Origin of the sequence: Proteiniclasticum ruminis (assembly GCF_900115135.1) — a bacterium.
In the GTDB taxonomy this organism is placed as follows: domain Bacteria; phylum Bacillota; class Clostridia; order Clostridiales; family Clostridiaceae; genus Proteiniclasticum; species Proteiniclasticum ruminis_A.
This window is the reverse complement of the sequence record NZ_FOVK01000011.1, coordinates 1-57,293: the sequence shown is the minus strand read 5'-3', so window position 1 is coordinate 57,293 and position 57,293 is coordinate 1. Positions and strand designations below refer to the sequence as shown.

General features: G+C 43.5%; 61 protein-coding genes (1 of these 61 running past the window's edge). 24 read left to right on the top strand and 37 right to left on the bottom strand.

What is annotated here, in order from left to right; genetic code table 11:
* The 5 genes from tkt to BM243_RS12480 all read right to left on the bottom strand — a co-directional run.
* Positions 1–23 carry the 5' portion of a transketolase gene (gene tkt, locus BM243_RS12500; protein WP_074912683.1) on the bottom strand. Its footprint begins 1,975 nt before the window's first position, so only the first 23 of its 1,998 coding nucleotides appear in the window; the start codon lies at positions 21–23; its stop codon lies beyond the left edge, outside the window.
* A 58-nt stretch (positions 24–81) separates the two neighbouring features.
* Positions 82–771 carry a metallophosphoesterase gene (locus BM243_RS12495; protein ID WP_074912682.1) on the bottom strand — a complete coding sequence of 230 codons (690 nt, stop codon included), beginning with the start codon at positions 769–771 and terminating at the stop codon, positions 82–84.
* Complete coding sequence (gene tyrS, locus BM243_RS12490; RefSeq protein ID WP_074912681.1) at positions 771–1,991, bottom strand: tyrosine--tRNA ligase; 1,221 nt, start codon at positions 1,989–1,991, stop codon at positions 771–773. The genes BM243_RS12495 and tyrS overlap by 1 nt, the downstream gene beginning before the upstream one ends.
* 345 nt (positions 1,992–2,336) lie before the next feature.
* On the bottom strand, positions 2,337–2,951 hold the full coding sequence (locus BM243_RS12485) for an NAD(P)-dependent oxidoreductase (RefSeq protein ID WP_074912680.1): 615 nt from the start codon (positions 2,949–2,951) through the stop codon (positions 2,337–2,339).
* 249 nt (positions 2,952–3,200) lie between these two features.
* Positions 3,201–3,617: a hypothetical protein gene (locus BM243_RS12480; protein ID WP_074912679.1), complete on the bottom strand. Its 417-nt coding sequence runs from the start codon at positions 3,615–3,617 to the stop codon at positions 3,201–3,203.
* Between the two features lie 354 nt (positions 3,618–3,971).
* On the opposite strand from BM243_RS12480, the gene BM243_RS12475 reads away from it, so the two are divergent.
* The 3 genes from BM243_RS12475 (at position 3,972) to BM243_RS12465 (ending at position 5,703) form a co-directional block, all read left to right on the top strand.
* On the top strand, positions 3,972–4,133 hold the full coding sequence (locus BM243_RS12475) for a zinc-ribbon domain-containing protein (protein ID WP_031573700.1): 162 nt from the start codon (positions 3,972–3,974) through the stop codon (positions 4,131–4,133).
* A 142-nt stretch (positions 4,134–4,275) separates the two neighbouring features.
* Complete coding sequence (gene trpS, locus BM243_RS12470) at positions 4,276–5,289, top strand: tryptophan--tRNA ligase (protein ID WP_074912678.1); 1,014 nt, start codon at positions 4,276–4,278, stop codon at positions 5,287–5,289.
* Positions 5,290–5,307: 18 nt separating this feature from the next.
* Positions 5,308–5,703: a GNAT family N-acetyltransferase gene (locus tag BM243_RS12465; RefSeq protein WP_074912677.1), complete on the top strand. Its 396-nt coding sequence runs from the start codon at positions 5,308–5,310 to the stop codon at positions 5,701–5,703.
* A gap of 64 nt (positions 5,704–5,767) precedes the next feature.
* Here BM243_RS12465 and nagE (BM243_RS12460) read toward each other — a convergent pair whose 3' ends face one another.
* Together nagE (BM243_RS12460) and BM243_RS12455 are read right to left on the bottom strand one after the other, a co-directional pair.
* A complete protein-coding gene (gene nagE / locus BM243_RS12460) occupies positions 5,768–7,231 on the bottom strand; it encodes an N-acetylglucosamine-specific PTS transporter subunit IIBC (RefSeq protein WP_347499610.1) in 1,464 nt (487 codons plus the stop codon).
* On the bottom strand, positions 7,228–8,061 hold the full coding sequence (locus tag BM243_RS12455) for a PRD domain-containing protein (RefSeq protein WP_074912676.1): 834 nt from the start codon (positions 8,059–8,061) through the stop codon (positions 7,228–7,230). The genes nagE (BM243_RS12460) and BM243_RS12455 overlap by 4 nt, the downstream gene beginning before the upstream one ends.
* Before the next feature lie 175 nt (positions 8,062–8,236).
* On the opposite strand from BM243_RS12455, the gene BM243_RS12450 reads away from it, so the two are divergent.
* Together BM243_RS12450 and BM243_RS12445 are read left to right on the top strand one after the other, a co-directional pair.
* Positions 8,237–9,346: an ABC transporter ATP-binding protein gene (locus BM243_RS12450; protein ID WP_074912675.1), complete on the top strand. Its 1,110-nt coding sequence runs from the start codon at positions 8,237–8,239 to the stop codon at positions 9,344–9,346.
* A 17-nt stretch (positions 9,347–9,363) separates the two neighbouring features.
* Complete coding sequence (locus BM243_RS12445) at positions 9,364–10,044, top strand: PucR family transcriptional regulator (RefSeq protein WP_074912674.1); 681 nt, start codon at positions 9,364–9,366, stop codon at positions 10,042–10,044.
* A 179-nt stretch (positions 10,045–10,223) separates the two neighbouring features.
* On the opposite strand, the gene nagE (BM243_RS12440) is transcribed toward BM243_RS12445, so the two are convergent.
* The 4 genes from nagE (BM243_RS12440) to BM243_RS12425 form a co-directional block, all read right to left on the bottom strand.
* A complete protein-coding gene (nagE, locus tag BM243_RS12440) occupies positions 10,224–11,663 on the bottom strand; it encodes an N-acetylglucosamine-specific PTS transporter subunit IIBC (RefSeq protein WP_074912673.1) in 1,440 nt (479 codons plus the stop codon).
* Positions 11,664–11,949: 286 nt separating this feature from the next.
* Positions 11,950–12,513 (bottom strand): LemA family protein, encoded by a 564-nt coding sequence (locus BM243_RS12435; RefSeq protein WP_074912672.1) that lies wholly within the window; start codon positions 12,511–12,513, stop codon positions 11,950–11,952.
* Positions 12,514–12,558: 45 nt separating this feature from the next.
* The gene (locus BM243_RS12430; RefSeq protein ID WP_074912671.1) at positions 12,559–14,454 is read right to left on the bottom strand and encodes a DUF2207 domain-containing protein; all 1,896 of its coding nucleotides are present in this window, start codon (positions 14,452–14,454) and stop codon (positions 12,559–12,561) included.
* Positions 14,455–14,467: 13 nt separating this feature from the next.
* Complete coding sequence (locus BM243_RS12425; protein ID WP_074912670.1) at positions 14,468–15,289, bottom strand: Cof-type HAD-IIB family hydrolase; 822 nt, start codon at positions 15,287–15,289, stop codon at positions 14,468–14,470.
* Positions 15,290–15,538: 249 nt separating this feature from the next.
* Here BM243_RS12425 and BM243_RS12420 point away from each other — a divergent pair, with 249 nt between their 5' ends.
* Both BM243_RS12420 and BM243_RS12415 read left to right on the top strand, forming a co-directional pair.
* Positions 15,539–17,134 (top strand): peptide chain release factor 3, encoded by a 1,596-nt coding sequence (locus BM243_RS12420; protein ID WP_074912669.1) that lies wholly within the window; start codon positions 15,539–15,541, stop codon positions 17,132–17,134.
* A 359-nt stretch (positions 17,135–17,493) separates the two neighbouring features.
* Positions 17,494–17,703, top strand: a complete 210-nt coding sequence (locus tag BM243_RS12415; protein ID WP_074912668.1) for a hypothetical protein — start codon at positions 17,494–17,496, stop codon at positions 17,701–17,703.
* 80 nt (positions 17,704–17,783) lie between these two features.
* On the opposite strand, the gene BM243_RS12410 is transcribed toward BM243_RS12415, so the two are convergent.
* The 3 genes from BM243_RS12410 to BM243_RS12400 form a co-directional block, all read right to left on the bottom strand.
* The gene (locus BM243_RS12410) at positions 17,784–18,347 is read right to left on the bottom strand and encodes a hypothetical protein (protein WP_074912667.1); all 564 of its coding nucleotides are present in this window, start codon (positions 18,345–18,347) and stop codon (positions 17,784–17,786) included.
* A gap of 95 nt (positions 18,348–18,442) precedes the next feature.
* Positions 18,443–19,807 carry a hypothetical protein gene (locus BM243_RS12405; RefSeq protein ID WP_074912666.1) on the bottom strand — a complete coding sequence of 455 codons (1,365 nt, stop codon included), beginning with the start codon at positions 19,805–19,807 and terminating at the stop codon, positions 18,443–18,445.
* A complete protein-coding gene (locus BM243_RS12400; protein WP_074912665.1) occupies positions 19,794–20,309 on the bottom strand; it encodes a sigma-70 family RNA polymerase sigma factor in 516 nt (171 codons plus the stop codon). The genes BM243_RS12405 and BM243_RS12400 overlap by 14 nt, the downstream gene beginning before the upstream one ends.
* Positions 20,310–20,629: 320 nt before the next feature.
* Here BM243_RS12400 and BM243_RS12395 point away from each other — a divergent pair, with 320 nt between their 5' ends.
* Positions 20,630–21,634, top strand: a complete 1,005-nt coding sequence (locus BM243_RS12395) for an oxygen-dependent tRNA uridine(34) hydroxylase TrhO (RefSeq protein ID WP_074912664.1) — start codon at positions 20,630–20,632, stop codon at positions 21,632–21,634.
* Positions 21,635–21,697: 63 nt separating this feature from the next.
* Here BM243_RS12395 and BM243_RS12390 read toward each other — a convergent pair whose 3' ends face one another.
* The gene (locus BM243_RS12390; RefSeq protein ID WP_074912663.1) at positions 21,698–22,192 is read right to left on the bottom strand and encodes a hypothetical protein; all 495 of its coding nucleotides are present in this window, start codon (positions 22,190–22,192) and stop codon (positions 21,698–21,700) included.
* A 74-nt stretch (positions 22,193–22,266) separates the two neighbouring features.
* Positions 22,267–23,562, bottom strand: a complete 1,296-nt coding sequence (locus tag BM243_RS12385) for a M18 family aminopeptidase (protein ID WP_074912662.1) — start codon at positions 23,560–23,562, stop codon at positions 22,267–22,269.
* A gap of 241 nt (positions 23,563–23,803) precedes the next feature.
* On the opposite strand from BM243_RS12385, the gene BM243_RS12380 reads away from it, so the two are divergent.
* Positions 23,804–24,979, top strand: coding sequence for a cation diffusion facilitator family transporter (locus BM243_RS12380; RefSeq protein WP_074912661.1), 1,176 nt, complete (start codon positions 23,804–23,806; stop codon positions 24,977–24,979).
* A gap of 195 nt (positions 24,980–25,174) precedes the next feature.
* On the opposite strand, the gene BM243_RS12375 is transcribed toward BM243_RS12380, so the two are convergent.
* The 8 genes from BM243_RS12375 to lepB form a co-directional block, all read right to left on the bottom strand.
* A complete protein-coding gene (locus tag BM243_RS12375; protein WP_074912660.1) occupies positions 25,175–25,549 on the bottom strand; it encodes a hypothetical protein in 375 nt (124 codons plus the stop codon).
* A 208-nt stretch (positions 25,550–25,757) separates the two neighbouring features.
* On the bottom strand, positions 25,758–25,931 hold the full coding sequence (locus BM243_RS15290; RefSeq protein ID WP_177213521.1) for a hypothetical protein: 174 nt from the start codon (positions 25,929–25,931) through the stop codon (positions 25,758–25,760).
* A gap of 38 nt (positions 25,932–25,969) precedes the next feature.
* Positions 25,970–26,272 carry a hypothetical protein gene (locus BM243_RS12370; protein ID WP_074912659.1) on the bottom strand — a complete coding sequence of 101 codons (303 nt, stop codon included), beginning with the start codon at positions 26,270–26,272 and terminating at the stop codon, positions 25,970–25,972.
* Positions 26,260–26,691 carry a hypothetical protein gene (locus tag BM243_RS12365; protein ID WP_074912658.1) on the bottom strand — a complete coding sequence of 144 codons (432 nt, stop codon included), beginning with the start codon at positions 26,689–26,691 and terminating at the stop codon, positions 26,260–26,262. The genes BM243_RS12370 and BM243_RS12365 overlap by 13 nt, the downstream gene beginning before the upstream one ends.
* Positions 26,692–26,906: 215 nt before the next feature.
* Positions 26,907–29,021, bottom strand: a complete 2,115-nt coding sequence (locus BM243_RS12360) for a HelD family protein (RefSeq protein ID WP_074912657.1) — start codon at positions 29,019–29,021, stop codon at positions 26,907–26,909.
* Positions 29,022–29,074: 53 nt separating this feature from the next.
* A complete protein-coding gene (gene ftsH, locus BM243_RS12355; RefSeq protein ID WP_074912656.1) occupies positions 29,075–31,060 on the bottom strand; it encodes an ATP-dependent zinc metalloprotease FtsH in 1,986 nt (661 codons plus the stop codon).
* Between the two features lie 10 nt (positions 31,061–31,070).
* Positions 31,071–32,366: a Sapep family Mn(2+)-dependent dipeptidase gene (locus BM243_RS12350; protein WP_074912655.1), complete on the bottom strand. Its 1,296-nt coding sequence runs from the start codon at positions 32,364–32,366 to the stop codon at positions 31,071–31,073.
* A 43-nt stretch (positions 32,367–32,409) separates the two neighbouring features.
* Positions 32,410–32,955, bottom strand: coding sequence for a signal peptidase I (gene lepB / locus BM243_RS12345; protein WP_074912654.1), 546 nt, complete (start codon positions 32,953–32,955; stop codon positions 32,410–32,412).
* A 282-nt stretch (positions 32,956–33,237) separates the two neighbouring features.
* Here lepB and mscL point away from each other — a divergent pair, with 282 nt between their 5' ends.
* From mscL to BM243_RS12315, 6 genes are all read left to right on the top strand, one after another.
* The gene (mscL, locus tag BM243_RS12340) at positions 33,238–33,624 is read left to right on the top strand and encodes a large-conductance mechanosensitive channel protein MscL (protein ID WP_074912653.1); all 387 of its coding nucleotides are present in this window, start codon (positions 33,238–33,240) and stop codon (positions 33,622–33,624) included.
* A gap of 235 nt (positions 33,625–33,859) precedes the next feature.
* Positions 33,860–34,588, top strand: coding sequence for an ABC transporter ATP-binding protein (locus tag BM243_RS12335; RefSeq protein ID WP_074912652.1), 729 nt, complete (start codon positions 33,860–33,862; stop codon positions 34,586–34,588).
* Complete coding sequence (locus BM243_RS12330; protein WP_074912651.1) at positions 34,575–36,254, top strand: putative ABC transporter permease subunit; 1,680 nt, start codon at positions 34,575–34,577, stop codon at positions 36,252–36,254. The genes BM243_RS12335 and BM243_RS12330 overlap by 14 nt, the downstream gene beginning before the upstream one ends.
* Positions 36,255–36,282: 28 nt before the next feature.
* Positions 36,283–36,618 (top strand): hypothetical protein, encoded by a 336-nt coding sequence (locus BM243_RS12325; RefSeq protein WP_143093590.1) that lies wholly within the window; start codon positions 36,283–36,285, stop codon positions 36,616–36,618.
* A gap of 147 nt (positions 36,619–36,765) precedes the next feature.
* Positions 36,766–38,223: a MerR family transcriptional regulator gene (locus tag BM243_RS12320; RefSeq protein WP_074912649.1), complete on the top strand. Its 1,458-nt coding sequence runs from the start codon at positions 36,766–36,768 to the stop codon at positions 38,221–38,223.
* A gap of 173 nt (positions 38,224–38,396) precedes the next feature.
* Positions 38,397–38,600 (top strand): hypothetical protein, encoded by a 204-nt coding sequence (locus tag BM243_RS12315; RefSeq protein ID WP_074912648.1) that lies wholly within the window; start codon positions 38,397–38,399, stop codon positions 38,598–38,600.
* 65 nt (positions 38,601–38,665) lie between these two features.
* On the opposite strand, the gene BM243_RS12310 is transcribed toward BM243_RS12315, so the two are convergent.
* From BM243_RS12310 to BM243_RS12285, 6 genes are all read right to left on the bottom strand, one after another.
* Positions 38,666–38,950, bottom strand: a complete 285-nt coding sequence (locus BM243_RS12310) for a hypothetical protein (protein ID WP_074912647.1) — start codon at positions 38,948–38,950, stop codon at positions 38,666–38,668.
* An 83-nt stretch (positions 38,951–39,033) separates the two neighbouring features.
* Complete coding sequence (locus tag BM243_RS12305; RefSeq protein WP_074912646.1) at positions 39,034–39,486, bottom strand: immunoglobulin-like domain-containing protein; 453 nt, start codon at positions 39,484–39,486, stop codon at positions 39,034–39,036.
* Positions 39,487–39,669: 183 nt separating this feature from the next.
* The gene (locus BM243_RS12300; protein ID WP_074912645.1) at positions 39,670–40,716 is read right to left on the bottom strand and encodes a S66 family peptidase; all 1,047 of its coding nucleotides are present in this window, start codon (positions 40,714–40,716) and stop codon (positions 39,670–39,672) included.
* Positions 40,717–40,795: 79 nt separating this feature from the next.
* The gene (locus tag BM243_RS12295) at positions 40,796–41,230 is read right to left on the bottom strand and encodes a hypothetical protein (protein WP_074912644.1); all 435 of its coding nucleotides are present in this window, start codon (positions 41,228–41,230) and stop codon (positions 40,796–40,798) included.
* Between the two features lie 59 nt (positions 41,231–41,289).
* Positions 41,290–41,643, bottom strand: a complete 354-nt coding sequence (locus BM243_RS12290; RefSeq protein WP_074912643.1) for a DUF6054 family protein — start codon at positions 41,641–41,643, stop codon at positions 41,290–41,292.
* 19 nt (positions 41,644–41,662) lie between these two features.
* Positions 41,663–42,331, bottom strand: coding sequence for a uracil-DNA glycosylase (locus BM243_RS12285; protein WP_074912642.1), 669 nt, complete (start codon positions 42,329–42,331; stop codon positions 41,663–41,665).
* Positions 42,332–42,467: 136 nt separating this feature from the next.
* Here BM243_RS12285 and BM243_RS12280 point away from each other — a divergent pair, with 136 nt between their 5' ends.
* On the top strand, positions 42,468–43,763 hold the full coding sequence (locus BM243_RS12280) for an alkaline phosphatase family protein (RefSeq protein ID WP_074912641.1): 1,296 nt from the start codon (positions 42,468–42,470) through the stop codon (positions 43,761–43,763).
* A 24-nt stretch (positions 43,764–43,787) separates the two neighbouring features.
* A complete protein-coding gene (locus BM243_RS12275) occupies positions 43,788–44,291 on the top strand; it encodes a GNAT family N-acetyltransferase (RefSeq protein WP_074912640.1) in 504 nt (167 codons plus the stop codon).
* 237 nt (positions 44,292–44,528) lie between these two features.
* Here BM243_RS12275 and BM243_RS12270 read toward each other — a convergent pair whose 3' ends face one another.
* A complete protein-coding gene (locus tag BM243_RS12270) occupies positions 44,529–45,161 on the bottom strand; it encodes a helix-turn-helix domain-containing protein (RefSeq protein ID WP_074912639.1) in 633 nt (210 codons plus the stop codon).
* Between the two features lie 197 nt (positions 45,162–45,358).
* Between BM243_RS12270 and BM243_RS15285 the strand changes: the two genes are divergently transcribed.
* Entirely contained in the window at positions 45,359–45,514 is a 156-nt protein-coding gene (locus tag BM243_RS15285) for a hypothetical protein (protein ID WP_177213520.1), read from the top strand.
* Positions 45,515–45,530: 16 nt separating this feature from the next.
* Entirely contained in the window at positions 45,531–46,241 is a 711-nt protein-coding gene (locus BM243_RS12265) for a DUF554 domain-containing protein (RefSeq protein ID WP_074912638.1), read from the top strand.
* A gap of 71 nt (positions 46,242–46,312) precedes the next feature.
* Here the strand turns inward: BM243_RS12265 and BM243_RS12260 are convergent, their stop codons facing one another.
* Positions 46,313–47,569 (bottom strand): serpin family protein, encoded by a 1,257-nt coding sequence (locus BM243_RS12260; RefSeq protein ID WP_074912686.1) that lies wholly within the window; start codon positions 47,567–47,569, stop codon positions 46,313–46,315.
* Between the two features lie 152 nt (positions 47,570–47,721).
* The gene (locus BM243_RS12255; RefSeq protein WP_074912637.1) at positions 47,722–48,672 is read right to left on the bottom strand and encodes a DMT family transporter; all 951 of its coding nucleotides are present in this window, start codon (positions 48,670–48,672) and stop codon (positions 47,722–47,724) included.
* Positions 48,673–48,867: 195 nt separating this feature from the next.
* On the opposite strand from BM243_RS12255, the gene BM243_RS12250 reads away from it, so the two are divergent.
* Positions 48,868–49,527, top strand: coding sequence for a TlpA family protein disulfide reductase (locus BM243_RS12250; protein WP_074912636.1), 660 nt, complete (start codon positions 48,868–48,870; stop codon positions 49,525–49,527).
* The gene (locus BM243_RS12245) at positions 49,528–50,205 is read left to right on the top strand and encodes a cytochrome c biogenesis CcdA family protein (protein ID WP_074912635.1); all 678 of its coding nucleotides are present in this window, start codon (positions 49,528–49,530) and stop codon (positions 50,203–50,205) included.
* Between the two features lie 63 nt (positions 50,206–50,268).
* Here BM243_RS12245 and BM243_RS12240 read toward each other — a convergent pair whose 3' ends face one another.
* Together BM243_RS12240 and BM243_RS12235 are read right to left on the bottom strand one after the other, a co-directional pair.
* Positions 50,269–51,402 carry a GerMN domain-containing protein gene (locus BM243_RS12240; protein ID WP_074912634.1) on the bottom strand — a complete coding sequence of 378 codons (1,134 nt, stop codon included), beginning with the start codon at positions 51,400–51,402 and terminating at the stop codon, positions 50,269–50,271.
* 119 nt (positions 51,403–51,521) lie between these two features.
* On the bottom strand, positions 51,522–52,889 hold the full coding sequence (locus BM243_RS12235) for a bifunctional folylpolyglutamate synthase/dihydrofolate synthase (protein ID WP_074912633.1): 1,368 nt from the start codon (positions 52,887–52,889) through the stop codon (positions 51,522–51,524).
* Positions 52,890–53,097: 208 nt separating this feature from the next.
* Between BM243_RS12235 and BM243_RS12230 the strand changes: the two genes are divergently transcribed.
* The 3 genes from BM243_RS12230 (at position 53,098) to BM243_RS12220 (ending at position 56,157) form a co-directional block, all read left to right on the top strand.
* Complete coding sequence (locus BM243_RS12230) at positions 53,098–53,766, top strand: P-II family nitrogen regulator (protein WP_074912632.1); 669 nt, start codon at positions 53,098–53,100, stop codon at positions 53,764–53,766.
* Between the two features lie 78 nt (positions 53,767–53,844).
* Entirely contained in the window at positions 53,845–54,312 is a 468-nt protein-coding gene (locus tag BM243_RS12225; RefSeq protein ID WP_074912631.1) for a hypothetical protein, read from the top strand.
* Between the two features lie 159 nt (positions 54,313–54,471).
* Positions 54,472–56,157 carry a glycoside hydrolase family 13 protein gene (locus BM243_RS12220; RefSeq protein ID WP_074912630.1) on the top strand — a complete coding sequence of 562 codons (1,686 nt, stop codon included), beginning with the start codon at positions 54,472–54,474 and terminating at the stop codon, positions 56,155–56,157.
* Between the two features lie 138 nt (positions 56,158–56,295).
* Here BM243_RS12220 and BM243_RS12215 read toward each other — a convergent pair whose 3' ends face one another.
* Both BM243_RS12215 and BM243_RS12210 read right to left on the bottom strand, forming a co-directional pair.
* On the bottom strand, positions 56,296–56,649 hold the full coding sequence (locus BM243_RS12215) for a DUF1622 domain-containing protein (RefSeq protein ID WP_051651453.1): 354 nt from the start codon (positions 56,647–56,649) through the stop codon (positions 56,296–56,298).
* Positions 56,650–57,080: 431 nt separating this feature from the next.
* Positions 57,081–57,293 (bottom strand): zinc ribbon domain-containing protein (locus BM243_RS12210; RefSeq protein ID WP_143093589.1); only part of this gene is annotated, 213 nt, incomplete at its 5' end.

Below are 57,293 nucleotides of genomic sequence, written 5' to 3'. Positions count from 1 at the left end.
AAGGCATCATTATTGTTGTACATGTCAACCTCCATATATTTATTGGTACGTTTCAAATTGTCATCGCACCATGTTCTTGTGTTACGGTTTAATAAGCACCGGATCAAAGCCGATGTAATCGCAGGACGTAAGGATGTATTCTACACCATTTCTTTCTCCTGTCATGACCCTCTGAAGAGACTTTCCATGAAGATGTCCATAGATGACTTTTTCTACACCATATTCCTCAAAAATATCGGTGAACTCCGAATCTTTAAAAGTTTCATTCACTGGCGGATAATGGATCATAACGATGAACTTCTGGAAGCCCCTTTTCTTTGCGGCGTCCAGAGACATTTTCAGGCGCAGGATCTCTCTTCTAAAGATCTTCTCATCTTCTTCTTTGAAAAGACTGCTCCCTGGAATCACCCATCCTCGAGTACCACAGATGGCATAGTCTTCATAGGAGAAGAAGTTGTTTTGAATGAAATCCATGTTGTCATACATACTGTTGAGCTTCGTGATGCTGCCCCACCAGTAGTCATGATTTCCCTTGATGATGATCTTTCTGCCAGGAAGACCTGCCACAAAATCCAGTTCTTCTTTACCACCCTGAAGTTTCATGGACCAGGAGAGATCTCCCGCAAGAAGGACTGTATCCTCTTCTTTGACTTTCTTCAGCCAGTTTTCCCGGATTCTCACATCATGGTTTTTCCATTCCTCTGAAAAGACATCCATAGGTTTGTCCCCACTTAAGGAAAGGTGCAGGTCGGAAATGGCATATAGGGCCATTAGCCCACCAAAAGGACTCTGTAGATTTTCTTTTTGCCCTTCTTGACCAGGACATAATCTTCCTTGAAATCCTCTTCCTTCAGTTTATGCTGAAGATCTGTGATCTTCTCTTCATCGATGGACACGCCACCCTGTTCCATATTCCGTCTTCCTTCTGCTTTTGATGGGAATACTCCACCTGCAAGGAGAATTTCCAGAAGGGTTTTCTCTAGATCGGTTCTGGTGATTTCAATGGTGGGTACATTGGAAAGATCTGTTCCACCGCCAAAAAGTGCTTCTGCAGCGCTCTTTGCCTTGTCTGCTTCCTCTTCCCCATGAACGAGCTTGGTTACTTCATAGGCAAGAAGCTTCTTGGCTTCGTTGATGTCCTGTCCTTCCAAAGCCTCGATGCGCTCTATCTCATTGATGTCTACAAATGTGAGAAGCTTCAGGCACTTCACCACATCCCGGTCATCCACGTTTCTCCAGTACTGATAGAAATCATAGACTGGTGTTTTCTCCGGATTCAGCCACAATGCACCATTGACGGTTTTACCCATCTTCTGTCCTTCAGAGTTTGTCAGAAGAGTACAAGTCATGGCAAAGGCTGTCTTTCTTTCTTTTCTTCTCACAAGATCAATGCCTGCCAGCATGTTGGACCACTGGTCGTCTCCCCCCAGCTGCATGGTGCAGCCATGGTTCTGATTAAGATACAGGAAATCATACCCTTGCATCAGCATATAGTTGAACTCCAGGAAAGACAGTCCCTTTTCCAGTCTCTGCTTGATGCTTTCAGCACGAAGCATATTGTTTACGGAGAAATGAACGCCGATGTCTCTTAAGAACTCCACATAATTAAGATTCATGAGCCAGTCTGCGTTGTTTAGAAGCAGAGCTTTGTCCTCACTGAAATCAATGAATTTCTCCATCTGCCTCTTGATGCCCACAATATTCTTTTCAATATCTTCTCTGGACAGCATGGATCTCATATCTGTTTTACCGGATGGATCCCCAATCATGGCAGTTCCACCACCTACTAGAGCAATGGGTTTATGCCCTGCTCTTTGCATATGGGCCATAAACATCATCGCAATGAAGTGTCCTACATGAAGACTGTCTGCTGTAGGGTCAAAGCCAATATAGAAGGTGACTTTTTCTTCCGTGAGGGCCTTCTTGATTTCATCCTCATGGGTCAGCTGCTTGATATATCCTCTTCTTTGCAATTCATCAAATACACTCATTTTTACAACTCCTGACGATTTATACTACACTTTAGTATAGTGCCTATTTGCTCAATTTTCAAGGTTCCCATAATTAGTGGACTCATGAGAAAATGAGCACTGTTTCGATATCCTCGCACCAATGAACACCTTAAATATTTACCGAAAAATCCAATAATCACTGCTACGAGAAGATATGTATCCTTTCTCGTCTACTCAAGTGCTCTGAATCCTACAATGCAACTGTCGCTGTATGCTCTAGGCCATAGATATGCGCAAACTCAGATATTCTCTACGAAGCTTAGGCATTCATGCTGTATTTCCCGTCAGGCTGAACTGTACCATGGGATTAACGAACTTACTTTCCTAGTATGCTAAGCCTACTGTTTCATTCTTGAACTCGTCCTTTTCGATGACACTTAATAGAAAATGGGCGAGATCCTGTCTTGAGATCTCCTTTCCTCCACGGGGAACTCCTTTGGGCGTCTTCCTGTACACCTCAGTCAATGGTCCTTTTGTCAGCGCCAGCGGTCTTGCGATGGTATATTCTAATCCACTGGATATAATCGCCTCTGCTGCTAATCTATGGTCATGGATTGCATGTTTGAGGAAGGACTTTACAATGAGATTCATGACAAACGAGAACTCATCATGTATGCCCGCTGTGGATATGGTGACAATTCGATTGATATGGTTTGCTTTCATACTTTGAATGATATTTTCAGTCATTTTAGCAATGACTGTCTCCTTATCATTATTATTTCCACCCAAACAGGAGACCACCACATCATGACTCGCCATAGCTTCCGACATCTCTGCCAGCGAAAAAACATCTCCTTTTACAATGGTCAGATTCTCATTTTTCAAGAGCACCTTCTCAGGAGACCTTACGTATGCGGTAACCTTATGATTTCTTTCTAATGCCATCTTGGTGAGTATGGATCCAGTTTGTCCTGTGGCACCTAATATAAATATTTTCATTTTACCCTCCTTAATTCATATCTTAATTGAGTTTCTCACAATCTTCTTTGTATGTACAAGTGTATCTCACAGCTTATTCTACTACACAAAAACATCTTTACTGTTTCCGCTTCAAGCAAAGGATTCACTCCTTGGCCCTGCTGCACAGCTGGAAAAAACAAGGAGGAAGTCCAAAAGACTCCCCCCTGACAACACAGCTATGAAGAATGCACAAAAAGCTCCAACACAAATTGGAGCTTTCAAAAAAGGCTAACTTAACACCTTATATTTTTCAAGTTCAGAAACCGCCAGATCCCCTTCATCATGCATTGCAATATAAAGATCAATTTCATGGGCTTCGGAGAATTCCTGGAGTTTTTCAAAGATCTTATCGGAGCTTTCACTTTTCTTGTCCATACCATTCAGCAGTCCATCCACGAAAATCGTGGTAACATCATAATTGGTGGCGATGATTCCGCAGAGGAATCCATAGATTGACCTGTAATCTGTGAGTGCATATTCTTCGGCATTGATGAAACGAATGTCCCTGTCCAGTTCATGGATGGCACGGGAATCGTCATCTACAAAAACAACATTGCCTTTGGCTGTTTTGGCTTGTTCATTGGCAAGAGACACCATCTTTTTGCTTTTTCCGGATCCTCTCTTGCCATAAATTACCTGTATCATGTCAATCACTCCCTTTGAATATTAGGTTTACTTGAAAACCTTTAACTATGACTCCATTATATAATTATCCGAAAATTTAGTCAAACAGAAAACTCCTAAACTATTGATGGTTTTGCGCTTATTTCCCCCTTAAGCCATCGATATTATGATACGAAATCGAATACTGCCTATAATATGGCAACGATATTTTAGTATTCGGCATATTTTTCACTTTATCCCGTTCACATTGTGGGAATTATCTGATATAATAAAGTTGCCGTAAGGTAATATTATTTAGACACAGTACTTTTCTTAGTATTCCAGGCCTTAGCCTCAGAAGTTCCAAGAAATACTGTTGCTAAGGAGGAAAAAAACATGGAAGACAAGAAGATCATTTGCAGAGACTGCGGAAACGAATTCACATTCACCGTTGGTGAGCAGGAATTCTACAAGGAAAAGGGATTCGAAAACGAACCAGTTAGATGTCCTGACTGCAGAAGAGCAAGAAAGAACGAAAAGATGAACTCCAGAAGATAGTCTTCAAGGAAAGGTAGTTACAATGTAACTACCTTTTTTTGTGCAAAAAAGATATAATAGATAAAAGAATGCCAAGAACGCTCTTCATAGCATGAGCATCACCTCTTGGCAAATACAACTGAGAAGTTTTGGAGGACGACATATGGAAGAGAAAAAGAAAATTGTATTCAGTGCAATCAAACCTTCAGGGGAAATCACCCTTGGAAATTATCTAGGTGCTATAAAGAACTGGATCAGATTTCAGGACGACTATGAGTGTTATTACTGCATCGCAGACCTTCATGCCATCACAGTAAAGCAGGAGCCGAAACTCCTTCGTAAAAGAGTTCTGGAGATTTTAGCCATCTATATCGCCTCCGGCCTGGATTACGAAAAAAGCACCCTCTTTGTGCAGTCTCATGTGCCTGCGCATTCCGAGGCGTCCTGGCTATTGACCTGTACGGCAAATATGGGAGAACTGTCCCGAATGACCCAGTACAAAGACAAAACAGCAAAACTGAAAGAAAACACATCCATCTCTGCTGGACTTTTTAATTATCCAGTACTCATGGCTGCAGATATTCTGATTTACAATACGGATTTTGTGCCCGTAGGCATCGATCAGAAGCAGCATGTGGAGCTTGCTAGAGATATCGCCCAGAGATTCAACTCGAGTTACAGCGATACCTTTGTATTGCCCGAAGCTAAGATTTCTGAAAGTGCTGCGAAGATCATGGATCTTCAGGATCCGGAAAAGAAGATGTCTAAATCAGATGACAACGAAAACTCCTATATTCTTGTCTTGGACAAACCGGAAGTCATCAGAAGGAAGATTGCACGAGCTGTCACAGACTCTGTGGGTGTTGTCAATTACACCGATGAGCAGCCTGGCGTTAAGAATCTGATCAACATTGTCTCTGCGATAAAAGGAATCAAGCCAGATGAAGTGGTGAAACTTTTCGAAGGAAAAGGATATAAAGAGTTTAAAGAGTACGTGGCCGAGACCATCATTGAAGAACTGAAACCTGTACAGGAGAAAGCCAATGAACTCCTGACCGAGAAAGAGAAGCTGGAGAAGATTTATGGTGAAGGGGCTATGAAAGCGAACTACCATGCCATGAAGACCTTACGGAAGATGCAGAAGAAAGTGGGTCTTCTGCCCCCAGTGAGACTATAGACCATAAGGAGTCCCCCTATGATCAACTATGAAAAGTACAGGACAATTTATGACCTACCGGATGGTTTTTTTGAAGGATGGCCGAATCCGCCAAGTAAAGAAAAACATCGAGAGCTTCTTGAAAAAAGCTACCTTTCTCTGGTAGCCTTGGATGGAACTGCCATTGTTGGATTTCTGAATGTCATCAGCGATGGAGTGCTCAGCTGTTATATTCCCCTGCTAGAAGTGCTTCCCGCATACAGAAAGCAAGGAATCGGAAAAGAACTAATGAAAAGAGCAGTCCATGCGCTTTCTGAGTTCTATATGATCGATCTCTCCTGCGATGAGGACCTTCGCCCGTTTTATGAAAGCTTGGGGATGAAGAGAACTCTGGGGATGATGCACCGGAACTATGAAAAGCAAAGCGGTAAATGAATGAAATGTAATAAGGCATCAGAGCTTTTTCGCTCTGATGCCTTTTGAATTCCTTATTATGGATTTACAGCAGCTGTTTCAGCTCCTCCAGAATAAAATGCACTTCAGGACCAATGATTACTTGCACATGGCCCTCCTGCTTTAGAACTGCCATGGCGCCCATGCTTCGAAGGCGTTTGTCACTGACTTTTTTCTCGTCCATAACATCCAAGCGAAGCCTAGTGATGCAAGCGTCCACCTGAAGAATATTCTCCTGTCCTCCACTGGCTTTTAGAATGGTCTTGGCCAGTTTTTTATAGTTTCTGGAATAAAGAGTGCTTTCTTCTTCTTTTTTCACTTTCTTCGGTTCCCGTCCTGGTGTTAAAAGCTGAAACCTCTCAATGGCGTAAGAAAAAGAAAAGTAGTAAAGAAAAAACATAACGATTCCTAAAATCAGAAGCATCCCCATATCCTTTGACATGGGCATCCTTAAACTGAGAAGAAAATCCGTCAGTCCTGCACTGAAGCTGAATCCGGCAATCCACTGAAACTGTGCAGCAAGAAAGAGGGACACCCCTGTAAGAAAAGCATGAAGCACATAAAGAGGTGGAGCTACAAACATGAACGAAAACTCCAACGGTTCTGTGATTCCTGTAAGAAAAGAGGCCACCGCCGCAGTGCCCATGAAGGAGCGGGTTTTACGTTTCTGCCCTTTCATGGCTTTTTTCCCCATGGCAAGGGCTGCCCCAGGAAGTCCAAACATCATGATGGGGAAAAACCCTGCCAGGTACTGCCCTGTCTTTCCGTATTCACCAATCCCCTGCCAGAAGTTTCCAATATCATTGATCCCGATGACATCAAACCAGAAAACTGAGTTTAAAGGGTGATGCAGACCTAGTGGTATGAGGAGTCTATTGAGAAATCCATAGATCCCAGCCCCCAACGGTCCTAACGCACTGATTCTAGTACCGAATACAATAAGTCCTTCATAAAGAAGTGGCCAGACATAGTACAGCGGAAGACTCACTAAAACCATGGCCAGAGCACTGATAATAGGCACAAAACGCTTTCCGCCAAAGAAGTTCAGACCCGAAGGCAGCTGAAGTGTGCTGAAGCGATTGAACATATATGCGCCAACAAGTCCCGAGAGAATCCCAGTAAACTGGTTGCCGATCCTTGAGAAGGCTTCGCTGACTTCTAAAACAGGAATCTGCTGATACTGCGCCACAGACTCTGTGGAAAGAACTCTTGTGAGCACCAGATACCCCAGAAGTCCAGAAAGCGCCGCCGACCCATCTCTCTCCTTGGCCATACCAAGAGAAACGCCCACTGCAAAGAGGATGGGCACATGGTCTAGAATAATGAGACCTACCTGAACCAGTATTCTCGAGAATAGAAATCCATCTCCAAATCCCAGTGGATCCATCCAGTATCCGATACCAATCAAAATGGCCGCCGCAGGAAGAACAGATACCGGGAGCATCAGTGCTTTCCCGAGTCTTTGGAAAAGCAGAAGCATTCTTTTTCTAAGCGCATGAAAACGCATCATCTTGAACTGATGGCCTTATTGATGTGTACCATGAGGTAGACCATCTCCTGCAAGGTCACCTCATGATGAAAGTTCTTATAGACAAAGGTCTTGATTTTCTTCTCCACAGACTTATACCGCTTATCTTTTTTCATGAACATCTCATAGAAATCTTCTACCTGATCCTCTGTACTGGGCTGCTTCAGAAGAATTCTTTTCGCTAAAAATTTCAGATGGGAATTGAGCCTTGCCAATGAAATCTCATCCTCGTCAAAATCAATGTCAAAGACATCTTCGATGATGTCCACGATGCCGCTGGTGAAGAGAAATATCTTGGAGATGCTTTCCTTGTTCTCTCCAAGGGAAGCATTCACCATATGCATGGTCACATAGCCTGCCTCATGTTCTGACAGAAGCACTCCTGTGGCATCCTGAATAAACTGAAGCCCTAAAAGCCCCACCTGGAACTCCTCAGGATAAAGACTCTTGATTTCGTGCAGCATAAGATTCGGTATCTCCAGCCCACTTTTTTTACGTTCCACGGCATAGGTAATATGATCAATCATTCCTACCAATGCCTGCATCGTCATCTGGATCCCCAGCTCATCTTTTGCTCTGTCCCGAATCTTCTGGGCAGCATCAATAAGCTCCATGGGTGTATCCCCAAAAAGCCTATAGAGTCTATCCTTCCCGTCCTCCCGGACCTCATACACTTTTTCGATACGGTCTTTCGAAACAAGATCCCCCAGCTTCTTCTGGAATCCGATGCCCGCACCTGTGAGGATCATCTCCTCTCCGTTCTCAGACCGGGTTGCAACGATATTGTTATTGAATATCTTGATTATCCTCATCCACAACCTCCCATGGAACACTCTACTCTCTATTATAGTAGTTCTTCATGATTTTTCCTAGTAGAAAGGCTCTGTGCATTTTGTCAGACAGCAGCAAAAAGTTTGTGCATTTTGTCAATGGAATCCTTTCCATGAAACACGTAAGATGAAAGTATGTTGAAAGGAGCTGAAGCAATTGGCTAGTTTAGAATTAAAAAATGTTTGGAAGAAATATCCCGGAGATGTGGTTGCAGTTAAGGATTTTAACCTTACAATAGAAGATAAGGAGTTCATCATCTTCGTCGGTCCTTCAGGCTGTGGAAAGTCCACAACGCTTCGAATGATTGCAGGACTTGAAGAAATCTCAGACGGCACCGTAATGATCGGGGACCGGATCATCAATGATGTGGACCCCAAGGACAGAGACATTGCCATGGTGTTCCAGAACTATGCGCTCTATCCTCATATGAGTGTTTATGACAATATGGCTTTCGGACTGAAGCTGAGAAAAATGTCCAAGAAGGACATCGATGAAAAAGTACGAGAAGCTGCTAAGATTCTTGATATTGAGCATCTCCTCCAGAGAAAACCAAAAGCTCTTTCTGGCGGTCAGAGACAAAGAGTTGCCCTGGGCCGTGCCATTGTAAGGGATCCCAATGTGTTCCTTATGGATGAGCCGCTGTCAAACCTGGATGCAAAGCTTAGAGTCCAGATGAGAACAGAAATTTCCAAGCTTCATCAGAAGCTGCAGACTACCTTTATCTACGTAACCCATGACCAGACAGAAGCCATGACCATGGGTACCAGAATCGTTGTCATGAAAGATGGACTCATTCAGCAGGTGGATACACCTCAGAACATCTATGACAATCCAACCAACATGTTTGTTGCAGGTTTCATCGGTTCCCCACAGATCAACTTCCTTCCCGCCACAGTAGTTTCTGAAGGTGGAGAGACACTTCTTGCTTATGATACTGTAAGAATCCCTGTCTCCAAAGATCAGGCCAAGAAACTCAGTGAAAGAAAGATGGAAGGCAAAGAAGTGGTCATCGGTGTTCGTCCTGAAAATATCAGCTATGAACAGGAACAGATTGAAAAATGGGGTACTCCATCATTTGAAGCCAAGGCTGAAGTCACAGAAATCATGGGCGCAGAGTCCTATGTATACCTGACCAACAAAGTGGATAACATCACCATCCGTGTCAATGGAAACAGTAATGTGAAGCCAAACCAGGTAGTAAAGCTTGCCTTCAACGGAGAAAAGATCCACGTGTTTGATAAAGAAACGGAAGAAACCATATTCTAACAATGGGGAGCGCTGCCATGACCACATACTCACTTTCCTCCACTTCGGAGAAAATGAAGCTCAATAACAAAATAGAGGACCTTCAGAAGGAAGCACCAAAAACTTCCTTATGCCCTATCCTTTCATCCGCTGAAAACCACACAGAACTATATGAGTTTCTCACGGCTTATCTGAGCTCAGATAAACATCTCCTCGTGGTGGATGATCATGTGATTGTTATGGCACCGCTTAAAGATGCTTTTAAAATTGCCAGTGGACTTTCCACTGCACTGACAGAGAACTTCTATAAAAACCATACGGTGCTCTACTACAGGAACCCCTGTACCGGATCCCTCTTAGAGAGAATTTCAGAACTGCAGGACACCTCCAGAAGCATTGTCCGGTTGGATCTTAAGGGTTCTCTTTATGCCGTGGAGGATCTCTTTCTCGTAAGAATTTTGGAACAGATTTCACAAGAGGATCTTTCTAAGTTTCTGGAAACGAAAAGGACTTCTTATGAAAAACTGTCCTATGAGCTTCGCCTTACGGTGAAGACCTTCATAGAAGAAAGTCTTTCCATGAGCAGGACCGCAAAAGTGCTCTTTATCCACCGGAACACCCTGACCTACCGGATTCAGAAAATCCATCAGATCACAGGTCTGGATATCCGGAACTTTCAAGAAGCTCTGCAGCTTCTGACCCTATCCTACTTCGTATAATCTTATATATTGAATCATACAGAAAAGCATCTGATTTTTCCCCTCCAGGAAATCGGATGCTTTCCCTTTTTTCCCTTCACAATAGAACCCTAACAAGACAACTAAAGACTTAGAAACATTCAAACCACAACAAAACGGCTGCCTTTTACAGCAGCCGTCTTTTTACTTAGTAATCTAAATTAAATCAGTTTCTTGAACTCATCTGCCACAAACTGAACCTGTGGTCCGATGACAACCTGAACGTTGGTTTTGGATGGTCTTACTACACCAGCCACGCCAGCCTTCTTGATCTTTGCTTCATTCACAAGAAGATTGTCCTTCACTTCAAGTCTCAGTCTTGTGATGCAGTAGTCAAGAGAAGCGATGTTCTCTTTTCCGCCAAGCCCTTCCAGGATTTCAGCTGCAAGAGCTTTGAAGTTGGTGTCTTTGGAAAGAACCTTTCCTTCTCCTTCTACAACTTCATCATCTTCTCTTCCAGGTGTCTTAAGATCCAGCTTTACGATGAGGAATCTGAACAGGAAGTAGTAGACTACAGCCATAACAAGGCCAAGTGGGATCAGCATCCAGATATTTACAGCCAGTGGCATTTTAAGACTTAAGAAGAAGTCTACAAAGCCTGCGCTGAATCCAAATCCAGCAATCCATTGGAACTGAGCTGCAAGGAATACAGAGATACCAGTCAGAACTGCATGTACCAGGTAAAGTCCAGGAGCAAGGAATACGAAGGCGAATTCCATTGGTTCTGTAACTCCTGTGAAGAAAGAAGATACTGCTGCTGCCAGAAGAAGTCCTCCTGCAACCTTTTTCTTCTTATCCTTCGCAGTGTGATACATAGCAAGAGCTGCAGCTGGAAGACCAAACATCATCACTGGGAAGAAACCAGCCTGATATCTTCCTGTGATTCCAGGAGTACCGGTGCTTGCCCAGAAATTTCCGATGTCATTGATGTCAATGGCATCAAACCAGAATACAGAGTTCAGTGCATGGTGAAGTCCTGTTGGGATCAGAAGTCTGTTGAAGAATCCGTAGATACCAGCTCCAACTGCACCAAGTTCTGAAATAGAAGTACCAAATGCTACAAGGCCTGAGTATACTACTGGCCATACAAAGAACAGCACTGCTGATACAAGGATCATGGCAAAGGATGTCATGATTGGCACCAGTCTCTTTCCGCTGAAGAAGGAAAGCGCTGGAGTCAGCTGTACATGGGAGAATCTATTGTACATGCCTGCAGCCACCAGACCGGAGATGATTCCGATGAACTGATTGCTGATTTTACCAAAGGCTGCATTTACTGCTTCTGCGTCCACCTGAGTCAGCTGAGCAACGGTTCCTGTGGAAAGAAGCTTAGTAACAACCAGGAAGGCTACGAGACCTGCAAGTGCTGCAGAACCATCTTTATCCTTGGACATACCAAGAGCAACACCCACTGCAAAAAGAATGGACATATTATCAATAATTGCGCCACCGGCACTGATGAGGAATGCGGCGATTGGACTTCCGCCACCCCAGCCTGAAGGGTCAATCCAGTACCCGATACCCATAAGAATGGATGCTACAGGAAGTACTGCAACAGGGAGCATGAGTGATCTACCAAGTTTTTGTAGATACTTCATCATAATGTTTTTCCTCCTTAAAATAAATGAAATAAGTTCAATGCATAGCCAGTACCGGTCCTCAGGCTCTGTGGCCACAGCATAAATAAAAAAGACCGAAGAAACAAAGCAACAACGTTGCATGTATCTCGGTCTTGCCTGCTTACCAGTAACAATCCATGTATTTGATTTCATCTTAGCCGATAAAAAAAATTCTGTCAACAACTTATCAAAGAGAAATCGTAAACAATAAGTAAACAAGCAAAAGAAAGGTCCTCCAAAAGGTTGTTCTTCTGGAAGACCTTAATGCTTAGAATTTCACTGTAGGCACTGCTCTGTCTTCTTCTGAAGCTTCGAAGAGAGGCTCTTCTCTGAAGTTGAACATGCCTGCAAAGATATTCTTGGGGAATACCTGGATGGCAGTGTTGTACTTCATGGTGGTGTCATTATAGAACTGTCTGGCATAGCGGATTTTCTCTTCCGCATCTTTCAGTTCGCTCTGAAGGGAAAGGAAATTCTGATCTGCCTTCAGCTGAGGGTAAGCTTCCACAGTAACAAGAAGTCTTGATATTGCAGAGGACAGCTCAGCATCCGCTTTCGCTGTGGCTTCTACGCCCTTGGCATTAAGCACCTGGCTTCTCGCTTTGGTGACATTCTCAAACACTTCTTTTTCATGGGAAGCGTAGCCTTTTACAGTCTCCACAAGGTTTGGAATGAGATCTGCTCTGTTCTTGAGCTGAACTTCGATCTGTGCCCATGCATTCTTCACGCGGTTCTTCAGGACAACAAGACTGTTGTATACAGAGACGCCATAGAGTGCCAGAAGTACAATAAGGCCAATGACAACTAGTAGAATAATGGTTCCTGTTTTCATATACATCTTCCTTTCTCTTTACATTTTTTATCGTTAAAGCAGCTGTTAGAAGGCGCCACCGCCTCCACCGCCTCCGCCTCCACCTGAGCTTCCGCCGGAGAATCCTCCGCCAAAGCCGGATCCCGATGACTTCTGGGAAGCAGCAATCTGAGCTGTGCTCACCGCAGAGTTCACGCGGGTCATGGTATTGGAGAATGCCTGATTCATGATATAGAAATTACTGAAGCTTCTGTATCCACCCATGTAAGTGAGGTCTGGATTTGTAAGCTCCTGCTCTGAGAAGACCTTAGGCAGCTGATCAATGACTTCATCCGCTACACCTAGGGACGTAGCATACACCAGATAGTGCTCCCAAATGACAAGGGACGGAATCTCAGCCTCCTGCATATTGGAAAAATGCTGGAGAAACTGCTTGAATGCCATCCACATGGCTTTATGGTCGATGCCCTTCTGGGAATACTTTCTGACAAATCGCATGGCCAGCAGGCCAAACAAAAGAAACATACCTATGGCTGCCAAACCAATGGCAATGATACTTCCTAGTGTAAATAATCCAAGGACACCTGAAAGGATCAACGCAAGTCCGATGATGACAAACACCTTCGATCCAGGCAGTTCGTTGCCTTGGAAGAATTTCTGCTTTTCTCCCACCTCTTTGACTTTATGTTTGAAGTAGGTGTAGTCCTTCTGGAACTGGAGCGCTGCCTTATTGCTCTTTAGAATCTTCTCCAGATCTTCCAGAACCAGGCCATTTCCATTGCCGATTTCATCAATAAACCAGGTGGCCAGAAATTTTTCATGAGGCAAAAGCGTATCCAGTTTTGTTTTGTCCATCCAGGTCATTTCAAAGGACTCTTCCTCTTTCTTGAAGATCATTCCTTTCTCAATGGCCACAGGCCGGAGCTTTATGACCTTCTTTCTGGCAAGATCCAGAATGGTGGCCATGATATCCACATCTTTGGACTGCCCTTTTGTGAGCAGATACGTCATCACCGCTGGAGAATAATCCTCCGGCAGTTCTCTATAGTAATCCCCTTCAAAAGTGGGTTTCAGCTCTTTGCCATACTTTCTGAACATGAAGAAAATGGAACCAAGACCAGCCAGAATTCCTGCACCAAAAATGGGTCTGGATGCTTTTTCTCGCTCTCTTTGCTTGGCCTCTCTTTCCAGTTCTTTGATGGCTTCTTCTCTTTCTTTGTTCGCCTCATCTGCAAGACGCTGCTCATTCTTCAGAATGGTTTCCAGCTCATTTCTGTTAAAGGTATTGGTGGATGCTGGAATCAGGTCTCTTGGGAAAATGGCCAGAGTTTCCACAAATCTGCCGCTCACAGAGGGCACTGTGAAGTAGAAAGTCCTGCCATCGACAATTTCGCTGGAACCTGTTAAAGGTCCATGAGCAAAAACTCTAAGGTCTTCCTTTTGGGCTCCTTCCGGAATGGTGATGGTAATGGTGATATTATTCAGAGGAATATCCCATCCTGAATCAATAATTTTACGATTGAAGATGGAAATATCATTATACTTCTCCGCCACATTCTGCAGAGTGTATCCGATGACCAGGGTCTTTTCTTCATTTCTGGACTTCTCATATATTTTAAGTTTCCTTATACTTCCAGTGTCCTCCACCTCATAGGTATTGGCGTCTCCAGAGTATGCCTCTGTAAAACTGCGGACACTTCCCCCTTCTAAAACGCCCACCGTAAGATCAGACAGTCCACTGGTCCTTGAATAGTCGATGTTTCGAAAGACTCCATTAAACTCTCCATCAAAATTGTACGTGATCTCCTCCAGCACCCTGGCGTCTCCATTTTCCTGTATATCCACTGTCAGGTTGAATCTGGACACTTCGTAATACATGCTGGATGCAGATGCATCTTTCCATGGAAGAAGAACAGCCAGCATCATCAGAAGAAACAGAGACAGAAATCTAAACTTTTTCATGGCTTCACCACCTTTACTTAAAATCGTTCATCCCCAGCTGCAGAAAATGGTTGAGTGCATAAGCTACCCCATGCTCCTCATGGTCTTTTGTCACAAAATCAGCGGCTTCTTTCACTTTATCCTCCGCATTGCCCATGGCAACACCGATGCCTGCTTCTTTGATGATCTCATAATCATTCATGGCATCTCCAATGGCAAGGATCTCTTCCCTTTGGATACCCAGCTCCTTGGCTACCGCCATGATGCCTACATATTTGTTCACATGCTTTCGCATGATCTCCAGATAAATGGGCATGGTCTGCACCACATGGAACTCTTCGCCCAATGCTTCATAAAGTCTTGGCGCATATCCGTCCAGAATCTCTGGATCATCGAGAACCAGAACCTTTGTCACCACTTCTTCATCTGATAGCCCTTCCGGATTTTCGATGAAGAGTTCCACTCCATTGAGTTCTGTTTCTCTTCTGGAGTGCGCATTGTCTCGAGGCGTAAATGCTCTCCTGAAAGTGTGCACCGTATAGTTGGCACCAAGCTCATCACAGATTCTTGTGATGGCCTTGGTCTCTTTTCCGGTTAGACAGTTTTCGTAAATAAATTCTCCGCTGGCAGATTTCACTGCTCCTGCTCCATTATAGCCGACTACATAGTCCTCTTCTCCATGAAGATTGAGCTCTTTGGTGAAACTGAGAAGATTCTCAATGGTTCTGCCGCTGCAGAGCACTACTTTGATTCCCTTTTCTTTGGCCAGGGCTATGGCTCTTTGATTGACTTCACTGACGGTATGCTCTTTGGAAAGCAAGGTTCCGTCCATGTCTATGGCTGCTAATCTGATCATTCTGTCCCTCCACTGCTAATTGTATTCATTATACCCCACAATATATATAAATACGTTATACTTACCATTAAATTTCCATTAATTCTTGTAAAGAGTCTGATTTTCCACTTTTTCTTCTGGAAATTTAGTAGTATAATCCTTGAAAATCAACTATAATATATAATTGGTCTGAAAAAGACAAGAAGTATGAAATGGAAGCTCCTGCATGTTCGGCAGGATTTGCATAGATCGTAAATATGGAGGAAAACCGTGGAAGATTTAAGAAAAGAAATTGAGAGACGTAGAACCTTTGCCATCATCTCTCACCCGGATGCCGGTAAAACAACCCTGACCGAGAAGCTGCTTCTTTATGGAGGCGCCATCCGATTGGCAGGTTCTGTAAAATCAAGAAAATCAAAGAATTATGCTGTATCCGACTGGATGGAGATTGAAAAGCAGAGAGGAATCTCTGTAACCTCCTCCGTGATGCAGTTCAACTATGACGGCTACTGCATCAACATCCTGGATACCCCAGGACATCAGGACTTCTCGGAAGACACCTATAGAACTCTTATGGCAGCAGACTCTGCTGTAATGGTTGTGGATGCTGCAAAAGGTGTGGAAGAGCAGACAAGAAAGCTCTTCAATGTGTGCTCTTTGAGAAATATTCCAATCTTCACCATCGTCAACAAGATGGACCGTGAAGCAAGGGATCCTTTCGAGCTTATGGAAGAGATTGAGCGGGAGCTTGGCATCAAAACTTATCCCATGAACTGGCCCATTGGATCTGGAAAAGATTTTAAAGGTGTATATGAGAGAAGCTCCAACAGTATTCAGGTGTTCTCTTCAGGAAATCATGGACAGACTACGGTAAACTCCGTGAAGGGATCCGTAGAGGACCAGGTATTTGTAGACCTCATCGGAGAAGATTTCCACAAACAGCTGAAGGATGATATCGAGCTTCTTGACATTGCTGGAGATGAGTTTGATATGGGAGCAGTTCTTCGCGGAGAACTCAGCCCTGTATTCTTTGCTTCTGCTCTGACAAACTTTGGTGTGGAGCCATTCCTAAAGTCCTTCCTGGAACTCACTTCTTCTCCCCTTCCAAGAAAAACCAGTGAGGGTGAGGAAATTGATGTCATGAGCGATGACTTCTCTGCCTTTGTCTTCAAGATTCAGGCGAATATGAATCCTCAGCACAGAGACCGGATTGCCTTTATCAGAATCTGCTCTGGCAAGTTTGTGAAGGGTATGGAAGTGAACCACTATCAGGGCAAAGGAAAGGTGAAGCTTTCTCAGCCTCAGCAGTTCCTGGCTCAGGACAGAGAAATGGTGGAAGAAGCCTATGCTGGAGACATCATCGGTGTTTTCGACCCAGGTATCTACTCCATTGGAGATACCCTCACCTCCACAAACAACAAATTCCGATTTGAAGGTATTCCAGCCTTTGCACCAGAGCATTTTGCCAGGGTGCGGCCTATGGATACCATGAAGAGAAAGCAGTTTGTCAAGGGAATCACTCAGGTGGCTCAAGAAGGAGCCATCCAGGTCTATAAAGAACTCCATATCGGCATGGAAGAGATCATTGTCGGTGTAGTGGGTACACTGCAGATGGACGTTCTGGAGTTCAGACTGAAGAATGAATATGGTGTGGATCTGAAAGTTGAAAGACTTCCTTTCCGCTTCGTGCGCTGGATGGATCAGGAAGACATCAACCTGGATGATCTGGACATCACCTCTGACACTCGCCTGGTAAAGGATCTGAGAGACAGAAACATCCTGCTCTTCCAGAATGAATGGGGCATCAGCTGGGCGCTAAGCCATAATAAGGGCCTTACATTGACTGATGTGGGTAAAGTTGATTAGCAGTTTGGCAGATCGGAGTTCATCTCAGGTCTATCAAGCAGCAAAAGCAGTTGAAGAGAAACTTCAGCTGCTTTTCTATTTTCAGCTATCTATTTTACAAATTTTACAGTATGCTTAAACTATATTCCGTATCATTAGTATAGAATCAGAGTGCAAATGCTACGAATAGTCCATATATGATATCCTCATGATTCTTCACGAGACTGCTTACTTTGAAATCACCTGGTGAGAGCCCTTTATGAAGAATTACTGTAACCTCCCTCTCTGATATACACAAGATTTATACTCTGAACATCAAAAAGGACACTTGGCAGTAAGGCTGCAATCGCAAAATACCTGTATCGAAAGGATGGATGTTTTTGAAGAAACAAGATTATCATATGAAAAAAGTCTTCGTAGGAGCGGCATTTTACGTTTTGGGCATTCTAGCAAATTATATCTTTGGAGCAGAGCGATACAGACCAGGGATTGGAATGGAACTATTTGGTTCAATCACTTTTTTGGATGGGTTCATCCGAGGAGTACTCCCAAAAATCATGAAAAGGAACCATAAAAAAGTAGAGAGCTAAAGTGGACTTAGATTTCCGTTTATTGCTAAAAAAGACTGGATTTCCAGTCTTTTTTTCGGCTCTGTATGTAAACAGTGTTATTATGGTTGCAAATTCAATGTATCATAGATTTTAATATCATTCTTTTGAAGATACAAATTGATGGATTCATAGTCCTTATTCTCATACGCTTCTTTGTTGTCTTTCATCACTTTATCCATTATTTCAGGTCTGATTGCAATTCTTTCACCAGCAAAGAGAGCCTTCATCTCTTTTTCAATTGTTGTAACTCGATAATGATCTTTTCTTACAATCAGGTATCCATTTTCTTTGACTTTTTTAATCATGTCTTGCATTTCCTGATGAGAAGGTGATTTCTCAACAAGAAATTCCTGTGTCAAATCTTCTCCATTGTGATTTACAATGATATACTCTTCAGTTCCAGGCAGATTTGCGATGGTGTCATTCAACATTGAAGAAAGCTTACTTCTCATCTGTCCTTCATCTTCTGCATTATACGTCAACGAGCTCTCATAGAATGGTAATACAGTACCATCCACCACTATGTTTCGGTTGTAAAGTGTTTGTTCTTCTTTTTTACATCCGGAAATGACCATTATGCTTATCATAATTACTAGTAGTGTGGCGTATTTTTTATTTTTCAAATCTGTCCTCCTCAACGTATACTCTCATTTTGCTGTGCTGCTCATTTCGCTTTAGATGAATACCGGGCTCCTTATACAGAGCTTTTTTTGCTTATCTATGGAATTGGGGTGAATGAGTTTGCAGAAGGCACCTTAAGTTCAATGACGATAGGCGTTTCGAACACCACTTTTCGTCCTGATTCCCTGGCTCTTCTTAAGACTACTTCATCCATCAAATTTTCATCTATCACATAGCTCCATTTGGTCCTGTTCTCCCCGATTGTTTGAACACTAGGATGAGGCAATCTTTTTTCCTCCGCTGATGCTGAGGTTTTATAGGTGTCAAAGGGATGTATATTACTTTCAGTGATGAAAGTTAGCGCGGAGCGTTTTCCAGCTGACGCCATTTCCAAGCTTATTCCCGGAATAGGATGGATCATCTCTTTCTTCTGCATATCAATTGTAATATACTGCTGATCTTTCGGTAGAAGTATCGCCTCTTCAAGAACGATTTCCACTTCTCCTCCTTTAGGAATCTCTTCTCCGTTCAGATATAATGCATGTATTTCCCCTGTTTTGGTGAAGTAAGACACCGTTATGTCTTCATCGATGATTTTTTTCGTCTTCCCGTCTCTCATATATCCTGAAATTTCGGTGATGATGTCTTTGTTGTTTTTGGGTTGACTAACCACGATATCCAATGTCTTCAACCCTCTTTCCAGCTGATCAATGACTAGAGTATTCCCGTCAATCAGCACCTTTTTTCCCACACGTTCCAGAATCCTCTTCTCCATCTTCTGCAGCTCCACATCAAATCTGTACTCTCCCAGTGGCTCATCCTCTGCACTTCTTGTGCCCCAATGATCGTAACTGACATTTCTGGCCACATTGGCCCGAAATGCAATGTGCAGCTTTTCAGGGAAAGATAAGTCCATCCCTGCGGGTATGAACCCTTGAATCACAATATAACCATTGTTTGATGGAGGCATACCGGGATTTAAGTTTTTCATGAATGTCATCGAGTAGTCCTTTTTGGTCACCTGATCGTATACATCTAGCAGTTCTATCTCAAGATGATCACTCTCCCGAAGCACTACTTCTTCTGGAAACTGAAAATAAAGAAATACTCTTTTGTCTTCTGATAGTGCATACTGAAGCCGAACATCATATTTTCCGCTCTCAGAAAGAATTCCAAGCTCTTCAATACTTTTCTCTTCAGCTGGACTGATGTCCATGGCGCTCAAAAATTCTTTTAGGATGGGAACGCTTCGGAGTTTATCTGCAAAAACGGATTCAGTGTTTGCAGTGTAGAACAGAAGACCGGAAAAAAGGAGAGACATCATCAAAAACAGTTGGGCTGCTTTTTTTCTTCTCGTTCCTCTGTATCGGGCTAAAATCCGTTCTTCCAGTGTTTGCAGTGTATCTGGTTCTATAATTTCATCCTCTAGACAGCTTCTGACTTTCTCATCAAACGGATTCATGTTCTGCACCTCCTTCCCAGAAAATCAGCTTTTCCTTTAACATCTCCAATGCTTTCCTTGTTCTTGTAGCCACGGTCCCTTGAGGGATATTCAGCTCTTTTGCCGTGTCTTTCACCGTCAGATCGCCAAAATAACGCAGTATAATGACTTCCTGAAGATCTTCTGGCAGCTCGCCGATGGCTTCTCTCATGGTAAGAGAGACCCTCGATGTCACTTCCTCGGTTTCAGGCAGCTGCTCTGTAGGAATATCCTTTTTCCGAAGCCTGATAAGACGATGGCATTCATGGATGAGGATTTTTGTCATCCATGGTTTCAGCTTTTCCTCTTCTCTCAGCTGATGAAGTTTTGACAGCCCAATGTACACCGTCTCATCCACAGCTTCCATGGCATCACTCTCTGTCTTTAGATATCCTAGTGCAATCCGGTACATGGTTCCTTTGTACTCATGCACAAAAACAAGATACGTTTCTTTTCGTAAACTCTTCTTTCCAAACACCCCCACAGTCACCCCCCTATACTTATATGAGTATTCAGCAGCCTATTTTTATCTTCAATCAATATATTTTTTTATAATTTTATAATTCATCTCATTGATGTGGGTTTTATACTCACCTTCAACTCCATTATATAGTATGACCTTATTGAGAACTAGACAGTATACTTTCCCGATAATAATCAGAAACTCCTTATGCAGATTGCTAATATTTCCTATCGATTCACCATGTCAAAATTTATCAATTTAAGTTGCATCCTATGGCAATTTACAAAATTTAATTTATACGGTATACTCAGTTCAGGAAAAATTGAACGGAGAAATGAATTATGAATGAGAAAAATTACCGCGTCCTGCTTTACTATCAGTTCGTCCATATAGAACATCCTGAGGAGTATACAAAAGAGCACAAAGCCCTTTGTGAGTCCCTGAACCTGAAGGGCAGGATCCTTGTGGCACAGGAAGGCATCAATGGAACTCTATCGGGCACTGTAGAAGATACCGACGCTTATATGGAGCATATGAAAAAAGATCCCAGATTCGCCACCATGGTCTTCAAGATCCATGAAGAGGACCACAATGCTTTCCGGAAGCTCTATGTAAAACAAAGGGACAGCATCATCACTCTTTTCCCGGAAGATGATGTGAATCCGAAGGATCTTGTGGGTACGTATCTGAAACCAGAAGAGTGGCACGATATGATGCAAAAGGAAGATGTGATCATCCTCGACGGCAGAAACGGTTATGAGTATGACCTGGGGCATTTTAGAGGAGCCATCCGGCCTGATATCACAAACTTCAAAGAATTTCCCAAGTGGATCGAGGATAACCTCAGCGAGCACAAAGACAAGAAGGTCCTTGCGTACTGCACTGGAGGCATCCGGTGTGAAAAGCTTACAGGCGTACTCCTCAATCAAGGATTTAAAGATGTCTATCACTTGGAAGGAGGCATTGTCACCTATGGCCAGAACGAAAACACAAAAGGCCGCTTATGGGACGGAAAATGCTATGTCTTTGATGACCGCATCTCTGTAAAGATCAATCAGGAGGAAGATGTCATCGTCTCAAAGTGCGTGCACTGTGGTACCCCAACGGACAGGTACATCAACTGCACCAACGATGACTGCCATCTGCAGCACTTCTCCTGTGAAAGCTGTGAGGAGAAAGAAGAAGGTTTCTGCAGCACAGCATGCAGGGACTATATACTCCGTAACCCCCAAAGAGATGCCCGCGTAAGGCTGAAAGAAAAAGCAAAGCTCTACTCCCTCTATAGACAGGATCATAGAAAAGCAAAAGAAACCTTGGAAAAGGCCAAAGAAACAGGTCTTTTCTAGAAGAGCAAAAGAACCTGAATCAGTGAGAAATTCATCCACTGATTCAGGTTCTTCATTTTAGGCTTATTTACGTTTCACTTCTGCCACAATGGTTTCTGCTTTGAAGGAAAGTTCTCCTTCATTCTCCACCATCTGTTTTCCATAGAAGTCCAAGGTTTTTTCCCCTGTAAAGGTGATGGAAATCTTATAGAGGTCTTTGATGAACTCATAAGGACGGTAATTGAGAAGTCCATGGGTGATTCTGGTGCTTTCATAAATCATCTGGTCTTCCACTTTGTCATATTCTCCAGGCACTTCTGAAAGATCCACTTCCACGAAAAGCGCATTGCCTTTTGCTGAAAGATTTTTCAGCCCCTTTCCTTCTTCATAGAAACTCTCAATAAGAGGCTTCACTTCTTCTGCATAAGCGACCACTTCTTCTTTGTCTGCCGCATTCTCCTGGGCGGGATCCAGATATACCGATGGATCTTCAGCCTTTGGAACGGATGCGCATCCGGATAACAGAGCCATCATGGTTACGCCCATGAGAAGACCCACTACAATATTACGCTTCTTCACTATACCAACTCCACATATTTACTAGAATCATTGTACATAAATTCCTGATGAAAGAAAAGACAAAAAAGTTTCAGTTACATCAGATTGAAATATACCGCAAGGGCTTTTGTCAGATACAGATGATCCTTGACGCCTCCCAGCTCTCTCACAGAATGCATCCCCAGTAGAGGATTCCCGATATCTATGGTTCTGATGGGCAGATGTGTGGATCCGATGGGTCCAATGGTGCTTCCGCCTGGAAGATCGCTTCTGTTCACGAAGCTCTGGCATGGAACTCCAGCAGTCTCACATAGATTTCTGAATACCGCCAGAGAATCTCCGTCTGATGTGTATCTCTGGTTCGCAGAAATCTTCATCACTGGTCCTTCGTTGATCAGCGGACGATTGGTTGGATCATGCATCTCACTGTAATTTGGATGCACACTGTGGGCTAGATCTGCTGAAATCATGAAGGAAGACTCCAGACTCTTCAGGAAGCCTTCTCTTGTGCCTCCCAGCGCATAAAACACTCTTTCCATCAGGTCTCTCAGGAGAGTGGAATCCGCTCCCTGCTTTGATGCGCTGCCACATTCCTCATTGTCGAAGAAGGCTCCCACATTGATGCCAGAGAATTCCTTTGCTTCCAGCATGGCCTTGTAGATGGCATGAACACTGGAGAGATTGTCCTGTCTCTTGGAAGAGATAAATTCTTCCTGAAGCCCCACAAGACTTCCCTTGTCCGCTTCATAAACAAACAGATCAAAATCAAGGATTTCCTCTGCACTCACACCAAGCTTTTCTGCCACAAGTCCCTTCAGGAATCCCTTCTTGCTAAATCCTTCCTGAACCATGGTCACCACAGGCAGCACATGTTTCTGCTTATGGATTTCAACACCTTCATTGACCTTGCGGTTCATGTGGATAGCAAGGGATGGGATATAAAGAAGGGGCTTTTCAAAGTCCACCAGCATGGTCTTTGGCTTCAGAGCGCTTTCTCCTTTGAGAAGAACACGTCCTGCCACAGACAGCGGTCTGTCAAACCAGGTGGAAAGGATCGGTCCACCATAAGTTTCCACATTCAGTTTCAAGTATCCGTCCTGAACCATTTCAGCATCCGGTTTGATTCTGAAGGCAGGAGAATCGGTATGGGCTCCCGCCATTTTGAAGCCGCCTTCCAGCGGGGTTTTTCCGATCTGTATCATAAATAGTGCCGAACCATTTTTCGTATAGAACGCACGGTCTCCCTCTTGGAGGGACCAGGATTCTTCACCCAGGAGCTCTTTATACCCCTTGGACAAAAGTTCCTTTCTCATCACATCCACTGCCTGAAATGCAGTAGAGGATGCGTGCAGAAAATCAATCAGTTCATATGCAAGCTTTTTCTCTTCCATGACTAACCTCCATAAATTATAAACTCAGGTCTATTCTATCATGTTTTCCCCTGTACTGCCCACATTTTCACTCTTTTGATATCCATACACCGCTTGTGTATCGCGGATGATATGGTATGTATGAAATTGAAGAAACCACTCTTCCTCATAAATTATTCAGGAAATCTGTGTGGATGATATGGTATAATTAGGTCTAAAATTCAAATGAAAAGCATCAGTTATGAAATGAGGAGACGTTATTATGATCAGCAAATTAGTGGACAGAATCATCGATGGCAGAGACTACCAAAATGGAAAGGAACGGGAACGGGTGGGCACCATCTCAGGCGTTTTAGGGATCGTCCTGAATTTCCTTCTATTCTCCATCAAGGGACTGCTGGGTCTTTTTACAGGAAGCATCTCCATCATTGCCGATGCCTTCAATAACCTCACAGATACCGCCTCCTCCATCATCACCATCTTCGGCTTCAAGCTGGCTGGAAAAGAGCCGGACAAAGAGCATCCTTACGGTCATGGCAGAATTGAATACCTGACGGGTCTCACCATTGCGGTTCTCGTCATTGTGGTAGGGTACCAGTTTGTGGTCTCCTCTTTCAAAAAAATCATAAATCCCGGTGTCGTGGAAACCTCTCCTTTGATTCTTACCATACTTTTTCTCTCCATGAGCGTGAAGCTCTTTATTTATGTCTTCAATAAAAATCTTGGAAAGAAAGTGCAGTCTGGAACCCTTCTAGCCACTGCGCAGGATGCCATTGGTGATGTTCTTACGACCTTTGTGGTATTTCTGGGTCTGCTCTTATCTCCTCTCACGACCCTTCCAGTGGATGGCATCGTGGGCGTCCTCATAGCGCTCTATATCATCTACTCGGGGATCAATCTGTCCCTGGAAACCATCAATCCCATTCTCGGTCAGAAACCAGACAGAGAGCTTGCAGAGAGAATCAAAAAGAAAATCCTTTCCTACGACAATATTTATGGAGTCCACGACCTGGAAATCCATAATTATGGCCCATCCAAAACCATGGCAACCATCCATGTAGAGGTGCCACACAACATGGATCTTGTAGAACTTCATAATCTCATCGACAAAATAGAACGCCACATACGTGAAGAATTCCATATCTCCCTTGTGATTCATATGGATCCTGTGAACTATCAGGATGAGAAATATCTGTCGGTGAAAGAAACTGTAGGTGAAATCGTCCACTCTGTGGAAGGGGTTGTCTCCTACCATGATTTTCGGTATACAGGCCTCAGTGAGCACGAGCTTCTTATTTTAGAAGTGGTGGTTGACAGTAAAAACACCACAGAAGAAAGCCGAGAGAAGATCCGAAAGGAACTGGAAGAAAAACTCCATGAAGAGTTTAAGACCGCCAGGATCATGATCACCATAGAGCTGGATGTGACAGTATTCTAGGGCTAAGCAGGATACATTTTGCTTTAATTATATTTCCCTTAATAGAACGAACCCTACTATTTCTGCTCTTCTATCTTCTAGTACATCGGACATCATATGCTATTAGAATTAGCTGCTCTATTCAATGATAAAAAGAAAACCAAGCAAAAACCATCCAGTTCAATAAAGCGGCATGCTTTGAGCTGGATGGTTTTTTTATTTTGAACTAGTGAACTCTTCCATGATTGAAATTATGTCTATATCTGTCGTATACTCTATGATCCCAGAAACAAATCTGTTCTTACCCTTTGTTGTGATGTCTCTTGTTCTTCCATTGTCTTCGAAAAAAATCATATACCGATATCCGCTTGTCCAAAGATGAAATCCGGATATTTTTGGTTCTGCTTCTGATAATTTGGCCATGAATTGATCTTTGTTTTCTTCAATAAGGATCGTTTCTTCTCCAGTGGTCCCATTTCTAATGATTATTTTTTGAGGATCCTGTTTCAAAGGATTTCTTAGAACAAACATATACACCACAATCCCGATAATTGCTGCTGCAATCATGCCATACCTAGCTTTTTTCCCCATCTTCATCCTCCCTCTGCATATTCCATCACAAACATTAGCATCATATCAGTTTAGGTCTTAACTTTTTTCTATGGATATTCGTACATAGAATGAGATTGTTCTATATAAGGTGATTTCCTCAGCACATGACTGCACTGAGTTTTGAAAGATATATTCAGCAGTCCCCATAATTTTCAAGTATTATTATTCATCCTATTTGCTACTTTTCTCACTTCTGTCTTTCACTATTTTGGAGATAGAGACCCAGAAGCTGTAATATTCCTAGGATGGCAAAAAGACCCATTCCAATGTAATCTCCTCTGCTGTAAGACCTGATCATAGAACCCGCTGACACGAAAAACCCCATAAGGAAGATTATTTTTCCTATATTCTTGATTTTCATACACTCTCCCATTCCATTCTGTTCATCAGCACTATCCTCTACTCTACATCCTCCACAGCTTCTTCAGTTCTCTCCACAGTTTTTTTGTATGCGATGTTCCCAAGATATACCATCACCAAAGAGTACCCATAGAACACAACGAATTGATAAAACTCAAAATCCATGAAAAACACCATGATCAGTGTTGGCCATATACTGTAAATGAAGAACTGGTTGATGAACGGAAGAGGTTTTCCCTTCACCGCCGTATCTTTTTCCTGTTTTTTCTTTTGCTGAATCAGAACAAATAGCGCTGCATATAGTGCAAAACTGATGAGAAGTGGTAGTATTATCTGTTCCATGTTGTTACCTCCTCTGTTTCCATTGTTTGGTCATTGATATCATCTGAAACTTTTTTCAAGTGAAATCCAGGTATGACGTACAAACTTCCAATGAAAAGAACGCCAAGTGCAAGGAGAAGTATCAAACTCAGCATAAAATCTGAAACAAATACCGTAAGAAACTGTGCAACAATCATCACCGGAAAGCTTATTCTATGCCAGAGGCTCTGGTGGATTTCAAGAAGCATCCCGTCTGAAATGACCTTTTCTTTGCTTCTGATCCCAAGCTGGGTCACTTTTACAGCTGCCTCATTTTTTGCCACCTGAAATTCTACGGGAGAGTTTCCATATACTTCTCCTCTTCTCACTCCATCAATCAGAACATGAATCTTTGACCCTGACCCCAGCCATCCCGTCTTACGCACGATATATATCGCCATAGCCCTCTCCTTTCGATTGCACACCATTTCGCATGTATACTCCAGTACTAATACACTATCTCCAGAAATTCATTGAGATTATTATACTATATATAAAATGATGTTCCTACTTCTAATTTAAATTTTTAGATGTCCATCTTCTTTCACTCAAATGCACCCAAAATGCTGAAAAAGCTCCAGACACGCCATTGCGTCTGGAGCTTTACTAATTTGTTCTAATAGATCATAGAATCCGCATAAGTCAGTCTTGTAAGTCTGTGCAGAGCTCGGGTGGCCATGATATAGCGGATCAGCGCCTGTCCTTCCTCTCCTTTTTTCTCCACCATGACTACGCCATCAAACTCCAGTCCCTTGGCAAAGTAAGAAGGCATAAGGTAAAGATCTCCTTTTAAAAGGGCATCCTCACTGTCTATAAGTTTTACATTGATCTTGTTTTTCAGAAGCTGATAGAGCTCCCTGGTGGTATTCATGTCCTTTGTCAGGATCCCTATGGTATCCAGATTGTTTTCCTTGTAGCTGTTCACCGTCTCCACTATCTTTTCCAAGGACTCTTCCAGTGAGAGATCTCCAAGATCCTTCACCGGTTCACCATTTCGTACCAATGGCACGATTTTCTCTTCTCCAAGGAAAGAGTTTGCAAAGTCCATGATTTCAAAAGTAGATCGATAGCTCTTCTTGAGATCATAATGCCTGATATCTGAGAATACAGAGGAAAGATCTCTCATGGCGCTTTCTCCATGGAGAATCATCTGGTTGGTGTCTCCCACAATGGTGAAGGACTGGGTGCCAGTGATGTCACGAAGAGCTTCATAATGAATGAGAGAGTACTCCTGTGCCTCATCCAGCACCACATGAGCAACCTGATAAGGAAGCTTCAGTCCATGCAGCTTATGCTTGAAATATAGAAGAGGTGCAATGTCTGCTTCTGTATAGAACTCAAAAGCCTTGAGCTCCTCATATCCTTTGAGATAATTGCCATGGGACAGATCCCGGAACTCTTCTCTTTTCAGTGCCACCAGCCGAATGAGGTCTCTAATTTCAGATCTTCTCATATTGGCAATGGTATTTCTGTCGTTTCCATCTTTACTCATGGTGGCCTTCATGGCCTCGTACTTCTTATCGATGGCAAACCTCTTCTCATCTCTCACTTCTTTCATTCGGGTGATGAGAATTCTCTTCAGCCTTGTGGCTCTTTTGAAGAAGGGCATATACTTGAAGTCTTTGAGGAGGATTTTCTCCATTTCCTCTTCGGTGACCAGTGTCTTTCCTAAGAACTCATAAGAACGGAATGGGAAATATGTTTTCTCCACTTCCTCGACTTTTTCCAGAAGGACCTTCTTAAAGTCCTCACTTCTTTTCTTCCTGGCATCCTCCACCAGTTCTTCATCCCCGCTTAAGAGTGCTTCCACATAGTCTTCTCCCATGAAGATGGGCTCCTTGAACTCCATGAGCTCTAAAGCCAGATCCTTGAAGGTGTTATGATGGACACCGCTTTCCCCTAAAGAGGGCAGCACTTGAGAGATATAGTCCATAAACATATTATTGGGTCCTAAGATCAGGACCTTGTTTTCAAGCATCTTGCGGTAGTTATAAAGAAGATAGGAAACTCTATGGAGAGCTATGGTGGTTTTACCGCTTCCAGCCACACCATTGACCACAAGTACGCCTTCCCGCTTTTCACGGATGATCTGGTCCTGCTCCTCCTGAATGGTCATGATGATGTCCTTCAGCTTCTTCCCTGCATTGGAGGAAAGCACCTCCAGAAGGATTTCATCCTGCACATTGCTCTGGGTATCAAAGACCCCTTTCAGCAAGCCTTCTCTGATCAGAAACTGTCTTCTTAGAAGAATGTCCACTGGCATTTCTCCCATGGGTGCTTTATAGGAATCCTTCCCCACTGTCCCCTTATAGAAGAGGGACGCAATGGGCGCTCTCCAGTCTATGACCAAGGGCTCATAGGCCTTCTCATCCACCAGACCGAACTTGCCGATGTAGATGTCTTCTTCCTCCAAACCTTCTTCGTTAAAGGTGATTTTTCCAAAGTATGGGGTGCTGTGAAGTTCTGTGAGCTCCAGCAGCCTCTTTTCCACTGCCTTGAAGGTTTCTTCCTGCACATAGCGGTTGTGGTCAAAATAATCGATTTGCTTATCCTCATCAGAGCGGTACTCATCGATGAGGGTCTTTCGGTATTCTACAATATCATCATATACCAGCTTTTTTCGCTGGGTATTATATAAGATCTCTTCCAAAATCAGAGCTTCCACACGCTCCAGATAAGCATATTCCTTTTCCAGCTCTTCTTTTGGCAAGTCCAAATTAAATTCTTTCATGGGTCCTCCAAAGGTATAGCCGCAACCAAAAAAGATATGGTTACGGCCATAGGTTATTCGTCCAGTTCTTTACTTTCTTCTGCAGGGACAGTTTCTGAGGGTTCTTCATCCACATGGATCACTTCCGCCTCGTCATTGGCTTTTTCTGCCTCTGCCTTTTTTGCTCTTTCTTCCATTTCTGCCTTGGTCAGACCAAAATCATTTCCCATGGTGCGACGCACCACTTCCATAAATTCATGACCTGTGATGGTTTCTTTATCCAGAAGCACCTCTGAAAGTTCTCTCATAAGGTCCTTATGCTCTTCCAGAATTTCAATGGCCTTTTTATGGCATGCCTTGATGATGCTGAGTGTTTCTTCATCGACTTTCGCCGCTGTTCTGTCACTGACATTCATCACAGTTCTTCCATCCAGATACTGGTTTCTTACAGATTCTGAAGCCATCATATCAAAGGTATCGCTCATGCCGTAAAGAGTAACCATTCTTCTCGCCATGTTGGTGGCTCGTTCGATGTCATTGGATGCGCCTGTGGTGATGGACTTAAACTCCACTTCCTCCGCTGCACGTCCTCCGAACAAGATGGTGATTTCAGTGAGCATCTCTTCTTTGCTCATGAGATACTTATCATCCTCAGGCACCTGCATGGTGTAGCCCAAGGCACCCATGGTACGGGGCACGATGGTGATTTTCATGACAGGATCTGTATTTTTCTGCATGGCAGCCACCAGTGCATGTCCGATCTCATGGAACGCCACGATTCTCTTCTCTTTTGGAGACATGATGCGGTCTTTCTTCTGCTGTCCGGCGATGACAAGTTCTATGGATTCCTGCAGGTCTTCCTGCATGACATAGGCTCTGCCATTTTTCACCGCTCGAAGTGCCGCTTCATTGATCATATTGGCCAGGTCCGCACCGACAGCGCCCGGTGTTCCTTTGGCGATTTCCAGAAGATTCACATCATCGCCCATTTTCACGTCTTTGGCATGGACTTTAAGGATCGCTTCACGGCCCTTAAGGTCCGGTGCATCTACGATGATTCTTCTGTCAAATCGGCCCGGTCTCAGCAGCGCTTTATCCAGCACTTCAGGACGGTTGGTCGCAGCCAGAAGAACAATACCTTTGGATGAGTCAAATCCGTCCATCTCCGCAAGAAGCTGGTTAAGTGTCTGCTCTCTTTCATCATTACCACCGTAACCGCCTGTTTCACGGGACTTACCGATGGCGTCAATCTCGTCGATGAATATGATACAAGGCGCTTTGGCCATGGCCTCCTTGAAGAGGTCACGGACTCTTGCAGCCCCCATACCAACAAACATCTCTACAAATGCGGAACCGGAAAGGGAGAAGAAAGGCACTTTAGCCTCTCCAGCCACAGCCTTGGCAAGAAGGGTCTTACCCGTTCCTGGAGGTCCTACAAGGAGAGCTCCCTTCGGAAGCTTTGCTCCGATTTCCACGTATTTCTTAGGATTATGAAGAAAGTCCACGATTTCCACCAAAGACTCCTTGGCTTCTTCCTGACCGGCCACATCACGGAAGGTGACTCCCGTATCGCTCTCATAAAGCTTGGCGGTGTTCTTTCCGAAGGACATCATCCCTCCGCCCCGTTTGTCCATACTCTTCATGATATAGTTTCCAAGGAAGAGCAGAAGTCCTAAAGGCAGTACCCAGGAGAGAAGGATGCTGAGGATCGGATTTGCCACCTGCACCGTCGCCACTTCAAACGGAATGTTCTTTTCCTTGATCAGCTGAACGATCTCTTCATCATTGGGTATATATCCAGTATAGAGGGTAAAGCCTGCCAGCTCATCCCCATCCACCATGGTATACTCAAATTTTCTTTGAGACTCATCCAGTTTGATGCTCTTGACACGATCTTCAGTAATGGCATTCTGAAACTCATTGTAATTTTGCTTCTGATTCCTGATGTCATTGGCAAAGTAATTGAATACCGTCACCATGACGAGGACGCTGAGAAAATACACGATATAGAATTTGATATTCTTATTGCCTTTCCCAGGCTTATTGTTGTTACTGTTCATGTTCTGCCCCCTATTTTGCCAACTCCACCATGGCATTGGCATAAATTCTGGCACAAGTCATCAAATCTTCGATGAGAATATATTCATCCAGCTGATGGAGGGTGTCTTCTCTTCCTGGAAGAAGCGGTCCAAACGCTACGATGTTCTTCATCATTTTTGCGTAAGTTCCACCACCAATGGCAAGAGCTTCTCTCTCATCTCCAGTCTCTTTCGTATACACACCCATGAGTTTTTCAATGAGTGGTGTATCCTTAGGGAAATACAGGGGGCCGTCATGTGCCATGACGTCAAAGGTGAATCCTTCTTTTTCAAAAAGTTCCCTGATTCTCTCTGTGACTTCCTTTTCCTTCACTGTAACTGGATACCGGATGTTGATGTATGTGTCCAATGTATCTTCTGTCAGTTTGATTTTACCAAGATTCAGAACAAGTTTCCCTGAAGGCTCATCTTTAAAGTCCACCCCCATGGCTTTTCCGTCCAAATCCTTTGCAAGATTATACTCGAGCACACTTAAAGTGTCCTTAAGGGTTTGAAAATCCTCATTTCGCACCATATCGGAAAGCAGCATGGAAATGGCATTCTTACCTTTATGAGGTGTGCTGCCGTGGGCAGATACGCCTTCAAAAGCGATGGTCTTTTCTTCATCCCCTTTTCTATAAGTCACCTTAGCTGCATCCGGCACCATATTCACAGCCTGTCCGCCTTCCAGTGAAAGAAGAGAATGATTCTCCAATTTTTTGGAAAGCCTAATCACTAGAATTCCCATCTCCGCGTGGATGGCTGGAAAATCAGCATCCGGTGTGAATCCTGCCACGGGCTGTTTTTCTTTTTTCAGATACTCTTCAATGTCCGGTCCTCCGGTTTCCTCACTGGTGCCGAATATAAGACGGATCTTATGTTTCAGAGGGATACCAGATTCTTTAATGGCGATGAGTCCATGAAGCGCTGAGACCATAGGTCCCTTGTCATCCATGGTGCCTCTTCCGTAAATCCGGTCTCCGTGGACTTCTCCCAGAGGATTCTTGGTCCAGCCGTCTCCCACGGGAACCACGTCCAGATGTCCAAGAACAGCCACATAGTCTTCTCCGTCTCCATACTCCACAACCCCTGCATGTCCATCCACATGGAAGGTTTTGAATCCATAGCCTTCCGCCATCTCCAGGGCTGCTTTGAGCGCTTCATGCACCGCTTCTCCTTGAGGCATGCCTTCTTGTTCTTCTCCCTTGACGGACTCAAAAGACACAAGTTTCAGCACATCTTCTATAAGTCTGTCCTTGTTTGACTCAATTATTTTCCTAAGTTCCATCTGCAATCCTCCATTAATCCGCATTCTTATTTTTCACTGCATTCTATTTTAAAAAACCAAAATTCTCTAGAGGCAGAATCCGAAGTCCACCTTTTCCAATGACCTGATCCTCATGGATATAAGGCTGCTGCCAGTATCTGGCATCATTGGAAGTTTTTCTGTTGTCTCCAAAGAAGAGCAGATGATCTTCAGGCACTGTGAAGGTTCCGGTAAAGCTGCTTTGATTCACCACATAGGGCTCTTCCACCAGGTATCCATTGACATAAAGAATGCCTTCTTTCAGCTCCACCACATCCCCTGGAAGCCCAATGAGCCTCTTGATGAGAAGCATCTCTTTTCCATCTTCTGTGAACAGTTCTTTCGAGCGGAAGACCAGTATATCTCCGCGTTCGAACTGATCCTTATTGTATACTTTTCTCACAAAAATCTTATCATCCACATTGATGGTGGGAATCATGGAGCCTGTGGGCACTTCTATACGAAACACCACAAAGGTATTGATAAGAAAAGCCAGCAGCAATGCCGTCACAATGGGAATCACCCATTCCTTCACCACATAACTGATTCTGTTCTCTGTTTTTTCTGCCATCTAAAAGACCTACTTTCAAAAATTACTACAAACTCATTGTAAACAACATTTCTCAAAAATCTATTAAAAACATCTGGGAAGAAGAATTCTTCTCTATAGTACAGTATAGCACAGGGCACTCTCTTTTTTGGAATTTTCCGGTGGGTACCACAGTTTTTTTCGGGATTCTATCGATATAGCTTCAACTTCTTCAAAATGTATGGATGCTAGAAAAGTCAGCCTCAAAAATGGTTCCTCTCCTATGTAAAAACTATGATATGATAAACTCAGGAGGTGAAACAAATGAAAAATTTTCTAAAGGATTTTAAAGCATTTGCTGTGAAAGGCAATGTGGTGGACTTAGCTGTCGCTGTAATCATTGGGGGAGCTTTTGGGGCCATTGTCACATCCTTTGTCAATGACCTGGTGATGCCTCTCATTGGCGCAATCTTCTCAGTCCCTGATTTTTCCACATTATCGTTCACAGTCAACGGCACAGCCATCATGATCGGACTCTTTATTCAGGCCGTGGTGAACTTTCTTATCGTTGCTCTCTCTATTTTTATGATGGTACGGGCATTGAACCGATTCAAAAAGAAAGAGGAGGCAGCACCTCAAGCTCCACCTGCACCAAGCAAAGAAGAGCTTCTTCTGACAGAGATCAGAGACCTTCTGAAAGAAAGAAAATAGCACTTATGACATCCTTTTTAGAGCATACGGTAACTGTATGCTCTTTTTCCTGCTCAAGAAGTCTTCATTCTCTATAGAAAATATCTGATTCTTTTCTGATATATGCCCTGGTTACCTTTACTATACCACCTCTTTTTGTTATATTTTAAACATGAGCTTAGTATCAGTTGCAACACTGAACATAACGAATCTTCATAGGGAGGAAAGCAAAAGCAACGCTTTTGCATGAAACAGCATGATTGAAATTAAAAATGTCACGAAGGTCTATGGCGGGAAAGTGAAAGCCGTGGATAATCTCAGCCTGACACTGAAACCGGGTGAAATCTTCGGATTTTTAGGGCCAAATGGCGCAGGAAAAACCACCACCATCAAGATGCTTACAGGCATCACCGACCCTGATGGCGGAGAGATTCTGGTAAATGGCATCGATTTGTCTAAAGACCCCATCCGCTATAAGAATCAGTTCGGATTTGTGCCGGACAGTCCGGATATTTTTCTCCGTCTGAAAGGTATTGAGTATCTCAATTTCATGGGCGATATCTATCAAGTGGACAGCACGCTAAGAAAAGAGCGAATCGAAAGCCTCGCAAAACGGTTTGATATGGAGAATGCTCTTAATGATTCCATCTCCAGCTATTCCCATGGTATGAGACAGAAGATCATTCTCATGGGCGCGCTCATCCATGATCCAAGTCTTTGGATTCTCGATGAGCCCATGACAGGACTTGATCCAAAATCCTCTTTCTATCTAAAGGAAATGATGAGAGAGCATGCCGACAAGGGAAATGTGGTCTTCTTCTCCACCCACGTGCTGGAAGTGGCCGAAAAGGTCTGTGACCGTGTGGGCATCATCAATAAAGGAAAGCTTATGTTCTGCGGAACCATGAATGAACTTCGGGCAATGGTCAGTGAAAATGAAGGTCTGGAGCAAATCTTCCTGGAGATGACAAATGATGAAGAATAATCTCATAACCCTCACGAAAACTATGTTCAAGAACGATGAGACCTTAAACAACCTGACCAGTAAGGGCTCCAAAAGTTCTTTCCTGAAATCCAAATGGATGATGATTCTTTTTGTTCTGGGCATTGCAGTTCTCATGGGGCTGTCCTTCGGTTTTATGCTGGCGGACCTTTATGATGCTCTGGCCATGGCAGAACTGTCTCATCTCATTCCAAGACTTCTTGTGCCCGCAGCGGGCATCATGGTCTTCATGTTTGGTATTTTTTATGTGATGAATGTGTTTTATTTTTCCAAGGATGTGGAAAATTACCTATATCTGCCTGTGCAGGCTGGTGAGATTCTAGGGGCAAAATTCCTGGTATCCCTCATCTATGAGTATTTCATCATCCTTGTCTTCTTCCTACCACTGCTTACTGTGTATGGTATCAAGGATGGAAGCGGTATCCTCTACTATGTCTATATGCTGGTTTCTCTTATTCTGATTCCTGTTTTCCCCTTGGTTGTTGCCTCCATTATCTCTATGCTGATCATGAGGTACAGCAGCAAATTTAAGAACAGAGACCGGTTCAATATGATCGCAGGGATCCTCAGTCTTGTGGTAGCTTTGGGTTTTAACTTCGGACTGCAGTTTTTCACCCAAAGATTCACCGGAGATCCAAACTTGGCCATTGGAGATATATCTGAGCTTCCCGTGTTTAAGATCACTTCTTGGGTATTTCCCACGAGCCATTTTGCCACAGAAGGAATTCTTGCGTACAACTCTTTAAACGGGCTGTTCAGCATTCTCCTCCTTCTTCTGATCACCGTTTTGTCCTTCTTCTTGTTCTATGTCTTGGGGAACCTTCTTTACTTCAAAGGGGTCATCGGCATCTCCGAATCCAAGGCCACAAGAAAAGCGCTATCCAAAGAAGAGATGGAGAAGGGTTCACGAAGAAAGCCCATTCTCTTCTCCTATGCCCTGAAAGAGCTGAAGCTGATTTTAAGAACTCCAGTCTATTTTTTAAACTGTGTGCTGATCAGCCTCATCTATCCCCTGTTCATTCTGTTCCCATTTCTCATGGGATCTGGGGAGGACAAGGCGGAGCTTGAAAGTGTCTTTACCATGCTTCAGGGATTTGACAGAGGTGCCCTTCTTCTTGGTATTGTGGGCGTAGGATTCTTAATGGGTTCCATCAACATCATTGCTTCTTCTGCCATTTCAAGGGAAGGCAAAAACCTGTACTTTCTGAAGTACATTCCCGTCCCATACATGACGCAGATCTATGCAAAGATTGTCAGCGCTTTTTATGTGGAAGCTGCAGCGCTTGTCATCTTCTACGGAATTGTTTTTTATCTGTTTCGTATCGACCTCGTATTCTTTGTGCTTTCTCTAGTCATCGTCTTTTTGGCTTCTCTAGTGATCAATCAGATTGGGATTTTTCTCGATATCACCTGGCCGAAGCTGAACTGGGATACAGAGCAGAAAGCGGTGAAGCAGAACTTCAACTCCGTGATCCATATGTTCTTAGGATTCGGTCTGGTGGCCCTTATGATATTCCTTGCAATGAAAGTGCAGGTATCTTTATATGTGGCCTTCATGGCAAGCCTTTTAGGTCTTCTTATTCTTGCACTGGTTCTCCATTTCCTTCTGACAAGGCATGTGGAAAAACGCTTCAAGGCTCTTTCCTGACATGGAGAAAAAGCTGCGGAGAGATCTGATGTTAAAAGGGCATTTCAGAAAAGGAAATAAAGCGGTGTTTGACATCGGCAGCCGCTCCTTCACCATCTCAGAAGAACTGAGAAGACGGCTAAAGATACGCAATGTGCTTCTTGCTTTCTTCACGGTGATTTTTTCCTTTCTATATTTCAAGGCAGGAGAAAAATATCAGGACATCCTTTTGAAAGAGGCTGGTGGAAAAGTAATCCTGGAAGGAATCAGCTTAAGCTTTATGTTTCTTCTTGCACTTCTTCTGATGTTCTTGACGGTTTCTGCATTTCTGATTCCAAAGAATCTTCAGGAGCATCTTACGGAGTACGAAGAGTCCTTCTACTGAGCACACCAAAACCCAGGCCAAAAGAGACTGAAAATGTCCTTTTACCCTGGGTTTTCCTGTTTTTCTCCTTATTTTTGGAAATTCTTCTTGACTGTGAAGCCCCTCGACACCCTACAATAGTGACAAAGAACACCACTGGAGGTATACATGAAGATCAAAGAAATCGAACTGCGCTCTGGGATGGACCGGGCAAACATCAGATATTACGAAAAAGAAGGACTGCTCCAGCCTGTAAGAACGGAGAACGGATATCGGGAGTACAGCGAAAAAGATCTCCAGCAGCTGCTAAAAATACGGCTCCTTCGAAGTCTTCATTTCAGTCTGGAAGATATCAAATCTCTGATACAAAAAAAGACAACGCTCTCCTTCCTTCTGAAAAACCAGATCCGTTATCTGGAGTCTGAAACTGAGGATGTGCTCTATGCAAAATCCCTGTGTGAATCTATTGTTTCAGAAGGTGCCACCTTCGAAACTTTAGATGCCGAGAAACATCTGGTGAGCATCGAAGAAGCAACCACGGAATCTTCCTCAGAGTACTTCAATGTTGATTTTGAGATTCCACATGTCTTTGAACCCATAAGACGTTTTGCAGCAAGAACCCTGGACATGGCACTGTACGGTACGCTTATTGTATTTCTGAACTATTTCATTCGAGGTGAATATTCTCCAACTGACAGCCTAAGCTACACTTTTCAAAACATCCTCACCATCCTTGTGATGATTATGATATTGGAGCCCATACAGCTGAAGCTGTTTAAACGAACCTTCGGAAAATGGATCATGGGTCTTTATATAGAAAACCTTAATGGTAGCGCGCTTTCTTATGAGGATTCTTTCAGAAGAACCCTTCATGTCCTCGTCAGAGGCATGGGGCTGTTGATTCCTCTGGCCGATCTCATTTCTCTTGGAAGCAGCTTTGACAAGCTGAGAAAAGGTGAAATCCTAAGCTGGGACAGAGGACTTGCTTACCGGATGAAAGACAGAAAAATTTATCGGTATATCATCGCATTTGTGCTCTTTTTCTTCATCAGCATTTCGGTCATTATCATACCATTTTTGCAGAATATCCCCCCTAACACGGGTGCACTGACTGTAGAAGAGTTTTCTGAGAACTTCAGATACTACCAGAAGCTGCATGACATGGATTTCGGGAATTATGTGATGAACAATTTTGGAAAGTGGGAAGAGAAAGAGGCGGATGATCGTTTAGAATATCTTCCAGATGCTGTAAAATACCCTCATTTCCGTTTTCGAATGAATGATCACATCGTGAAAGAAGTGAACTTCAGTGTAACTTATGAAGACAACCCGTTCTGGGTTGAAAACTACAGAGATATGATGATTCTAGCAAGTCTCTCCTTTACGAATGCTGATGAGTCCATGAACATTGTTGAAAGAGCTCTACTATCTGGTGAGATCATCATGAGATTTTACGCTGAAAGCTTTAAATCACACACGCTGGCTACAAAAAACGTAGAGATCTCCAGCATGGTAGAGTACGATGGCTATGAAAAATCCATTGAGATTTTAGAACCTGTAAACCGGGAGAGAGAAAACTATTATCATCATGACTTCTTTGTCAGGAGACTTACCCCTGAGAACTGAGACAGCGCATCATTTATCACCAAATGCATAAAAATCCGAAGTTCTTTAGAATGAAATCACTAGAATACTAACCAGTTTGGGAAGTATCAGTACTTTAGAACATGAGAAGAAAGATAGATTATAACAATGAAACTATTTGATCATACCCTTCTTTAAAATAAGGAGATGTAGAAATGATGCAAAAGAATAAACAACGGAAAAAGGATCTGGTTCTTGATATTCTATATATCTTTATAGGTATTTTCTGGATATATGGAGTTTGGACAAATAAATTTGTTCAGGAAGGAACAAATTTCTTTCTTGTATTGATTGGAGCCGCTTTAATCCTTCAAGGTATTTTCGGAATCAGAAAATATTATTTACAGAGTAAAGCATAAAATTAGGGATTCCCACGGGAATCCCTTTAACATTTGACCTTCAATCTAAATAATAGTCAGAAGCTTTATTTTTTTGCTTTCAGTTCTAAGAGCATTGGAGCGATATTAAGTACTATAGATATCAGCGTCAATACGGATAGCAAAGTCACCATGGTAGGCACCACATCTAGTAACGCAGCCCAGTCTTCCTTCTCTACCCACTTGAACACTAGCCTGTACTCAGCCCAAAGTGTCGCTGCTGTAAAGGACAGTCCCATAGCCATCGCAAATTTATACTCCTTACCATTCTTATATAAATAAAGATTTATAAAGGTTGCTGCTGCAGCTATAAGTCCGAATATCATCCACATAATTTTCCTCCTAATATTTCGATTCTTGTCTATACTTTCTACAAGTTCTAGCCACCGTCCTAGGGAACTCTTCCTTCAAATCCTTATTTTTTCACTTCAAACTCATTAGAAACACTGTACACTGCACTTTCATAAAAAGGCTTTCCTGGTTCTGATAATGCTTTGCACATTCTGAATGTCCCTTCTTCTGTCTTTGGCCAGTTACTTAAGTCCACAAGAACAGCAAATTCTTCTCCAGGAAGAATCGTTAATGATTCATCCGCATATCCGACTATTTCAGGAATCTGGTACCATGAATCCTTGATTTTTTTCTCCAGATAGATGAAATGCCCATGTTCCATCTCTTGATCACTTTCATTGAATAATACTGCTTCCACTTTTCTATCGTCTTTAGGGGTAACCGTTAGTGTCACTTCTTCACTGATGACAATATCCTCTTCTTCAAGAATGCTGGGATTTAACCCTTCTGTACTTTCTGAGCATCCGGTAAATGACAGGAAAAAGAATAAGGCTAATAGAAAACCAGTTTTTTTCATAACGACCTCCCGATATTTTGATATATGAGTAGATTTATTTCTTCTAGATACTATGTTATCAGAACATAAGAACAAATAGTTTACAAAAAAAACATATATGCACTAATTTATCGAAGAGACGTTTATTCATCAATGAATAGACAGCTTCATCGTATACTTACTAGGAGCAGGTGCCTCATTTTTTCAACCTAAGCGCTCTTCTGTAGCAGACTCCAGAAAAGTAAGGGACTTCCTATCACAATCCAGCTCCACTTGAATACCATAAGGAAGGATTCCGATGGGCCTTGCATGGCCAAAATTCACATTATAGAACACTGGCAGATCATGAAGCCTCTCCTCTATCTTTACAACTTGAAGAATCGCCTCTTTGTACTCCTCGTAGTATGTCTCATCTTTAGGTTTACCCACAATGATTCCTTTCAAAGCACCGAGAATTCCCTGGGCAGCCAAATTTCTTAATGTCAACCTGACAAAATCAGGTGAAGGCTTCTCTTCACTGGTTTCCATAAAAAGAATGGCATCTTTCCATTCTTCAGGACCAGGCCAGATGGAGGTGCCGATGATCATCATGAACACATCAAGGCAGCCACCCAAAAGATGTCCCTGAACTTTACCCCTGCCACTGATCACTTCATACCCTTTCGGATCGTGTTTATACATGATCGGAATTTCCATATTTTCTTCTTTCCAAGGAATATGATCGTCAGACCAGACCGAGCTTGGCAGCATCTGATAGGTTTCATCCCCACCGAAGAGAAGATCCTCCACAGCGTTTTTTGTGTACTCTGCCATCTTCACATACTCTCCAAACTCAACCATCACAGATGGACCATAATAGGATATGACTCCTGCCTTATACATCATGAAATGATTCACCGTAGTATCAGAGTATCCCATGAATATTTTCGGATGATTTCTCAGAACATCAAAATCAACATAGGGCAGGATCCGGATGGTATCGTCTCCTCCAATGGCCGAGAATACTGCTGAAACCCGAGGATCCTTAAAGGCATCCATGAAATCCTGTGCCCGTTTTTCAGGATGCTTCGCCACAAAGTCTGACCCCTTCAGCGCATGCGGCATGGCGATGACCCGAAGACCAAACTCTTCTTCCAGTCTTTTCTTTGCTATATGAAATAAATGGAGATAGCCTTCATCCCCTAAACCACCCCAAGAAAGACTCACCACCGCCACAGTATCTCCTCTTTGTAAGCGTTTTGGTTTAATCATCAAATCCCCTCCAAAATTAATAACAGAATCTCCAGTATGGAACAACTCCTAATGAAACAGATATGGACTTTCAAGATTCCTAGTACTGCCTCAGATCATCATAGAGCTCACGAACCAACTCTTCATTGGAAAAATCATCCATGATTCTGTATAACTTCTGTCCTATTCCCTCTTGTATAATAAAAGACTGAAACTTCTCCGGCTCTTTTTTCATCATCTCATGAATCTCATTGATGAGGTGCGCAAGAGACGGATCTGGATTCTCAGGAAAAAACAGGTTCTGGTTCTGGAGCACAATATAGGCATCCCGGGCAGCCAGAAGACTGGCATACTGCATCATGAGGCTTTCCGGTTCAAGACTCCCAGCCTTTCCGATGAACTGATCGAGATTATTCTCTACAGTTTCTGTTAACACCTTTTTCGTATGGGTTATTTGGCACTGTAAAAATCCAAAGACGCCAAAAAGAACCATTCCTGCCAGAATCAGCCCCAGAACTTTTCTTTTCTTGTTCATACATCCCCCTTTGTCACTGCATCACTACACTGCTTCAAACAAATGAAAAATCCACATCTTCACTGCTCTATTCTCGAAAAACCAAGGGTTTCCAAAATACTTTCCAGTGAATAAATGAAATCCTCTTCTGCACCCCAGGACATCTTAAAGAAAACTCCTTGTCCTCCTGCCGAACCAATGATATCCACAAGGATTTCTCCTTCCTGATCCATGAGTACTGCAGTAAGACTGGCCCGGTTGGAAGAACGCATAAAGTATTTCTCAAAAACTAAGGTGTAGACTTTCACGCCATGAAACGTCCTCTCAAAACTCTCCAGAAGCTCCACCGACATCCCTGTCTTCAGCATTTCATCTCCCAGATACTGCACAATCTCTCTGCTGTTGCCTTTTCCTTGCATGGTAATTCTAGCCATTATTTTTTCCTCCTGTCTGCTATAAATTCTGCCACTTTACTGGACTCTGACCGGTCTTCAAAAGAAATTCATTGGCCTCACTGAAGGGTTTGGACCCAAAAAAGCCTCTTCTTGCCGATAAGGGACTTGGGTGCACCGATTCTATTATTTTATGCTGAGACCCAATGAGTTTTTTCTTGCTGATTGCGGCATTCCCCCACAGAAAGAACACCACTGGCCTTTCCTGTGCTCCCATTTTCTTTATCACATGGTCTGTAAAAAGCTCCCATCCTTTTTTCTGATGACTGTTGGCTTTTCCCTTCTCCACCGTCAGCACTGTATTAAGGAGAAGGACCCCGTCCTCAGCCCAGGACAGAAGAGAGCCATGATCAGGGCTCTTTATCGCCAAATCACTTTCAAGCTCCTTATAGATATTTCTGAGAGATGGTGGAATCTTCTCTCCTTTTCTGACGGAAAACGCAAGGCCTTCTGCCTGGTTCTCCCCATGATAAGGATCCTGTCCCAGGATAACCACCTTCACCTTCTCCACAGGCGTCCTCTGAAATGCACGGAAAATCTCCTCCTTCTTTGGGAAGACGGTCTTCTCGGTATATTCTTTCTCCAGAAACTGGAGAAGCTTCTGAAAATAAGGTTTCTGAACTTCCTCCTGTAAAAGCTCATCCCAACTGTTTCCAATTCTGATCTCCACGATGTACCCCTTTCATCTACGTATTCTTCACCGGCTTTTCTCCATTGTATCAAACTTTAACAGAATGTTTGTAGGATTCTATCTGAAAAAACTGTATATTCTATAGTATACCCATCTCATCCGAAGGGAGATTCCTATGAAAAACAGACACTTTATCATTGTATCCTTTGATGCCCTGTCCAGCAGGGACCTTATAGACCTGGAGCATCTGCCAGGCTTTCAAAGACTGAAAGAAAGCTCTTCTTACTGCCTGAACGTATCCTCTGTTTACCCGAGCCTTACCTATCCCTGCCATACCAGCATCTCCACAGGGATGTATCCAAAAAATCATGGTGTGGAGTCCAATACGCTGCTTCAGCTGAACAGAACCTCTCCGGACTGGAACTGGACCCGGGATTCCATCAAGGCAGACACTTTCTATGATGCAGCATTACGAAAAGGACTTTCTGTATGTTCTCTCTTGTGGCCAGTGGCTGCCAAATCAAACATCACCTGGAACCTTCCAGAAATCTTTGCCAACAGACCCTGGCAGCATCAGATCCCCGTCACCCTGGCCCACGGGACGCCTTCTTTTCTTCTGGACATCAACAGACGCTTTGGCCACTTGAGAAACGGCATCAAGCAGCCTCAGCTGGACCTCTTTGTGGAAGCCTCTGCCCACTATGCGCTGAAGACCAAAAGACCACAGGTCATGATGATGCACTTTGTGGAGCTGGATGCCATGCGCCACATCTATGGCTATGACTCTGAAGAAGCGAAAACTGCCCTGAAGAGCTATGATTTGAAACTCCAGAACCTTTATACACTCCTCGAAAAGGAGAATCTGCTTGAAGACACAACCCTTTTTGTCCTGGGAGACCATGATCAGATTCCAGTACATACAGCCATCCATATGAACAGCATTTTTAAAGACAAAGGATATCTCAGCGTGAAAAAAGGAAAGATCACAGACTATGAGGTGTACTGCCAGAGCCTTGATGGTTCTGCTTACCTTCATTTCGGAAAAGATGTTTCTGATGAGAGAAAAGAAGAAATCCGCCTCCTTCTCTACAGGCTTCGGGACAGAGATGATTTTGGCATAGAAGCCGTCTATGACAATGACGAGATGCTCTCCCTGGGCGCTGGCAGAAAAGCGGACCTGATGCTGGAGGCAAAGAACGGATTTTATTTTCAGGATGCCCATGACCGGCCTGCACTTTTAAAACGAGATGAGAAAGCTTTGGGAACAGACCATCATGGAAGATCCACCCATGGTTTTGACCCACGGAAAGAAAACTACCAGACTGTCTTTTTTGCTGCAGGAAAAGGCATCCGAAGCGGAATCATCCTTGAAAAGATGAGCCTCGTGGATGAGGGACCCACCTTTGCCCATGCCATGGGAACGGTGCTCCATGATACCGACGGCAGAATTCTCACCGAGCTCTTTTTGTAGAAGTGAAGAAAGAAGGATGATTTCATGTTCACCATTAAAAAGGCCTCCGTATCCGATGCAAAAGACTTGGGGCTGATTCATGCCCTTTCGTGGAAAAAAGCCTATGAAGGCATCGTACCAAAAGAAATCCTCGATAAGATCACACCAGAGAAACGAGCCCAGTTCTTTAAGAAAGCCCTGACGCTCAAGTGGGAAGAGGATTATCTGCTTACAGTAGACGATCTTCCTGCAGGTCTTCTCTGCCTTGGAAAAGCAAGAGATGAGGACTGCAAGGACACTGCCGGTGAAATCTGGGGAATTTATCTTCATCCTGACTTCTACGGACAAGGCTATGGAAGAGTTCTCCTTGAATTTGGACTATCGGAGCTTCAAAAAAGAGGCTACAAGAGCGTACTTCTCTGGGTACTGAAGGACAATATCCACGCAATTCAGTTCTATGAGCATATAGGCTTCTGCAAAGAAGGTGCTGAAAAGGACCTCTTCATCGGAAAACCACTAACTGAAGCCCGATATAGTATGGATTTATAACCCCAAAGGGAAACGGACCTCCACTTCACAAAGAAGCAGGAAGGTCCGTTTAGGGAAACAGTATATTTAACAAAGGGTAGGGGTATGACTACCCTTGTATGGGAGCTAATTGCTTAGCTTGATAACATTGTAGCATAGAAACTAATATTTGTTAATTAACAAACTTAAGAAGTCGATATTGTACCAAAACTGTACACTTTCACCAATTATCTTCCATTTCTTCATCCTATTCTCTCCTTAGTTGATGCCCATTTTCTTCAGCTTCTGATAGAGGGTATTTCTGCCTATTTCCAGTTCTTTCGCCATATTGCTGATGTTCCAGTTGCACCGTTTTCCAGTCTCCAGAATGGCATACTTTTCATAGTCCTCCAAAGTCTTCAGTCGGCAGGACATGGCGGCCATGGTCTGTTTGTCTCTCATTTCCTGATAACGGGTCATGAAAATCTCCAGCACATCTTTGAAAAGCAGATCTGCAGTGCACTCCTCGTGGAGGCATCCGTCTGATGCATATACTATGCCCACAACACCAATTGGTTTCTTATGTCCCATGACAGGCAGCGCCAAGAGACTCTCATCCTTGCTTAAATGTATTTTTTTATGTTTGCCGGATTTCAGCACATCCTTCATCGCAATGCTCAGTTCTGGATGCAGCCGGATAAACTCCTCCACCTTGCTTCTTCCAGTTTTGTCATTTTTCAGGTCTTCTTTGGACTCACAAAAGATGGCATTCAGCTTCCTATCGAACACTGCCAGGCTTTCAAGACAGGTAATCTCTTTCAGATCCATGGATATATAGCACATGAGATTCACCATTTCCTGAAGTTTCTGAAGATCATCTGATCCTTCCAAGTATTCTCTTGCATTCACCATGTTACACCACCCCTTCTCTTTGATAATATATTAACATGTTCTGTTTATCAAGGAAGAATCCTTATCCTTTTGGGGATTTCAGGATTTCGTGATAATGTCCTCTCTTTCCTGAAGAAGTGGTGAAAATTCTCTACTTTTCTTTTGAATTAAGCTATAATGAAAAGAAGTCAAAAAAGATATAAAGGAGTAGATGGATAATGAAAAAAGGCGAAGTCATCAAAAGTGGCATCACCATGGGCACAGGCCTTGCCATGGTCATCAGCTGGAGTCTCAATCAGTCGGTGCTTTGGGCCATCATACATGGGCTTCTCAGCTGGGTGTATGTCGTTTATTATCTGCTGTTTCTAAACTGAAGAAGAGGTGTATGAATTGTTCGGAACTGTTGTTAATGCTTTTTCCATTCTCCTTGGCAGTATCGTGGGGATTGTATTCCATAAAAGAATCAATCAGGACATTGCCCACAGTCTGTTTAAAGTACTGGGACTCACGGTGATCTATCTTGGGATTGCTGGCCTTGTGAAGGTGGAGAACTCCATGGTCATCATCCTGTCCATGGCTCTTGGCACCCTCATTGGCGAAGTCATCAATATTGAAAAGAAACTGGAGCTTCTTACAGAAAAGATTGAGACCATCGTCAACCGCTACTACAGCGGAAAAATCAAAGACGGACTGCTCACAGCTTCTCTTCTTTTCTGCATCGGTTCCATGGCCATCATAGGAACCATAGAGAGTACCCTTTCAGGAAACCATAATACTCTTTATATGAAATCTATCCTGGATGGCATCACCTCGGTGATTTTTGCCTCTTCCATGGGTGTTGGTGTTCTATTTTCTGCTTTCTCCGTACTTCTATACCAGGGAAGCATCTCTCTTCTGGCCACCTTCATCCGGCCTTTGGTCATCGCAGTGCCCGAAACCATTCCCATGATATCGGGAGTCGGCAGCCTCATGATCATGGGTCTTGGGATCAATATGGTGTTCAATCTGAAACTGAAGATTTCCAATATGCTTCCAGCCATTCTGGTTCCCATTCTCTATGCAGTGGGACTCCTCGTTTGGAAGACTGTCATCACCCTGTAACACCAGAATAGCTCTCATACAAAAAGTGCCAGGAATGCTTACACTTCCTGGCACTTTTTGTTCTTTCCTTCTTATGGATTCACACTCTCCGTTGTCCCGATAAAGAGCGGCAGATTGCTTTGACGGTCCACAATCATATAGGCAAAAGGTCTGTCCAGATTGACAATCTTAGGCTCCATGGGTCCTGCAGACTCTGCCACCACTTCCACGGCTGTGACTGCTCCAGCCTTGGTTCCTCTTTCATTGACATCGATAAAGGTTTTATGGAGCACTCTGCTGATATAAAGATTTCCAATGGGCGATGTGCCTAAGGCTCTCAGATTGGCTAGATCTGCATCGAAGGCATCTTTGATCCCCATGGACTTGAACACCTCTGAAAGCTCCACTTTGTATTCCGTCTTAAACTTCGGCATCATGGTAAACACGGAAGTGGACTCCACAGTGCTCAGCAGTTCATAAAGGTCTTCCCCCGTAAGGCTAGTTACATAGTCTCCGATGGTCTGGTTCTCATCCTTTGGCAGAAGAGCAACAAAGACATACTCTCCCTCTGCATAGGGCTTCATGAAACCAACAGTATCCTCATTCTCCAGATAGAGGAATTCTTCATTCCGCATCATTTGCACCGTTTCTTCTACGCCAGAGCTGTTTTTGAAAATACCATCCTGAATCTGATCTTCTGAGTAGACGTCTTGCCATTCTCCCTCAAATGCCAGAGCATTGATGAGATACATCACGGCATCCTCTGGTATTTCATCGAGGATTTCAGGAATCATTTCCTTCGTCTTCTCCTTGACCCAGAGATTGATATCCTTTAATGTGGCTTCATCAAAAGGGGCGCGGTAGATGGAAGCATCATAATAGTTGGCATTGGTCTGAAGAAATTCTTCTTCCACATCAATGGCTCCCCCTTCTTTGAACCAGATGGAGTTTGCCACATGAATCTTCAGCTTCTCTTTGTCCGGCAGGCTCTTTCTATAGAGATAGAGCAAATTGTTGAGATCCTCCATCTTCATGCCGAAAACTTCTTCCATCTGGGTCCTGGTGTTCTCCAGAGCGCCATTTCCCGTCATGCCCATGGCTGAAAGGATGGAAACAGGTGAAAGCAGTGTGTTCTTTTCTTCCAGACTCTTCTGGAAAAGCAGTAAAGAAAAAGAAAGGGCCGCCTGAAGATCTTCATCACTATAGTTCTCAGGCACCTGGACCTCCTGTGAATCAATACCTTTCATCAGATCTTCTCCAGACACCTTCTTTGCACAAGAGGTGCTTGTCATAAGAAGCGCAAAAAGCAGCGCCACAGAAAGCAGTGTGATCCATCTGTTGGTTTTCATCTTCCTATCCCCCCAGTTCATCATTGTTCTGATGTTGACTTTCATTTCTACTTTTATCCTATCGCCGCACCCACTTTTTTGGGTAACAATTGAGCAACAGGTTGGAAACAAAAAAAATGTCAAACTCCTTGAGGAGCCTGACATTTTTAACACTATCCTTGATTTTTCACTTTATTCTGATCTTCCCTGTTCACAAGCACAATCCCGATGACAATGGAAATCAATGAGATCAGCACCTGAATCGTGATCTTCTCTTTCAGGAAAATCGCAGACAGGATGGATCCTGATACAGGAATCAGAAAGCGGAACATGGTGATTTCTCCTGGTTTGTTGTACTTTAGAAGGGTATACCATAACGTAAAGGCAACAGCTGATAACAGTGCAGAGTAGACAAGAAGTCCACCTGCCAGAGGAGTCATGGTCAGTGTATCATAGGTTCCGTTTAGTGATATGAGGAGCATCGCGGCTCCACCAAAGAGAAGCTGGTAGGCGGACAGCAGCATGGGATGGATGGTCCTTGCATAACTCTTCACCATGAAGCTCGAAAGAATGGCTGTGATGACGGAAAAGAACATAAACCCTTCTCCCATGAGCTTGAACCCTCCAGTGAGTCCTCCATCCAGATTCACCACCACTACGCCAATGAGGCCAAAGACAATACCCCAGATTTTATTTCTGTTCAGCCGATCATTCTTATAGATAAAATGTGCCAGAATGATGATGAGAAAATTCGACAGGGAACTGATGATGGCGCCTTTTGAGGCTGTGGTATTGGCTAGTCCAATATAGAAGAAAAAGTAGTTCAGTGAGGTCTGAATAAGGCCCAGAAGCAAGACACGGCCCAAGTCGCGAAGACTACGAAGCTTCATTTTATCCCGCATGGTTACAAATGCGTAACCAAGAAGAAGGACGCCTGCCAGAAAGAACCGGATTCCCGCAATGAGAATCTTTGAGTACAGATCGTCTCCAGCCATACTCATCTCGCTGTATGTGATCTTAAGCACCGGGAAAGCGCTTCCCCATAAAATCGATGCAATCACCGCAAAGGCTATGACAAAGGGCTTCCTCTCAAATATATTCTTTGTTTTTTCAACTGTATTCATTAATTAACCTCCAAATAAATCCATAAAGACTATTATACCCTGAAATCTCAGAATCTCCATATGAATCCGAAAAAATTAATGGCATCAAATTTAATTTTTGTGAAAATTAAACCCCCCAGAGGTATTTTCTTCCATTCTATGTTACAATAAAAAACAAGAATTTCTAAGTTCCTGAGGGACTTACAGGAGGTTATGATGAAAAAATACAGCTTTATCCTATGGATTCTGCTCTTAGCCCTGGTACTGGGCGGTGGATATTATTTTTTGGAGAATTTCGGAAAAAATGCGACGCCACAGGAAGTGGTGGATGGTGACAGCAGCGGTGAAAGTGAGGCCCCTTCCGAGCCATCCGAAACACCTTCTGCTGAGGAAACCCCTTCCGACACAGAAGAAACTCCAGTGGCACTGGATGCCATCGATAAGCTCAAAGTGAAGAAGCCATTTTCACCAGAATTCACCATTTATAATGGAGAGAATGAGGAAGTGACGCTGGCGGACTACAAAGGTAAGAAAGTGATCCTCAATTTCTGGGCCTCCTGGTGTCCTCCTTGTGTATTCGAGATGCCGGAGTTCCAAGCGCTCCATGAAGTGCTGGACCCGGAAGAAACAGTCCTTCTGGCTGTAAATCTCACAGATGGACAACGAGAAACGAAAGCCCTGGCAGATAAATTCATTGAAGAGAATGATCTGACCCTGAATGTGCTCTATGATACTACTGGGAGCGCCTTCTATGAGTTTAAAGTCTCCAGTATACCTCAGACTTTCATCATTGATGAGGAAGGTACTGTCCAATATGCCATCATGGGCATGACCGATAAAAAAACCTTGGATTCAATTCTGGAAAGGATGGAGTAAATGGATTTTGTAGTACTTGGTCTTCTCTTTTTTGAAGGCGTCCTGACTTTTATTTCCCCATGCATTCTGCCGATGTTCCCTGTTTTTCTCATGTATCTCAGCAATGAGAGCCAGAAGAAGGGAAAAGAGCTCCTTGTGAATATCCTGGGCTTTATTCTAGGATTCACCATCGTCTTTGTCACTCTAGGGGCCACCGCTACAGCCTTAGGAAGCCTCCTAAGCCAGAACCGAGTGCTTCTTCAGAGAATCGGCGGCATTGTGATCATCCTGTTTGGTCTCAACATGGGTGGATTTGTGAAGATTCCTTTCCTCAACTATCAAAGAGGTCTTCAGATGAAGAAAGAAGGCAGCGGGTTCTTCAGTGCCATGATCTTTGGTATTGTCTTCTCCTTTGGGTGGTCTCCCTGCCTTGGCACCTTCCTGGGAGCGGCACTGATCCTTGCAGCGGATGCAGGAACCCTGGGTCTTGGCATGTTCTACCTCTTTGTCTTCTCCATGGGACTTGGTCTGCCTTTTCTCATCACAGGCATACTCTTCTCCAAACTGGAACAGGCTTTCCATTTCATCAAAAAGCATTATACCCTCATCACTAAAATATCAGGCATCTTCCTGATTCTTGTGGGTGTGCTGATGGCTTTTGATCTTTTTGGTTACTACCAGAGATTCTTCAACTTCTAGAACTGTTGATCCGCATAGAAAAACCCGTCTGAGCAGAAACTCAGGCGGGTTTTTCAGCTGCTATTAATTCATGTCCACAATGCTGTCATAATTGACTTCCAGCGCCTCAAACTTTTCCAGCACAATATGTCCGGATTCATAGGTCTTGCCATCGATGGTCAGCATCACTTTGCTTACACCATAATAGTCTCCAATGGTATTGGCCAAAGACTGAAGAATCAGCCCTTCATAGCCAGCTCCCGCATTCATTTCCTGCAGGAATTCCTTGGTGAGATCCAGATACACTCTTCCATCCTGGTTGAGATACAGGTAATTCACCTTGGTGTTCTTTGTAAGCACTGGTACAGCTTCTTTGGGAAGCTCCTTATAGGCATTGATGATGAGGATCTTTGGGATGTCGTTGGTCGTAAAGGAAATTTCCTTTCTGTAAAGGAAAATCCTCTCGTCCTGAGCATTGGGGTAATAGAAATTGACAAATCTCTTTCGGATGGCGTTTCCTTCCATCTTGGTTAAGGTTGCACTGACCTCGTACTCTTTTCCCGTATCTGTGACTTTCACAAGTCCCATTCCTCTTACATAATACTCCACTCGTTTTTCTGATTCCTTCCCCTTTGTGACTCTCGTCACTTCCAGAGCTGTAAAAGTGCCAATCCCTGTCTTCACTTCCACATCCACACCCGTAACCGTTGCTGTCTGACCTTCACTGTCCCAGCTGGCGTCTAAAGTAAGGGGTTCTTTTAACAGAATCCTGTTTTCTTCAGGATCTTTATCCAGAAAGTTCTCTTTATAATAAGTTTCCGGTCTGCTGATGATTTCAACAAGCATACCGTCTTTCTTTTCCAGAACGCTGACGATTTCCGTACCACCATTATTTCTTCTTAACTGAATGCGGCTGCCATCCAGAAAATCCACATATTCATCGTAACCAGCAAACTCATTGCCCATCCCTTCATAAACGCGGTAGACATTCTCCTCAAAAGGATACAGTTCGTCCACGGTATAAGTGATCCCAGCCCCTTCCTCAGAAGGTGTCTCTACTTCTTCTGCCGGTGACTCCGGTTCCATCTCAGGTTCCCCTGGAGATTCTGCTGGAGCTTCCGGTGTCGCGGACTCCGGTGTTTCTATGTTACTTTTATTGCAGGCTGTTACCATCATGAGGACCACCATAAGCAGCGAAACCCACGTAAGCTTTTTCATTTGAAAAGCACTTCCTTCTCACACAATCTATTTGTTTTGTACTTAAATTCTACCTTTTAAAGCGTTCCACCGGGTTACATGAAGATGACAAGCCGGTGAAAAGAACATGACGAAAAAGGCTAGTCTTCTTCCCCAAAATACCGATGCACTTCAGGAATGTAATAAAGGGACCCCAGAGCGCAGATGATGTCGTCCGGTTCTGACTCATTTAGTGCACTGTCCACTGCTTCCTCTACAGTAGCGAAGCACTCTTTTCTCACATAGGAAACTTCTTCAAAATCAAACTCTTTTTTTCTTTTCTTCTTTTGAGATGCTGCCTTCGCTGCACTCTCTTCGTGGATTTCCTCTTCCACCTTGCGTATTTCTTCTGAAATCGCCTCTGCAGGAAGTGCTCTCACATTATTCACCGTAATGAGCTTGAAATTTTTGGCAAGAGGAAGCAGTTCACGGATCATCTCTCTGTACATCTTATCTTTTAATACACCAAGGATTATAGTGATTTTCTTCCCTCTATAGTACTTCATAAGATTGCTCTTCAGCACCTGGACTCCTTGAAGGTTATGAGCTCCATCAATGATTACGGTAGGTTCAATTTGCAGAATTTCAAAACGTCCCGGCCATTTCGCCACAGACAAGCCTCTTACAAGGCTCTCGTGAGGTACTCTAAACCCATGTTTCTCCAACGCATACAGCGCTTCTATGGCAACCAGCGCATTTTTTATCTGATGCTCCCCAAGAATAGACAGGCGGTACTCCTCTCCTTCATAGGAAAACTTCTGATAAAGCCCATCGAACTTCAGTACCCGGCTGTCTCTAAAGCTGACTTTATGCACCGGAATCTGAAGCTCTTCCGCTTTTTTCAGGATCACCTTTTCTGCTTCTTTCTTTTGAGGGTATAAAACAAGCTCACTGCCAGCCTTGAGAATCCCTGCCTTTTCCCCTGCAATCTCTTCCAGTGTGCTGCCGAGAATATCCATATGATCATAATCAATGGGTGTGATCACTGACACCAGCGGTGCTTCAATGACATTGGTGGAATCCAGTCTGCCGCCAAGCCCCACTTCCAGAATCACAAGATCACAGTTTTCCTCATAAAAGTACACCAGCCCCAATGCTGTGATGATCTCAAACTCTGTGGGACTTTGAAGTCCTGAAAGAACCATCTCCTCAATATTGTATTTGATGCGGGTCATGATTTCCGCCATTCGGTCCTCATCCATTTCCTCTTTGCCGATCCGGATCCGATCTGTAAACCGGAGAAAGGACGGAGAAGTATACATCCCCACTTTATAGCCTGCCTGGGTCAGAACACTCTGCATGAAGGCGCAAGTGGAGCCTTTTCCATTGGTGCCTGCCACGTGGATGAACTTCAGTTTCTTCTGAGGATTGCCCATCATTTCCAGGAGCTTGGCTATCCTCTCCAACCCAAGAATGCTGCCAAACTTCTGCGTATTCTCTATATAGCTTAAAGCTTCTTCATAATTCATGACACTTCTCTCCTCACATATCTTCTTCTCTATTATAGACAGAGAACTCTCCAAGAACAATGAAATCATGCATCTGCGGCATCTTTCCAGGTGTATTTTTGTCAACTTCACAAAATCGTAACATAAGGGACCGACTTAAAAGAAGAAGTTATTGTATACTAATTCTATAAGCAAAAGAACCCTATGAAAATCTGGAAAGGTGGCCATCATGGAAAAACAGAAGTGGAGTCTCTTTGTCTATATCGTCAACCATAAAAATGGAGCCCGAGTGGCGAAGCTTGCCAGCCGTTACGGAATATCTGACGCTGCCGTATTCATGGGGCATGGGACCATCGACAGCAGCATGCTGCAGTTCATTGGTGTATCGGATATCCGGAAGGAACTGGTCCTTTGTGTTTCAAAAGAGCAGGAGGGTCAGACTGTGATGGAAAAAATCGTAAAAGACCAGAGGCTGGATAAACCTAAAAACGGCATTGCCTTCACCTTGCCCATCAGGACCATCCGAAGCGCCTACCGTATAGAGCCTTTACTTGAGGAGGATCGTGACCACATGAAAAATTATGAAGCCATCTTTACCATAGTCGACCAGGGAAAAGGACAGAAGGTCATCGATACTGCCAAAGCGGCAGGTGCCTTCGGTGCGACGCTGATCAATGGAAAAGGCTCAGGCATCAAAGAAGAGAAGCTTCCCTTTTCCATGACTGTAGAGCCTCTGAAAGAGATCATCCTGATTCTTTCTCAGCACTGTCATACCGATGATATTGTCCACGCTGTGACGAAAGAGCTGGATCTTGAGAAACCAGGTCACGGAATTCTTTTTACGGTGGATGTCACCCGTACTGTAGGACTTTATGAAGGGGACTGCCAGAAGAAGTAGCACTCCTTCCTCCTGTTCGTTTATCCTGCTAAGCAGCCTCATACCTATCCACCATCTCTTCAAAAGGGGGGAGATTTTATGAAAAAACTTACTCAGCTGATGCTCCTTTGTCTGTCACTTTTCCTGTTTTCTGCCTGTTCTGATCAGAACCCGGATGATTTCTATGGCACCTACCGTTTTAAGAAAGCAGTTTATCTGTCTCCACTTTCCTCCAGCATGCTGGAAGTCTTTGACAGCACCATGGATGGAGCAGAAGTGACCATTGATAAGAATCTTTTCAAGATTCTCAGTAAAGAGTTCCTCGTAGAGCTTTCGGATCCTCAGTACATCTCTGTGGAAAAAGTTGATGATGAAATGTTCGAACTCTCAGAAAGCACTTTCCCCATGGAACAGCTGAAAGGAATCTATGCCGTTCGTGAGTCTTCTGGTGAAAAAACAAGCTGGTGGATCTATCATACAGACACGCAGCTCTGGATTGGTGAAACCATTCCCACCCCTGTGGGGAACAAAGATCATATCATGACGATTTTTGAGTTTGAGAAGTAGCATGATGATCAGCATACGTAAAAGGACTGCAAGGTCCTTTTTTTATGGAACCAGCTTCTGAAGAGAATCTGAAAAAGATCTAAAATATACACCTCTGTACAGAAAAAGAGCAATTCAACTGCTATAATAGTACTATCAGTAAAGTTTTAGGAGGAAAGTATGGGGAATTTTAAGCACCGCATTGTCTATCAGATATGGCCACGATCTTTCAAAGACAGCAATGGGGACGGGATTGGAGATCTTCAAGGCATCACCGGAAAGCTTGACTACATAAAAAGCCTTGGCGCAGATACCATCTGGCTTTCTCCCATTTATGCCACCGGAAATAAAGATTATGGCTATGACATTGATGATTACTATAAAATCAATCCGGAGTTCGGATCCATGGAGGACTTTGATGAACTGCTTCATCAAAGCAAAAACCTGGGCATTGATATCGTCATGGACCTTGTGGCAAATCACACCTCTGACCAGCATCCTTGGTTTCAGGAAGCTGTAAAAAGCAAAGACTCCCCTTATCGGAACTACTATATTTTCAAGCAAGGGAAACGAAATAAAAAAGGAGAGCTTCTGCCACCAAACAACTGGCTCAGTGCCTTCGGTGGCAGCGCCTGGCAGAAAGACCCGAACTCTGATGAGTTCTACCTGACTTTGTTCACCCCCAACCAATGTGATCTCAATTGGGAAAATGAGAAAGTCCGGGAAGGAATCTATGAGATCATGAGATTCTGGCTGGATAAAGGAATTCTTGGCTTCCGAATGGATGTCATCAATACCATCGCCAAGAAAGAAGGGCTCCCTCCAGCAGGTAAAGGAAAAAAACTGGACTTTCCCTTTGAACATATTGTCTCCTTGCCCAAATCCCATGAGTACGTGAAAGAGATGCACGAGAAGATACTCTCTCAGTATGAGGATGTGTTTACGGTAGGAGAAGGGATGGTCACAAGTCTTGAGGATCTCAACGCCTATACGAGACCCGAAGAGAAGAAGCTTCAGATGATGTTCCAGTTTGATGTGCACCTCATTGGATGCGGACCCTTGGGCAAGTTTGATTTCAGAAAAGGATACCGCTGGACACCAAAGGAACTGAAAGATCTCATCATCCGCTGGCAGATTGGTGTCGAAAAAGGCGGCGGATGGCTCGGAAACTTTTTGAGCAACCACGACCAGCCACGGCAGGTCTCAAGATTCGGCCATGACGGAGCTTTCAGGCGTAAGTCCGCCAAATCTCTGGCGATGCTGAACTTCACCTTAAGGGGTACCCCCTTCCTTTATCAGGGAGAAGAGATCGGCATGACCAACTGTCATCTGGAGGAAGAGGACTGGAGGGATTTCGAAGCCATCAATGACTTCAAAGTGCTGCAGGAGATGATGCATCTGCCAAAACCTCTGGCAAGAAAGGTGATCCAGAAGATGACAAGAGACCACGCACGTACCCCCATGCAATGGTCTGATGAAAAAAATGCAGGATTCACCACAGGTACACCGTGGATGAAAGTAAATCCCAACTGCAGCTATATTAATGTGGAAAAAGAGCTGAAAAGAGAAAACTCCATTCTCTCCTTCTATAAAAAACTCATAGAAATCCGAAAGAGTTCAGAAGTGCTAAGCACTGGGAGCTTTGTTCCTGTGGATATAGATAATAAGAAAGTGCTGTCTTACCTGAGACAACAAGGTGAAGAAACCTATCTCATCGTCATCAATCTGTCCGGTTCCCTGGCAGAAGCAAACCTCATGGATGTTTCTGCTTATAATTTCAAACCTGTGCTTTGCACCTATGATACTCTTCCCTTCATGCCTTCAATAAAGCTTCAGCCCTACGAGGGGAGACTTTATAAAGTATAAGACAAAAACCCTGCAGTTCCATGGTGTTGCCTGGAAACTGCAGGGTTTTCTGCCGTCATTCACAGTAGACGTTCTAATGGATCTTTGAGAAAACAATAGGAGCTGAACACCTTGTCAGCTCCCTTGAAAACCTATGTTTTATGCAGCTTTTTTGAAAATGGAAGGTTTCTTGAATCCACCTGAGTGCATCAGCTGAGGAAGAAATCCTACGATAATTCTTAATCCCATGATGATACCCAAAACCATGAGCTCATCTTTTGTATGGATAATAATGGTTTTCAGCACCTCTGCTGATAGTAGAAATTCCAAAGACATACCCAAGCCTTTTGAAAAATCTGTTTTGATCTGGTCGTCTTCTATATGCCGTGACAAAACACCTTTCAGATAAATTCCGAACGCTTTTGTTGCAGTAATCACAATTACAACAACACCCATGAACTCCAAAAGATAGATGACGACAGGTAAATAATGGTCGAAAAATGAAGCTAACATAATACACTCCCCTGTTATATGATACTAGCCTCATGATAATTGAGAGCCCTGCAAAAATCAACTTGTTTGTGAATTAATTATTACTTCTTCAAGCTTTCGTCAGTTTCTCAAAACAAAGGATAATAAACCCGTGTTTTATTCCCAAAGTCATTCTCACTTCTGACTCTATTTATCCGGAAAATACACATCTATGAAAAGTTTAAACTTGGGTCTGAAATGAATAATGGCGGAGCCGGTACTGTTTTTGATCCGAAGTTTGGAGGAATCTTTCTGACTGGAAAGGATCTCCAAGGAAAAGTCCCCCTTGACACTCCCACAGCTAAAGCAATGGGATTCTTGGGTGATTAAACGCCAGTCTGTTTCCAGTAGGCGAGTATGACCCCAAGCTGAGGGCATGCCATCGCCCCTCCTAAGACAGTACATTTAGTATCTTAGGCTGATAGACTTTTACTATCTATCACAGGTGCTTTAATGATATTCATTGCACCAACTCTATCTCTATGTGTTTTGAAACCACATGAGCATTTATATTTTCTATCCCTTGCCTTGTTTTTTTCTCCACACTCTGGGCAGATTTGACTGGTATATTCGGGGCCTACATACTCTACTTTTATGCCTGAAAGACCTGCTTTATACTCAATGTA

Bases quoted from the DNA above. Each gene is read 5' to 3' on its own strand.
- BM243_RS12495 (WP_074912682.1), bottom strand. From the start codon at position 771: ATGGCCCTATATGCCATTTCCGACCTGCACCTTTCCTTAAGTGGGGAC.
- tyrS (WP_074912681.1), bottom strand. From the start codon at position 1,991: ATGAGTGTATTTGATGAATTGCAAAGAAGAGGATATATCAAGCAGCTG.
- BM243_RS12485 (WP_074912680.1), bottom strand. From the start codon at position 2,951: ATGAAAATATTTATATTAGGTGCCACAGGACAAACTGGATCCATACTC.
- BM243_RS12480 (WP_074912679.1), bottom strand. From the start codon at position 3,617: ATGATACAGGTAATTTATGGCAAGAGAGGATCCGGAAAAAGCAAAAAG.
- BM243_RS12475 (WP_031573700.1), top strand. From the start codon at position 3,972: ATGGAAGACAAGAAGATCATTTGCAGAGACTGCGGAAACGAATTCACA.
- trpS (WP_074912678.1), top strand. From the start codon at position 4,276: ATGGAAGAGAAAAAGAAAATTGTATTCAGTGCAATCAAACCTTCAGGG.
- BM243_RS12465 (WP_074912677.1), top strand. From the start codon at position 5,308: ATGATCAACTATGAAAAGTACAGGACAATTTATGACCTACCGGATGGT.
- nagE (WP_347499610.1), bottom strand. From the start codon at position 7,231: ATGATGCGTTTTCATGCGCTTAGAAAAAGAATGCTTCTGCTTTTCCAA.
- BM243_RS12455 (WP_074912676.1), bottom strand. From the start codon at position 8,061: ATGAGGATAATCAAGATATTCAATAACAATATCGTTGCAACCCGGTCT.
- BM243_RS12445 (WP_074912674.1), top strand. From the start codon at position 9,364: ATGACCACATACTCACTTTCCTCCACTTCGGAGAAAATGAAGCTCAAT.
- nagE (WP_074912673.1), bottom strand. From the start codon at position 11,663: ATGATGAAGTATCTACAAAAACTTGGTAGATCACTCATGCTCCCTGTT.
- BM243_RS12435 (WP_074912672.1), bottom strand. From the start codon at position 12,513: ATGAAAACAGGAACCATTATTCTACTAGTTGTCATTGGCCTTATTGTA.
- BM243_RS12430 (WP_074912671.1), bottom strand. From the start codon at position 14,454: ATGAAAAAGTTTAGATTTCTGTCTCTGTTTCTTCTGATGATGCTGGCT.
- BM243_RS12425 (WP_074912670.1), bottom strand. From the start codon at position 15,289: ATGATCAGATTAGCAGCCATAGACATGGACGGAACCTTGCTTTCCAAA.
- BM243_RS12405 (WP_074912666.1), bottom strand. From the start codon at position 19,807: ATGAATCCGTTTGATGAGAAAGTCAGAAGCTGTCTAGAGGATGAAATT.
- BM243_RS12395 (WP_074912664.1), top strand. From the start codon at position 20,630: ATGAATGAGAAAAATTACCGCGTCCTGCTTTACTATCAGTTCGTCCAT.
- BM243_RS12385 (WP_074912662.1), bottom strand. From the start codon at position 23,562: ATGGAAGAGAAAAAGCTTGCATATGAACTGATTGATTTTCTGCACGCA.
- BM243_RS12380 (WP_074912661.1), top strand. From the start codon at position 23,804: ATGATCAGCAAATTAGTGGACAGAATCATCGATGGCAGAGACTACCAA.
- BM243_RS12375 (WP_074912660.1), bottom strand. From the start codon at position 25,549: ATGGGGAAAAAAGCTAGGTATGGCATGATTGCAGCAGCAATTATCGGG.
- BM243_RS15290 (WP_177213521.1), bottom strand. From the start codon at position 25,931: ATGAAAATCAAGAATATAGGAAAAATAATCTTCCTTATGGGGTTTTTC.
- BM243_RS12370 (WP_074912659.1), bottom strand. From the start codon at position 26,272: ATGGAACAGATAATACTACCACTTCTCATCAGTTTTGCACTATATGCA.
- BM243_RS12365 (WP_074912658.1), bottom strand. From the start codon at position 26,691: ATGGCGATATATATCGTGCGTAAGACGGGATGGCTGGGGTCAGGGTCA.
- BM243_RS12360 (WP_074912657.1), bottom strand. From the start codon at position 29,021: ATGAAAGAATTTAATTTGGACTTGCCAAAAGAAGAGCTGGAAAAGGAA.
- ftsH (WP_074912656.1), bottom strand. From the start codon at position 31,060: ATGAACAGTAACAACAATAAGCCTGGGAAAGGCAATAAGAATATCAAA.
- BM243_RS12350 (WP_074912655.1), bottom strand. From the start codon at position 32,366: ATGGAACTTAGGAAAATAATTGAGTCAAACAAGGACAGACTTATAGAA.
- lepB (WP_074912654.1), bottom strand. From the start codon at position 32,955: ATGGCAGAAAAAACAGAGAACAGAATCAGTTATGTGGTGAAGGAATGG.
- mscL (WP_074912653.1), top strand. From the start codon at position 33,238: ATGAAAAATTTTCTAAAGGATTTTAAAGCATTTGCTGTGAAAGGCAAT.
- BM243_RS12335 (WP_074912652.1), top strand. From the start codon at position 33,860: ATGATTGAAATTAAAAATGTCACGAAGGTCTATGGCGGGAAAGTGAAA.
- BM243_RS12330 (WP_074912651.1), top strand. From the start codon at position 34,575: ATGATGAAGAATAATCTCATAACCCTCACGAAAACTATGTTCAAGAAC.
- BM243_RS12325 (WP_143093590.1), top strand. From the start codon at position 36,283: ATGTTAAAAGGGCATTTCAGAAAAGGAAATAAAGCGGTGTTTGACATC.
- BM243_RS12320 (WP_074912649.1), top strand. From the start codon at position 36,766: ATGAAGATCAAAGAAATCGAACTGCGCTCTGGGATGGACCGGGCAAAC.
- BM243_RS12315 (WP_074912648.1), top strand. From the start codon at position 38,397: ATGATGCAAAAGAATAAACAACGGAAAAAGGATCTGGTTCTTGATATT.
- BM243_RS12310 (WP_074912647.1), bottom strand. From the start codon at position 38,950: ATGTGGATGATATTCGGACTTATAGCTGCAGCAGCAACCTTTATAAAT.
- BM243_RS12305 (WP_074912646.1), bottom strand. From the start codon at position 39,486: ATGAAAAAAACTGGTTTTCTATTAGCCTTATTCTTTTTCCTGTCATTT.
- BM243_RS12300 (WP_074912645.1), bottom strand. From the start codon at position 40,716: ATGATTAAACCAAAACGCTTACAAAGAGGAGATACTGTGGCGGTGGTG.
- BM243_RS12295 (WP_074912644.1), bottom strand. From the start codon at position 41,230: ATGAACAAGAAAAGAAAAGTTCTGGGGCTGATTCTGGCAGGAATGGTT.
- BM243_RS12290 (WP_074912643.1), bottom strand. From the start codon at position 41,643: ATGGCTAGAATTACCATGCAAGGAAAAGGCAACAGCAGAGAGATTGTG.
- BM243_RS12280 (WP_074912641.1), top strand. From the start codon at position 42,468: ATGAAAAACAGACACTTTATCATTGTATCCTTTGATGCCCTGTCCAGC.
- BM243_RS12275 (WP_074912640.1), top strand. From the start codon at position 43,788: ATGTTCACCATTAAAAAGGCCTCCGTATCCGATGCAAAAGACTTGGGG.
- BM243_RS12270 (WP_074912639.1), bottom strand. From the start codon at position 45,161: ATGGTGAATGCAAGAGAATACTTGGAAGGATCAGATGATCTTCAGAAA.
- BM243_RS15285 (WP_177213520.1), top strand. From the start codon at position 45,359: ATGAAAAAAGGCGAAGTCATCAAAAGTGGCATCACCATGGGCACAGGC.
- BM243_RS12260 (WP_074912686.1), bottom strand. From the start codon at position 47,569: ATGAAAACCAACAGATGGATCACACTGCTTTCTGTGGCGCTGCTTTTT.
- BM243_RS12255 (WP_074912637.1), bottom strand. From the start codon at position 48,672: ATGAATACAGTTGAAAAAACAAAGAATATATTTGAGAGGAAGCCCTTT.
- BM243_RS12250 (WP_074912636.1), top strand. From the start codon at position 48,868: ATGAAAAAATACAGCTTTATCCTATGGATTCTGCTCTTAGCCCTGGTA.
- BM243_RS12245 (WP_074912635.1), top strand. From the start codon at position 49,528: ATGGATTTTGTAGTACTTGGTCTTCTCTTTTTTGAAGGCGTCCTGACT.
- BM243_RS12240 (WP_074912634.1), bottom strand. From the start codon at position 51,402: ATGAAAAAGCTTACGTGGGTTTCGCTGCTTATGGTGGTCCTCATGATG.
- BM243_RS12235 (WP_074912633.1), bottom strand. From the start codon at position 52,889: ATGAATTATGAAGAAGCTTTAAGCTATATAGAGAATACGCAGAAGTTT.
- BM243_RS12230 (WP_074912632.1), top strand. From the start codon at position 53,098: ATGGAAAAACAGAAGTGGAGTCTCTTTGTCTATATCGTCAACCATAAA.
- BM243_RS12225 (WP_074912631.1), top strand. From the start codon at position 53,845: ATGAAAAAACTTACTCAGCTGATGCTCCTTTGTCTGTCACTTTTCCTG.
- BM243_RS12220 (WP_074912630.1), top strand. From the start codon at position 54,472: ATGGGGAATTTTAAGCACCGCATTGTCTATCAGATATGGCCACGATCT.
- BM243_RS12215 (WP_051651453.1), bottom strand. From the start codon at position 56,649: ATGTTAGCTTCATTTTTCGACCATTATTTACCTGTCGTCATCTATCTT.